55 protein-coding genes (2 of these 55 running past the window's edge) are annotated in these 55,451 nt (G+C 66.4%); 34 read left to right on the top strand and 21 right to left on the bottom strand.

The genetic code is table 11. The annotated features are described in order from the left end of the window. Positions 1-780 carry the 3' end of a TonB-dependent receptor gene (locus ABIB28_RS09675; RefSeq protein ID WP_354287976.1) on the top strand. The gene continues 1,998 nt to the left of window position 1, outside the view, so the window shows 780 of its 2,778 coding nt (coding positions 1,999-2,778); its start codon lies beyond the left edge, outside the window; the stop codon is at positions 778-780. A 71-nt stretch (positions 781-851) separates the two neighbouring features. Here ABIB28_RS09675 and ABIB28_RS09670 read toward each other — a convergent pair whose 3' ends face one another. Further along, complete coding sequence (locus tag ABIB28_RS09670) at positions 852-1,343, bottom strand: GNAT family N-acetyltransferase (protein WP_354287975.1); 492 nt, start codon at positions 1,341-1,343, stop codon at positions 852-854. Between the two features lie 23 nt (positions 1,344-1,366). After that, positions 1,367-2,422 carry a mannose-1-phosphate guanylyltransferase/mannose-6-phosphate isomerase gene (locus tag ABIB28_RS09665; protein WP_322162625.1) on the bottom strand — a complete coding sequence of 352 codons (1,056 nt, stop codon included), beginning with the start codon at positions 2,420-2,422 and terminating at the stop codon, positions 1,367-1,369. A 171-nt stretch (positions 2,423-2,593) separates the two neighbouring features. On the opposite strand from ABIB28_RS09665, the gene ABIB28_RS09660 reads away from it, so the two are divergent. The 5 genes from ABIB28_RS09660 (at position 2,594) to ABIB28_RS09640 (ending at position 10,325) form a co-directional block, all read left to right on the top strand. Continuing rightward, positions 2,594-3,982 (top strand): TIGR03013 family XrtA/PEP-CTERM system glycosyltransferase, encoded by a 1,389-nt coding sequence (locus tag ABIB28_RS09660; protein ID WP_133186576.1) that lies wholly within the window; start codon positions 2,594-2,596, stop codon positions 3,980-3,982. Further along, positions 3,979-6,027 carry an XrtA/PEP-CTERM system histidine kinase PrsK gene (gene prsK, locus ABIB28_RS09655; protein ID WP_354287974.1) on the top strand — a complete coding sequence of 683 codons (2,049 nt, stop codon included), beginning with the start codon at positions 3,979-3,981 and terminating at the stop codon, positions 6,025-6,027. Before ABIB28_RS09660 ends, prsK begins: the two co-directional genes overlap by 4 nt. Next, the gene (gene prsR / locus ABIB28_RS09650) at positions 6,024-7,373 is read left to right on the top strand and encodes a PEP-CTERM-box response regulator transcription factor (RefSeq protein WP_133186572.1); all 1,350 of its coding nucleotides are present in this window, start codon (positions 6,024-6,026) and stop codon (positions 7,371-7,373) included. The genes prsK and prsR overlap by 4 nt, the downstream gene beginning before the upstream one ends. Further along, a complete protein-coding gene (locus ABIB28_RS09645; protein WP_354287973.1) occupies positions 7,366-9,411 on the top strand; it encodes a tetratricopeptide repeat protein in 2,046 nt (681 codons plus the stop codon). Before prsR ends, ABIB28_RS09645 begins: the two co-directional genes overlap by 8 nt. Before the next feature lie 89 nt (positions 9,412-9,500). Further along, positions 9,501-10,325 carry a DUF815 domain-containing protein gene (locus tag ABIB28_RS09640; RefSeq protein ID WP_354287972.1) on the top strand — a complete coding sequence of 275 codons (825 nt, stop codon included), beginning with the start codon at positions 9,501-9,503 and terminating at the stop codon, positions 10,323-10,325. Between the two features lie 177 nt (positions 10,326-10,502). Here the strand turns inward: ABIB28_RS09640 and ABIB28_RS09635 are convergent, their stop codons facing one another. Beyond that, positions 10,503-12,296, bottom strand: coding sequence for an ABC-F family ATP-binding cassette domain-containing protein (locus tag ABIB28_RS09635; protein WP_133186566.1), 1,794 nt, complete (start codon positions 12,294-12,296; stop codon positions 10,503-10,505). Positions 12,297-12,678: 382 nt separating this feature from the next. Here ABIB28_RS09635 and ABIB28_RS09630 point away from each other — a divergent pair, with 382 nt between their 5' ends. The 4 genes from ABIB28_RS09630 to ABIB28_RS09615 all read left to right on the top strand — a co-directional run bounded on the left by ABIB28_RS09630 (position 12,679) and on the right by ABIB28_RS09615 (position 16,304). Next, positions 12,679-12,984 carry a PepSY domain-containing protein gene (locus tag ABIB28_RS09630; RefSeq protein WP_354287971.1) on the top strand — a complete coding sequence of 102 codons (306 nt, stop codon included), beginning with the start codon at positions 12,679-12,681 and terminating at the stop codon, positions 12,982-12,984. Positions 12,985-13,015: 31 nt separating this feature from the next. Further along, positions 13,016-13,681 carry a response regulator transcription factor gene (locus ABIB28_RS09625; RefSeq protein WP_010183547.1) on the top strand — a complete coding sequence of 222 codons (666 nt, stop codon included), beginning with the start codon at positions 13,016-13,018 and terminating at the stop codon, positions 13,679-13,681. 110 nt (positions 13,682-13,791) lie between these two features. After that, positions 13,792-15,117 (top strand): sensor histidine kinase, encoded by a 1,326-nt coding sequence (locus ABIB28_RS09620; protein ID WP_416194524.1) that lies wholly within the window; start codon positions 13,792-13,794, stop codon positions 15,115-15,117. Between the two features lie 116 nt (positions 15,118-15,233). Beyond that, positions 15,234-16,304 (top strand): serine aminopeptidase domain-containing protein, encoded by a 1,071-nt coding sequence (locus ABIB28_RS09615; RefSeq protein ID WP_354287970.1) that lies wholly within the window; start codon positions 15,234-15,236, stop codon positions 16,302-16,304. A 12-nt stretch (positions 16,305-16,316) separates the two neighbouring features. Here the strand turns inward: ABIB28_RS09615 and ABIB28_RS09610 are convergent, their stop codons facing one another. Together ABIB28_RS09610 and ABIB28_RS09605 are read right to left on the bottom strand one after the other, a co-directional pair. Beyond that, entirely contained in the window at positions 16,317-17,096 is a 780-nt protein-coding gene (locus tag ABIB28_RS09610) for a TIGR00266 family protein (protein ID WP_354287969.1), read from the bottom strand. A gap of 219 nt (positions 17,097-17,315) precedes the next feature. After that, entirely contained in the window at positions 17,316-18,314 is a 999-nt protein-coding gene (locus ABIB28_RS09605) for an LLM class flavin-dependent oxidoreductase (RefSeq protein WP_354287968.1), read from the bottom strand. A 112-nt stretch (positions 18,315-18,426) separates the two neighbouring features. On the opposite strand from ABIB28_RS09605, the gene ABIB28_RS09600 reads away from it, so the two are divergent. From ABIB28_RS09600 to ABIB28_RS09585, 4 genes are all read left to right on the top strand, one after another. Then, entirely contained in the window at positions 18,427-19,095 is a 669-nt protein-coding gene (locus tag ABIB28_RS09600; protein ID WP_189675788.1) for a pyrimidine 5'-nucleotidase, read from the top strand. Next, on the top strand, positions 19,092-19,916 hold the full coding sequence (gene dapD, locus ABIB28_RS09595; protein ID WP_354287967.1) for a 2,3,4,5-tetrahydropyridine-2,6-dicarboxylate N-succinyltransferase: 825 nt from the start codon (positions 19,092-19,094) through the stop codon (positions 19,914-19,916). The genes ABIB28_RS09600 and dapD overlap by 4 nt, the downstream gene beginning before the upstream one ends. Before the next feature lie 182 nt (positions 19,917-20,098). Beyond that, positions 20,099-21,067 carry a class II fructose-bisphosphatase gene (gene glpX, locus ABIB28_RS09590; protein WP_133186552.1) on the top strand — a complete coding sequence of 323 codons (969 nt, stop codon included), beginning with the start codon at positions 20,099-20,101 and terminating at the stop codon, positions 21,065-21,067. A gap of 141 nt (positions 21,068-21,208) precedes the next feature. After that, positions 21,209-23,071: a CocE/NonD family hydrolase gene (locus tag ABIB28_RS09585; RefSeq protein ID WP_354287966.1), complete on the top strand. Its 1,863-nt coding sequence runs from the start codon at positions 21,209-21,211 to the stop codon at positions 23,069-23,071. Between the two features lie 145 nt (positions 23,072-23,216). Here the strand turns inward: ABIB28_RS09585 and ABIB28_RS09580 are convergent, their stop codons facing one another. From ABIB28_RS09580 to ABIB28_RS09560, 5 genes are all read right to left on the bottom strand, one after another. Then, positions 23,217-24,011: an ABC transporter permease gene (locus ABIB28_RS09580; RefSeq protein ID WP_354287965.1), complete on the bottom strand. Its 795-nt coding sequence runs from the start codon at positions 24,009-24,011 to the stop codon at positions 23,217-23,219. Positions 24,012-24,138: 127 nt separating this feature from the next. Then, positions 24,139-25,065, bottom strand: a complete 927-nt coding sequence (locus tag ABIB28_RS09575; protein ID WP_354287964.1) for an ABC transporter ATP-binding protein — start codon at positions 25,063-25,065, stop codon at positions 24,139-24,141. A 185-nt stretch (positions 25,066-25,250) separates the two neighbouring features. Further along, positions 25,251-25,982 (bottom strand): DsbA family protein, encoded by a 732-nt coding sequence (locus ABIB28_RS09570; protein ID WP_354287963.1) that lies wholly within the window; start codon positions 25,980-25,982, stop codon positions 25,251-25,253. Further along, complete coding sequence (locus ABIB28_RS09565) at positions 25,982-27,337, bottom strand: M48 family metalloprotease (RefSeq protein WP_354287962.1); 1,356 nt, start codon at positions 27,335-27,337, stop codon at positions 25,982-25,984. Before ABIB28_RS09565 ends, ABIB28_RS09570 begins: the two co-directional genes overlap by 1 nt. Positions 27,338-27,385: 48 nt before the next feature. Further along, positions 27,386-28,201, bottom strand: a complete 816-nt coding sequence (locus ABIB28_RS09560) for an LD-carboxypeptidase (protein ID WP_354287961.1) — start codon at positions 28,199-28,201, stop codon at positions 27,386-27,388. Positions 28,202-28,247: 46 nt separating this feature from the next. Between ABIB28_RS09560 and ABIB28_RS09555 the strand changes: the two genes are divergently transcribed. From ABIB28_RS09555 to ABIB28_RS09495, 13 genes are all read left to right on the top strand, one after another. Further along, positions 28,248-29,642: a UDP-N-acetylmuramate--L-alanine ligase gene (locus ABIB28_RS09555; RefSeq protein ID WP_354287960.1), complete on the top strand. Its 1,395-nt coding sequence runs from the start codon at positions 28,248-28,250 to the stop codon at positions 29,640-29,642. Positions 29,643-29,660: 18 nt separating this feature from the next. Further along, a complete protein-coding gene (locus tag ABIB28_RS09550; RefSeq protein ID WP_332792487.1) occupies positions 29,661-29,915 on the top strand; it encodes a DUF6356 family protein in 255 nt (84 codons plus the stop codon). A gap of 190 nt (positions 29,916-30,105) precedes the next feature. Beyond that, complete coding sequence (locus tag ABIB28_RS09545; protein WP_354288098.1) at positions 30,106-31,725, top strand: NAD(P)/FAD-dependent oxidoreductase; 1,620 nt, start codon at positions 30,106-30,108, stop codon at positions 31,723-31,725. 220 nt (positions 31,726-31,945) lie between these two features. Next, entirely contained in the window at positions 31,946-32,353 is a 408-nt protein-coding gene (locus tag ABIB28_RS09540) for a hypothetical protein (RefSeq protein WP_354287959.1), read from the top strand. Continuing rightward, positions 32,350-32,769, top strand: coding sequence for a hypothetical protein (locus ABIB28_RS09535; RefSeq protein ID WP_354287958.1), 420 nt, complete (start codon positions 32,350-32,352; stop codon positions 32,767-32,769). The genes ABIB28_RS09540 and ABIB28_RS09535 overlap by 4 nt, the downstream gene beginning before the upstream one ends. Then, the gene (locus ABIB28_RS09530) at positions 32,766-32,975 is read left to right on the top strand and encodes a helix-turn-helix transcriptional regulator (RefSeq protein WP_354287957.1); all 210 of its coding nucleotides are present in this window, start codon (positions 32,766-32,768) and stop codon (positions 32,973-32,975) included. Before ABIB28_RS09535 ends, ABIB28_RS09530 begins: the two co-directional genes overlap by 4 nt. Further along, on the top strand, positions 32,972-33,883 hold the full coding sequence (locus tag ABIB28_RS09525; RefSeq protein WP_354287956.1) for an alpha/beta fold hydrolase: 912 nt from the start codon (positions 32,972-32,974) through the stop codon (positions 33,881-33,883). Before ABIB28_RS09530 ends, ABIB28_RS09525 begins: the two co-directional genes overlap by 4 nt. Positions 33,884-34,062: 179 nt before the next feature. Further along, positions 34,063-34,800 (top strand): alpha/beta hydrolase family protein, encoded by a 738-nt coding sequence (locus ABIB28_RS09520; protein WP_354287955.1) that lies wholly within the window; start codon positions 34,063-34,065, stop codon positions 34,798-34,800. Beyond that, positions 34,797-35,555: a tetratricopeptide repeat protein gene (locus ABIB28_RS09515; protein WP_354287954.1), complete on the top strand. Its 759-nt coding sequence runs from the start codon at positions 34,797-34,799 to the stop codon at positions 35,553-35,555. The genes ABIB28_RS09520 and ABIB28_RS09515 overlap by 4 nt, the downstream gene beginning before the upstream one ends. A 76-nt stretch (positions 35,556-35,631) precedes the next feature. Further along, entirely contained in the window at positions 35,632-36,048 is a 417-nt protein-coding gene (locus ABIB28_RS09510; protein ID WP_354287953.1) for a VOC family protein, read from the top strand. Further along, on the top strand, positions 36,048-36,776 hold the full coding sequence (gloB, locus tag ABIB28_RS09505; protein WP_354287952.1) for a hydroxyacylglutathione hydrolase: 729 nt from the start codon (positions 36,048-36,050) through the stop codon (positions 36,774-36,776). The genes ABIB28_RS09510 and gloB overlap by 1 nt, the downstream gene beginning before the upstream one ends. Before the next feature lie 57 nt (positions 36,777-36,833). Next, a complete protein-coding gene (locus tag ABIB28_RS09500; protein ID WP_354287951.1) occupies positions 36,834-37,241 on the top strand; it encodes a hypothetical protein in 408 nt (135 codons plus the stop codon). After that, a complete protein-coding gene (locus ABIB28_RS09495) occupies positions 37,238-37,609 on the top strand; it encodes a hypothetical protein (protein ID WP_322162583.1) in 372 nt (123 codons plus the stop codon). The genes ABIB28_RS09500 and ABIB28_RS09495 overlap by 4 nt, the downstream gene beginning before the upstream one ends. Positions 37,610-37,803: 194 nt before the next feature. Here ABIB28_RS09495 and hslU read toward each other — a convergent pair whose 3' ends face one another. Together hslU and hslV are read right to left on the bottom strand one after the other, a co-directional pair. Continuing rightward, complete coding sequence (gene hslU, locus ABIB28_RS09490; RefSeq protein ID WP_189675804.1) at positions 37,804-39,099, bottom strand: ATP-dependent protease ATPase subunit HslU; 1,296 nt, start codon at positions 39,097-39,099, stop codon at positions 37,804-37,806. Positions 39,100-39,195: 96 nt separating this feature from the next. After that, positions 39,196-39,750, bottom strand: coding sequence for an ATP-dependent protease subunit HslV (gene hslV / locus ABIB28_RS09485; protein ID WP_133186502.1), 555 nt, complete (start codon positions 39,748-39,750; stop codon positions 39,196-39,198). Positions 39,751-39,843: 93 nt separating this feature from the next. On the opposite strand from hslV, the gene ABIB28_RS09480 reads away from it, so the two are divergent. Then, entirely contained in the window at positions 39,844-40,488 is a 645-nt protein-coding gene (locus ABIB28_RS09480; RefSeq protein WP_354287950.1) for a TMEM175 family protein, read from the top strand. 25 nt (positions 40,489-40,513) lie between these two features. Here ABIB28_RS09480 and ABIB28_RS09475 read toward each other — a convergent pair whose 3' ends face one another. From ABIB28_RS09475 to ABIB28_RS09465, 3 genes are all read right to left on the bottom strand, one after another. Next, complete coding sequence (locus tag ABIB28_RS09475; RefSeq protein ID WP_322162577.1) at positions 40,514-40,900, bottom strand: hypothetical protein; 387 nt, start codon at positions 40,898-40,900, stop codon at positions 40,514-40,516. Positions 40,901-40,960: 60 nt separating this feature from the next. Then, positions 40,961-41,395 (bottom strand): hypothetical protein, encoded by a 435-nt coding sequence (locus ABIB28_RS09470; protein ID WP_354287949.1) that lies wholly within the window; start codon positions 41,393-41,395, stop codon positions 40,961-40,963. A gap of 166 nt (positions 41,396-41,561) precedes the next feature. Further along, entirely contained in the window at positions 41,562-42,299 is a 738-nt protein-coding gene (locus ABIB28_RS09465; protein WP_354287948.1) for a hypothetical protein, read from the bottom strand. A 311-nt stretch (positions 42,300-42,610) separates the two neighbouring features. Between ABIB28_RS09465 and ABIB28_RS09460 the strand changes: the two genes are divergently transcribed. From ABIB28_RS09460 to ABIB28_RS09445, 4 genes are all read left to right on the top strand, one after another. Further along, positions 42,611-43,213 carry a hypothetical protein gene (locus tag ABIB28_RS09460; protein ID WP_354287947.1) on the top strand — a complete coding sequence of 201 codons (603 nt, stop codon included), beginning with the start codon at positions 42,611-42,613 and terminating at the stop codon, positions 43,211-43,213. Between the two features lie 93 nt (positions 43,214-43,306). Next, on the top strand, positions 43,307-43,735 hold the full coding sequence (locus tag ABIB28_RS09455) for a ParA family protein (RefSeq protein ID WP_354287946.1): 429 nt from the start codon (positions 43,307-43,309) through the stop codon (positions 43,733-43,735). A 78-nt stretch (positions 43,736-43,813) separates the two neighbouring features. Beyond that, a complete protein-coding gene (locus tag ABIB28_RS09450) occupies positions 43,814-44,305 on the top strand; it encodes a hypothetical protein (protein WP_354287945.1) in 492 nt (163 codons plus the stop codon). Between the two features lie 198 nt (positions 44,306-44,503). Then, positions 44,504-45,160, top strand: coding sequence for an SIR2 family NAD-dependent protein deacylase (locus tag ABIB28_RS09445; RefSeq protein ID WP_354287944.1), 657 nt, complete (start codon positions 44,504-44,506; stop codon positions 45,158-45,160). 20 nt (positions 45,161-45,180) lie between these two features. On the opposite strand, the gene uvrA is transcribed toward ABIB28_RS09445, so the two are convergent. Beyond that, entirely contained in the window at positions 45,181-48,069 is a 2,889-nt protein-coding gene (gene uvrA, locus ABIB28_RS09440) for an excinuclease ABC subunit UvrA (protein WP_354287943.1), read from the bottom strand. 163 nt (positions 48,070-48,232) lie between these two features. On the opposite strand from uvrA, the gene ABIB28_RS09435 reads away from it, so the two are divergent. Continuing rightward, positions 48,233-48,979: an energy transducer TonB gene (locus ABIB28_RS09435; RefSeq protein ID WP_354287942.1), complete on the top strand. Its 747-nt coding sequence runs from the start codon at positions 48,233-48,235 to the stop codon at positions 48,977-48,979. Positions 48,980-49,012: 33 nt separating this feature from the next. On the opposite strand, the gene ABIB28_RS09430 is transcribed toward ABIB28_RS09435, so the two are convergent. Together ABIB28_RS09430 and ABIB28_RS09425 are read right to left on the bottom strand one after the other, a co-directional pair. Next, on the bottom strand, positions 49,013-49,642 hold the full coding sequence (locus ABIB28_RS09430) for a trimeric intracellular cation channel family protein (protein ID WP_354287941.1): 630 nt from the start codon (positions 49,640-49,642) through the stop codon (positions 49,013-49,015). Between the two features lie 70 nt (positions 49,643-49,712). Beyond that, the gene (locus ABIB28_RS09425) at positions 49,713-49,997 is read right to left on the bottom strand and encodes a hypothetical protein (protein WP_189675816.1); all 285 of its coding nucleotides are present in this window, start codon (positions 49,995-49,997) and stop codon (positions 49,713-49,715) included. A 126-nt stretch (positions 49,998-50,123) separates the two neighbouring features. Between ABIB28_RS09425 and ABIB28_RS09420 the strand changes: the two genes are divergently transcribed. Next, a complete protein-coding gene (locus ABIB28_RS09420; RefSeq protein ID WP_133191871.1) occupies positions 50,124-50,771 on the top strand; it encodes a YoaK family protein in 648 nt (215 codons plus the stop codon). A gap of 279 nt (positions 50,772-51,050) precedes the next feature. Here the strand turns inward: ABIB28_RS09420 and lpdA are convergent, their stop codons facing one another. From lpdA to ABIB28_RS09405, 3 genes are all read right to left on the bottom strand, one after another. Further along, on the bottom strand, positions 51,051-52,457 hold the full coding sequence (gene lpdA / locus ABIB28_RS09415; RefSeq protein WP_354287940.1) for a dihydrolipoyl dehydrogenase: 1,407 nt from the start codon (positions 52,455-52,457) through the stop codon (positions 51,051-51,053). A gap of 117 nt (positions 52,458-52,574) precedes the next feature. Then, positions 52,575-53,819 (bottom strand): 2-oxoglutarate dehydrogenase complex dihydrolipoyllysine-residue succinyltransferase, encoded by a 1,245-nt coding sequence (odhB, locus tag ABIB28_RS09410; RefSeq protein ID WP_354287939.1) that lies wholly within the window; start codon positions 53,817-53,819, stop codon positions 52,575-52,577. 114 nt (positions 53,820-53,933) lie between these two features. Next, on the bottom strand, positions 53,934-55,451 hold the 3' portion of the coding sequence (locus ABIB28_RS09405) for a 2-oxoglutarate dehydrogenase E1 component (protein ID WP_354287938.1). 1,422 nt of this gene lie beyond the right edge of the window; 1,518 of the gene's 2,940 nt are visible here — the last part of the coding sequence; the start codon falls outside the window, past its right edge; the stop codon is at positions 53,934-53,936.

Raw genomic sequence — 55,451 nt, 5'->3', positions numbered from 1 at the left:
TACAACGTCTCGAATTCGCGCGCCTATACCGATGCCTTTCCCGATCTCACCGTGCGCCTCGACGCAACCGACCGCCTCGTGCTGCGCGCCGCCGTCACCACCGCGATCGGCCGGCCGGACTATAATCTGCTCGCGCCCTACGTGAACGTGAGCGACACCACGCCCAACGCCGGCGTCGTCGCGCTCGGGAACCCCAACCTCAAGCCCTACAAGGCGGTGTCGGGCGATCTATCGGCCGAATATTATCTCGCGGGCCAGGGAATCGTTTCGATAGCGGGCTTCTACAAGCATCTCGACGACCCGATCTTCACCGTCGGCACGACGCAAGGCGGCACCTTCGGCGGCACGACCTTCACTCGCGCACTGGTCACGCAGCCGGTCAATGGCGACAGCGCCAAGATCTACGGCGTCGAGGCCAATCTCCAGGCGCAGCTGACCTTCCTGCCGGGCGCGCTGTCGGGCTTCGGCGTGTCGGGGAATTTCACCTATACCGATGGATCGTCGCGCGGCGTGATCGGCCGGGCGGGCTCGGTGCGCAATCTGCTCCAGTCGAAATATATCGGCACGGCGCAGCTCTATTACGAGAAATACGGCCTGACCGGACGCCTCGCCTACACCTATCGCTCGGCCTATCTCGACACGCTCGGCGCGAGCGCGGCGACCGACCAATATACCGACGAGAACAATTCGCTCGATGCGCGGATCGGCTATTCGCCGGTCAAGCAGTTCACCGTGTTCGTCGAGGCGAGCAATCTGCTCGATTCCCCCTGGCGGCGCTAACAGGCGGTCAAGACGCAGCTGATCGAGAACGAGCGCTATCGCCAGACCTTTCGTATCGGCGTTCAGCTCGCTTATTGAGCGGCGGCGGCGAGCGGATAGAGCATCGCGACGTTGCACCGTTCGTATCGGGCGCCGAACTCCGCCATGATTCCCGGATCATGGCGGAAGCCGGCTTTCTCGTAGAGGCGGATCGCCGTAGCGCTCTTGGTATTGCTGAGCAGATACAGCCGCCGCGCGCCCATCGCCGTGGCGCGCGCGATGACGGCGTCGAGCAGGAATGCCCCCGCACCGCGCCCGCGCGCGGTGTCGAGCACGCCCATCTTGGTCAGCTCATATTGGTCCTGCCCGGTCCGCTGCAGCGCGCACGCGCCGACAATGCCGAGACCCGCCACCTCGACGAACAGGATATCGCCGCCCGGCGCGATGACCCGCTCGAACGGATGTTCGAGCACGTCGCGATCGGTCTGCTCGAGCCGATACATCGCGCCGATCCACTGCGCGTTGATGTCGTGGAAGGCGGGAGCAAGCGCGTCGCTATAGGCGTGAATCGTCAGGCCCGTCATCGTCGCTTACCCCCTGCCCCGCCTTACTTCTTCTTCATCGCCTCGATCAGCGCCTTGACCTCCTGGCTCCGACCGCTTGGCAGGATCAAGATGTCATTGCCGCTGGCAACGACGATCAGATTGTCGACCCCGACCATGGCGATCCGGACACCATCGCTGCGCACCAGGCAATTGGTCGTGTCGATCGCGATCACTTCGCCTTGATGCGAATTGCCCGCAGCGTCGCGCTCGCTGATGTCCTGCAGCGCGTCCCAGCTGCCGAGATCGCTCCAGCCCATCTTCACCGGCACGACGGCAACGCGCTCGGCCTTTTCCATCACCGCGTAATCGATCGACTCTGCGGGCGAAGCAGCAAAAGCTTCGGCCTCGGGATAGATCCGCTTGCCCTCGTGGCGCGCATTTTCCATCGATGCCTTGCACGCGGTGAGCGTCTCGGGATCATGCTGCGCCAGCGCTTCGAGATAGGAATCGGCGCGGAACAGGAAAATACCACCGTTCCAGGCATGATCGCCAGCGGCGAGCATCGCTTCGGCCGCGTCGCGCGGCGGCTTTTCGACGAACTTGGCGACGCGATGGACCCCGGTCGCCAGTTTCTCGCCCATATGGATATAGCCGTAGCCCGTCTCGGGCGCATGCGGATCGATCCCGAAGGTGACCAGCCAGCCCTGCTGGACCAGTGGCAACGCAGCTTCGATCGCGGCATGGAACGCCGGCACGTCGAGAATCACGTGATCCGACGGCATGATCAGCAGCGCGGCGTCGCCCGACCCCGCCGCGATCGCTGCCAGAGCGATCGCCGGTGCGGTATTGCGCCCGATCGGCTCGAGGATGAGCGCATCGGCCGTGGCGGACGCTGCTTCGAGTTGCTCTTCCACCATCGCTGCATGCTTGGCATTGGCGACGACGATCGGCGCATTGAACCGCGCGCCCTGGGCGCGACGGGCGGTGAGCTGGAGCATCGTTTCGTCGGAGGTCAGCGCCAGCATCTGCTTGGGCATGGCTGGCGTGGACATCGGCCACAGTCGCGTGCCCGACCCGCCCGATAGGATTACAGGGACAATCGTCTGTGGCTGTGGCATAAAGTTCCTCCTAGGTCGCGGCGCTGTAGCGGCTCGCGCGGCGGAAGGTAATCCCTTGTTCCATCCCGATCCGGCCCTTTTAGCTTTTCTTTGTCAATTTCTGCGACAGCGGCATGCCCGTGTCGGAATCGCTTACATCCCCCGCGCGGGCGCGGACGAGGTCCACCGCTGATGATCAGGTTGTTCAAGCACTATATTCCCAACGCCGTGCTGCTGCTCGGGATGATCGACTTCGTCCTGCTGATCGCGGCGGGGGAGATCGGCTACACGCTGCGAATGGGCCAGTTGCTCATGCCGATGACGCCGATGCAAGCGCGCATCCCGCAACTGCTGACCTTCGCCGCGTCGCTCGAAATGGCAATGGTCGCGGTTGGGGTGTACGGCGCGGGCGCGCTGCAGTCGTTGCGCTACGCGACGGCGCGGCTGCTTGTGGCGATTTCGCTCGGCGTGATCTTCCTGAGCGTCGTCTTCTTCCTCCTGCCATCGGCGAGCTTCTGGCGGTCCAATCTGTTCTACGCGATGGGGATCGCAGCGCTGCTGCTGATCGCGCTGCGAATCCTCATCGGCAAGCTGATCGGCGGGCAGGCGTTCAAGCGGCGCGTCGTCGTGCTCGGTGCCGGCGCGCGCGCAGCGCGGCTCAAGGCGCTCGCGCAGACGCCGGGCGCGGGGTTCGTCGTCGTCGGCTATATCTCAATGAGCGAGGCCGCGCGCGTCATTCCCGAGGCGATCGCGCGCGATGCAATCTATAACCTCGCCGATCACGTCGTCTTGCTCAACGCCAGCGAAGTCGTGCTCGCGCTCGAGGAACGCCGCAACGCCTTGCCGCTCAAGGATCTGTTGCGAATCAAGACCACCGGCGTCCACGTCAACGAGATCTCGACCTTCCTCGAACGCGAAACCGGCCGAGTCGACCTGCAAAGCGTCAACCCGAGCTGGCTGATCTTCTCCGACGGGTTTTCGTCCGGCCGCGTCTTCTCCAGCCTGTTCAAGCGCGTGTTCGACGTCACCGCGAGCCTTATCCTGCTCACCCTAACGCTCCCGCTGATCCTGCTCACCGCGATCGCGATCAAGCTCGAGAGCAAGGGGCCGGCGTTTTATCGGCAGCGCCGCGTCGGGCTCTACAATGTCGGCTTCGACTGCGTGAAACTGCGCTCGATGCGGATCGACGCCGAGGTCGCCGGGCAAGCCGTCTGGGCCGAAAAGAACGATCCGCGGATCACGCGCGTCGGGCGCATTATCCGCAAGCTCCGGATCGACGAACTGCCGCAGACCTGGTCGGTGCTCAAGGGCGAGATGAGCTTTGTCGGCCCGCGGCCCGAGCGTCCGCAATTCGTCGAGGATCTCGAGCAGCAGCTGCCCTATTACGCCGAACGGCACATGGTGAAGCCGGGGATCACCGGCTGGGCACAGATCAACTATCCGTACGGCGCGTCGATCGAGGACAGCCGGCAAAAGCTCGAATACGATCTCTATTACGCGAAGAACTATTCGCCCTTTCTCGATCTGTTGATCCTCCTGCAGACGGTCCGCGTCGTGTTGTGGCCAGAGGGCGCGCGATGACGGGCACCGCCACGCTCATCCTGTGGAGCCATGCGCTCGCCGCCTTTCTCTTCGCGGGCGTCGCCGCGTCGCGGCTGCGCGAGCGCGGCAAGGGCCTGCCGCGTTTGCCGCTGGTCTGCGCGCTCGGACTGACCGCTTTGTGGGCGCTGGCGGTCGCCGGGATCGAAGCGAGCGATGTCGTCACGCGCGTCGCCGAAGGACTGCGCAATCTTGCCTGGCTCGCCTTCATGCATGCGCTCGTACGGCACGACCTCCCGGTGCGCGAGCGCCGCGCGATCGGCGTCATCTATGGCGTGGTCGCCCTCGTCAGCGCCGCCGGGATCGGGCTCGCGATCCTCGAACAGGCCGTTGGCGTTCCGCTCATTCCGCAAGTCGCCGCCGTGCGCTTGCTTCTGCGCAGCATGGTCGCGATCGTGGCGCTGTTGCTGGTCCACCACCTTTACGCCACCGCCACGCCGCGCTCGCGCGCAGGGTTACGCCTGGTCGTCTTCGCGCTCGGGGCGATGTGGGGCATCGACTTGCTGCTCTATGTTTCGGCTTATATCAGCGGCGGCGCACCGACCGCGCTGACGATCGGGCGCGGTTTCGTGATGGCGCTCGTCGCGCCGGTGCTCGCGGTCGCGGTCCAGCGCAATGGCGAGTGGACGCTGCAAGTTTCGCGCACCGTCGCGTGGCAGACCGTCTCGTTCGCGGTGACCTTGCTCTACGCCGCAGTGATGTTCGTCGCGACCAGCGCGATCGCCTCGATCAGCGGCGACAATGCGCGGCTATGGCAAACCGCCTTCGTCTTCGGTTCGACCGCTGCCGGGGTGACGATCCTGTCGTCGCCATGGGTGCGCGCCTGGGCCAAGGTGAAGGTCTCCAAACACTTCTTCCGGCATCGCTACGATTATCGCGCCGAGTGGATCCGTTTCACCGACACGCTCGGGAAGCCCGACGATGCCGCCTCGCTCGACGCGCGGATCGTCAAGGCGGTCGCCGATCTTACCGATTCTCCCGCCGGGCTGCTGCTCGTGCCCGATGGCGCGGGACTCGGCGTCGGCGCCGGGTGGAATTGGGACGCGCCCAGCGCTGGCGCCGAGGCCGCCCTGGTCACGCATCTCGCAAGGACGGGGCGGATCGTCGAACTCGATGCGGTCCGCGCCGATACGACCGACGCGGCGGAAAGCGCGAGCGTACCGATCTGGATGCTCGACTCCGATGGCTGGGTGTTGCTGCCGCTCGTCCATCTCGACCGGCTGCAAGGGGCGATCCTGCTCGCCCGCCCGCCGATCGACCGCGCGCTCGACTGGGAGGATTTCGACCTGTTGCGCATCGCCGGACGCCAGGTCGCGAGCTATCTGGCGGAAGAGCGCGCGCAATCGGCGCTCGCCGAGGCCAAGCGCTTCGACGAATTCAACCGCCGCTTCGCCTTCATCCTGCACGACATCAAGAATCTCGTCAGCCAGTTGAGCCTCGTCGCGCGCAATGCCGAGCGCCATGCCGACAACCCGGCCTTCCGCGCCGACATGATCGCAACGCTGCAGGATTCGGCGGGGCGGATGAATGATTTGCTCGCGCGGCTGTCGCAGCATCATCACACGCGCGCCGAGGAGCTTCGCCCGGTCGAGGTGCTCGCGCTCGCCGAACTGGTCGCGGCGCGGCGACGCGCCCAGCATCCGGTCGTGGTGAGCGGCACACCCGTATTCGCACACGCCGATCCCTTCCGGCTCGAGCAAGCGCTCGGCCACCTGCTGCAGAATGCGATCGAGGCAAGCCCACCGACCGAACCCGTCACGCTCGCGGTTTCGGGCGATGCCAAGCGCGTATCGATCGCGGTGATCGACCAAGGCTGCGGGATGAGCCCGGCGTTCCTGCGCGAACAGCTCTTCAAGCCCTTCGCGTCGTCCAAACCGGGCGGCTTCGGCATCGGTGCGTTCGAGGCGCGGCAGCTGGCCGAGGCGATGGGCGGCAGCGTCGCGGTCGAAAGCCGCGAGGGCGCCGGCACGACTTTCCATGTCACGCTCACTGCAGCGCGGACGATCTCGCTGGACCAGGCCGCATGACCGACAAACCCAAATTGCTGATCGTCGAGGACGATCTCGGCCTGCAGCGCCAGTTGCGCTGGGCGTATGAAGGCTATTCTGTCGTCACCGCGGTCGATCGCACTACCGCGCTCGACGCGATCCGCGCCGAGGAGCCCGCGGTCGTCACGCTCGATCTCGGCCTGCCGCCAGACCCCGACGGGACCAGCGAAGGCTTTGCCACGCTTGCCGAAATCCTTCGGCTCAAGCCCGATACCAAAGTGATCGTCGCATCTGGCCACGGCGCACGCGACAGCGCGCGCCAGGCGATCGCCGATGGCGCGTGGGACTTCTATGCCAAGCCGATCGACATCGACGCGCTCGGGCTGATCGTCGCGCGCGCGTTCCACGTTCACGCGCTCGAAGCCGAAAACCGCCGCCTTGCTGCGCGCAGCAGCGGCACCGGGCTCGGCGGCATGATCACCGCGAGCCCCGAAATGCTCAAGGTCACGCGCACGATCGAACGCGTCGCGGGTGCCGACGTGTCGGTGATGCTGCTCGGCGCGAGCGGCACGGGCAAGGAACTGCTCGCCCGCGGCCTGCACGATGCCAGCCCGCGCGCGAAGGGCGCGTTCGTCGCGATCAACTGCGCCGCCATCCCCGAGACCTTGCTCGAAAGCGAGCTGTTCGGCCACGAAAAGGGCGCGTTCACCGGCGCGGTCAAGACCACCGAAGGCAAGATCGAACAAGCACAGGGCGGCACGCTGTTCCTCGACGAAATCGGCGACGTGCCGCTGCCGCTCCAGGTCAAGCTGTTGCGCTTCCTGCAGGAGCGCACGATCGAGCGGATCGGCGGCCGCAAGGCGATCGCGGTCGACACACGGATCGTGTGCGCGACGCACCAGGACGTCGACGCGATGGTCGCGGCGGGCACGTTCCGCGAGGATCTCTACTATCGCCTCGCCGAGATCGTCGTACGCATCCCCGCGCTCGCCGAACGCAGCGGCGACGCTGCCCTGCTCGCGCAGCATTTCCTCAAACTCTATGCCGCGTCGATGCGCTCGGGGGTCACCGGCCTCGCGCCCGACGCACGCGCGGCGATCGCGTCGTGGCCATGGCCGGGCAATGTCCGCGAGCTCGAGAACCGCATGAAGCGCGCCGTGATCATGGCCGAGGGCAAACTCGTGACCGCCGCCGATCTCGATCTTGCCGAGGGTCGCGACGAGCTGCCGCTCAATCTGCGCGCAGCGCGTGAAGGCGCCGACCGCGCGACGATCACCCAGGCGCTGGCGCGCGCCGAGGGCAATATTTCCAACACTGCCAAATTGTTGGGCGTCAGCCGACCGACGCTCTATGATCTGCTGAAGAGCTATGACCTGCATGCATAAGTCCCTGCCGTATCTCCTCGGATCGGTCGCCACGATAGCCGCTGCGGGCCTGCTCGCGGTCGGCTGCAGCGCGCCGGCGCGCGCCGATGCCACCACCGCCCGCACCGAGCTCGCGCTGAGCGCGAAGGCGCTCGGAATCGGAAACTACAGTGCCGCGCGCAACCACGCACAAGCCGCGATCAAGGCGGATCCGAAATCGGGGCTCGCGCATGCGATGCTCGCGCGCAGCTTCGTGTCGGTCGGCGACGGGATCGCCGCGGAGGGCGAAGTCACGCGCGCTCGTGCGGCCGGATTCGATCCGGCCCGCACGCATCATTTGCTCGCACAGGCCTGGCTGCTTCAGGGGCAAGCCAACCGCGCGCTCGCGGAGGCTGGCAAGGCGCCGCCGCGCTATGCCGGCTACGCAATCCGCATCGGCGCTCGCGCCTTGGCGGCGGGGGGCGATCCGGCGCGCGCGCAAGGCGTGCTCGCCACGCTGCTCGCCGATACGCCGAACGACAGCTTCGCCTGGTCCGATCTTGGCCGCATCCAGTATCAGATGGGCAATCTCGCAGGCGCGATCACCGCCGCGCAGCGCGCGACAGCGGCGAACGCCAACAATGTCGAGGCGCTGACGCTGCGCGGCGAACTCGTCCGCGCGCAATACGGGCTGGTCGCGGCGCTTCCGTGGTTCGAGGCCGCGCTCGCGCACGATGCCTATTACGTCCCCGCCTTGATCGAATATGCCGCGACGCTCGGCGAGGTCGGGCGCTATCAGGACATGCTCGCCGCGACGCGCAAGGCGCTCGCCGCGCGCCCGGGCAGCGTGCAAGCACTCTATCTCCAGGCGGTGCTCGCTGCGCGCGCCGGCAAGGACGATTTGGCACGCCAACTGATGGCCCGCACCAAGGGCCAGCTCGACGCCATGCCCGGCGCGCTGCTGCTCAACGGCACGCTCGCGTATAAGGCCGGCGTGTACCAGCAGGCGATCGATTCCTGGACGCTGCTCGTCGGCCAGCAACCCACCAACATCGTCGCGCGGCGTTTGCTCGGCGCGGCCCTGCTGCGCTCGGGCGATGCGCGCGGCGCGCTCGATATGCTCAAGCCGATCGCGCTCCGGGCCGATGCCGACAGCTATACGCTGTCGCTCGTCGGGCGCGCGTTCGAACAGTCGGGCGAGCGCGACTGGGCGGCGACATATCTCGACCGCTCGGCACTTCCCGTGCAGGTCGGGTCGACGCCATTCGGCACCGATGATGGTCTGGCCGGATTGAGCCTCGCCGCACACACCGCGCCCGACGAGCCGGTCGCGCAGCTCGGGCTGGTGCGCGGCCTGCTCGAAGCGGGGGATACCGCCGCCGCGCTCGCCAAGGCGCAGAGCCTCGTCGCGCTGACACCGGGCGCGCCCAGCGCCTATCTCGCGCTTGGCGACACGCTGATGGCGATGAACCGCGCGGGCGATGCCGCCAATGCCTATCGCCGCGCGATCGACATCCGCTTCGACGAACCGACGATGCTGCGCACGGTCGATGCGCTCGACCGCGCGGGCCGCCGCGCCGAGGCAGCGAATGTCCTCGCCTTGTTCGTGTCGCAAAACCCGCAGAACATCGCGGGCCAGCGCCTCACCGCGCATTGGCAGATCGCCGGCGGCGATTGGGACGCGGCGATCGAGACGCTCGAAAGCTTGCGGCAGCGGATCGGCAATCGCGACGCGGCTTTGCTCGCCGAACTGTCCTATGCCTATACCGGCGAAGGCGATGCGGTGACGGGCAGGGTGTTCGGCAAGGCCGCCTATGCGCTCGCGCCGATGAACCCGGCGACGACCGATGCCTATGGCTGGGCGCTGTACCAGCAGGGCAAGAGCGCGCTGGCTTTGCAACTGCTCGAAAAGGCCGCGTCGATCGCACCCGAGAAGTCGGACCTGCGCTGGCACCTTGGCCAGGCCTATGCCGATCTCGATCGCAATGCCGAGGCCAAGACGCAGATCCGCGCGGCGCTTGCCGATCCGGGCTTCGAGGATCGTGCCGCGGCGCTCGCGGCGCTGAAGGTGCTCGGCTAGCCGCGCGATCGCGGCTTCGGGCATGCCGTGTGGAGGCGACGAACGGGCTCACCTAGCGAAGCCGCCGCCCGCAGTGTAGCAGGCACGGCATGACCGAGCCCAGCACCGATCCCCTCGCCCGCATCGCCGCCGCGCTCGAACGCCTTGCACCGCCGCTGCCCGCAAGCGCCGATCCGCTTACGCACCCTGCCTATGTGTGGCGTGGCACAGTGCTCGAACCGGTGCGCGACTTCCGTCCCTTGCCGCTCGAGCGGCTTCACGGCGTCGATGCGCAGCGCGGCGCGATGCTCGACAATGCGCGCCATCTGGCGGCCAAGGCCGCAGCGCACGACGTGCTGCTGTGGGGCGCGCGCGGCACCGGCAAGTCCGCGCTGGTCAAGGCGGTGACCGGCGCGGTGCAGGCCGAGGGCGGCGCGCTGGCGCTGGTCGAGATCGTGACGGCGCAGCTCGACACGCTGCCCGCGTTGTTCGCGCTGATCGCCGAGTGCCCCCGTGCGTTCCTGCTGTTCATCGACGATCTCGGATTCGACGCCGCCGCCGACGGGCGCGCTTTGCGCTCGATGCTCGATGGCGGGGCGGAAGCGCGGCCGGCCAATGCCCGGCTCGTCGTCACCTCGAACCGCCGCCATCTCGTCCCGCGCGAGATGATCGACCAGCCGAATGCGGTGAATCCGCGCGACGCCGCCGACGACGCGCTGGCGCTCGCCGATCGCTTCGGGCTGAGCCTTGGTTTTCACGTGGTCGACCAGGACGGGTATCTGGCGATCGTCGCGAGCTATGCGACGGCGTATGCGTTGCCGTTCGATCCGATGGATGCTGTCGGTTTTGCCACGCGGCGTGGCGCGCGCTCGGGGCGGGTGGCGTGGCATTACATCGTCGAGCTGGCCGGGCGGCAGGGGCGCTCGTTGGGGTAACGGAGTCGCCCCGCCCTCTCCCGCATGCGGGAGAGGCCACGGAGACTTGGTTCGCCTCCTTCAGGCGGACCTAGTCGCAGTCGGTAGGGGCCTTCTGTCGCGCTTGAAGAAGAAGGCCCTCACCCAACCCTCTCCCGCAAGCGGGAGAGGGCTAGGAACGATAGATCGCCCGCAGGCTCACCCCTGCCCTTCGACCATTTCCGCCAGCTCGAGCCAGCGCAGTTCGGCCGCCGTTTTGTCTTCCTGTGCCTGGCCGATCGCCTCCATCAGCCGCTCGAACGCGTCGGGGTCGCGCGTGTAGAGATCGGGGTCCTCGAGCAGCGTCTGGTCGCGCGCGATCGCGGCGTCGAGCGCCTCGATCCGCTTGGGCAGCTGCTCGTAATCGCGCTGATCCTTGTACGTCAGCTTGACCTTCGCGCCTGGCGCCGTCGGAGCAGCGACCGAAACCGCGTTCCTGGCGATCGCGCCGCGCTTGGTCGGCGCCTTGGCTTTCCGCCGACGCTCCCAATCCTCATAGCCGCCCGCGACGACATCGACCGTACCCGAGCCGTCGAGCCCGAGCGTGATCGTCACCGTGCGATCGAGGAAGTCGCGGTCGTGGCTGACGATCAGCACGGTGCCTTCATAATCGCCGATCACGTCCTGCAGCAGGTCGAGCGTCTCGAGGTCGAGATCGTTGGTCGGCTCGTCGAGGATGAGCAGGTTCGACGGCTTGGCGAACTCGCGCGCGAGCAGCAGGCGCGAGCGCTCGCCGCCCGACAGCGTGCCGATCTTGGCGTCGAGCACGCCGGGTTCGAACAGGAAGTCCTTCAGATAGCCGACGACATGCTTGCGCGAGCCCTGCACCTCGACCCAGTCACCGCCGTCGGCGAGCACGTCGCGGATCGTCTTGTCAGGCTCCATCTTGCTGCGCTGCTGGTCGATGACGATACGCTCGAGCCCCTGCGCCATCTTGATCGTGCCGTGGTCGGGCGCGAGTTCGCCGGTGAGCAGCTTGAGCAAGGTCGACTTGCCAGCACCGTTCGCGCCGACGATGCCGATGCGGTCCTTGCGTGTCACGCGCAGCGTCAGATCGTCGATGATCGTGCGGTCGCCGAACGCCTTGGTGATGTGCTTGGCGTCGATGACCACCTTCGACTTGGCGTCGCCGGTGCCGATCGAGAGGTTGGCGGCGCCCGCCGGGCCGACCATCGACGCGCGTTCGGCGCGCATCTCGACCAGCTTGGTGAGGCGGCCCTGGTTGCGCTTGCGGCGCCCGGTGACGCCGCGCAGCAGCCAATGCTCCTCGAGCTTCAGCTTGGCGTCGAGCTTCTCGGCGTTGCGCGCCTCGTCGGCATAGACCGCTTCGGTCCACGCATCAAAGCCGCCGAAACCGATCTCGGCACGGCGCAGATTGCCACGGTCCATCCACAGCGTTTGCTTGGTCAGCTTGGTGAGGAAAGTGCGGTCATGGCTGATCACGACGAACGCGCCGCGGAAGCGCTGGAGCCATTCCTCGATCCATTCGATCGCGCCGATGTCGAGATGGTTGGTCGGCTCGTCGAGCAGCAGCACGTCGGGGTTCTGCGCGAAGGCGCGCACGATCGCGGCACGGCGGCGCTCGCCGCCCGATGCCTTGGCGGCCTCGCGGGTAAGGTCGATGCCGAGCTGGTCGGCGATCGCTTCGGCCTCGTGCTGGCGCGGGGCGTCGTCGCCGCCGAGAACATAATCGGCGAGCGTCGTGCAGCCGGTCATTGCCGGCTCCTGTTCGAGCAGGATCACGCGCGTGCCGGGGACGATCGTGCGGCGGCCCTCGTCGCTGTCGATCTTGTTGCCGAGCAGCTTCATCAGCGTGGTCTTGCCAGCGCCGTTGCGGCCGATCAGCGCGAGCCGATCGCGCGGGCCGATGTGGATGTCGAGGTTCCGAAAGAGCCATCCGGAGCCCTGGATGACGCCGAGATTTTCGTATGCGAGGATTGGTGCTAATGCCATGGCCGCGCGGCCTAGCGATTTAGCGTGGGTAAATCGAGGCTAAAGCGCGGGTGCGGATGAGGCCGCATGAAGCGCGGTCCGCTCGAGCAGGATCCTAGCCGTCACCCCGGCCTTGTGCCGGGGTCCACCGGGCCGCGCGGACATCGTGACGAATTGCGGTTTGTGCCCGCTGCTTGGTGGACCCCGGCACGCGGCCGGGGTGACGACGACTGGCTCTGGCTAGGAAACGGACGGTGCGCCCCGCCGCGGCAAAGCCGCGTCGTCGAACGGGTTCGCCGGCGCGACCCGCCGGCCGGCCTTGCGCGAGTCAGCCGGGCGTGGCCGGCTGCCGCGCTTCGGCTCATTCACAGGCTGTTCAATCCTGCGCCCCTATGCAAAGCCGATGTCGATGATCGTAACCGTCTTGTTGGGACTGGCCACTGCCACCGCCCCGCCCCCGCTGGCGGGCGTCTGGCTGCAACATGTCGATCAACGCGAAGCGTGGCGCGCGCGGCGCGAGGGCCGCATCCTGCCGATCCGCGAGATCGAGGGGCGCGTGCTGCCGACGATGCGTGGCAGCCAGTATCTCGGCTTCGATTTCGACGCCGACCGCGGGATTTACACGCTCAAGTTCCTGCGCGATGGAACCGTCATCTGGGTCGAGGTCGACGGCCGTACCGGCCAGATCATCGGCCGCACCGGCAATTGAGCGCGTTCGCGCTCGTAAAGGGAACACAGACATGCGCGTATTGATCGTCGAGGACGAACCAAGCCTGGGCCAGCAGCTCAAGGCCACGCTGGAAGGCGCCGGCTATGCAATCGACCTCGCCACCGATGGCGAGGAAGGGCATTTCATGGGCTCGACCGAGAATTACGACGCGATCATCCTCGATCTCGGCCTGCCCGAGATCGACGGGCTGACCGTGCTCGACCGCTGGCGCAAGGAAGGCCGCACCGCCCCCGTGCTCGTGCTCACCGCGCGCGACAGCTGGTCGGACAAGGTCGCCGGGCTCGATGCTGGCGCCGACGATTATGTCGCCAAGCCGTTCCAGTCGGAGGAACTGATCGCCCGCCTGCGCGCATTGATCCGCCGCGCCTCGGGCAATGCCTCGTCCGAACTGACCGCGGGCGGCGTGCGGCTCGACACGCGCTCGGGCAAGGTCACGCTCAACGGCGAGCCGGTCAAGATGACCGCGCAGGAATACAAGCTGCTCAGCTATCTGCTCCACCACAAGGGCAAGGTGGTCAGCCGCACCGAGCTGATCGAGCATATCTACGACCAGGATTTCGACCGCGATTCGAACACGATCGAAGTGTTCGTCACGCGCATCCGCAAGAAGCTCGGGCAGGACGTGATCACCACGATCCGCGGGCTCGGCTACAGCCTTGAAGACCCGGATGCCTGACCGTGGCTGAAGCCGACGCGTCCGATCTCGTAGCGCCGCCGCTGCCCGCGCTCGAGGGCGATGCGCATCCGGCGATCCCGGTGCGCACCACGGGGTCGCTCTCGCGCCGGATGATCCTGATCGCGGCGGGCTGGATCCTGCTGCTGCTCGCCGGCGGCGGGTTCGCGCTCGACCGCGTGCTGACCACCGCGATCACGCGCAATTTCGACGACCAGCTCGAATATGTGCTGACCGCCTTGATCGTCTCGGCCGAGATCGGGCCGCAGGGCGAGGTCCTGTCGAACCGCGAGCTCGCCGATCAGCGCTTCATCGAGCCAAATTCCGGCCTTTACTATCAGATCGGCGCGCCGGGCCAGGAACCATATGCGTCGCGCTCGCTGTGGGATCGGCGGCTGGCCTATGGCGGCAAGCACAACGATCTCGGCGTCCATGCCTATGACAGCAAGCAGTTCGTCGATCCCAAGGCGGAGAATCCCGAACGGCTGCGGATCGTCGAGCGCGACGTCACGCTGCCGGGGTCGAAGGTGCGCTGGCGCTTCCAGGTGGCGCAAAACCGCGACGGGCTCGACGCGCAGATCAAGGTGCTGCGCAAGACTTTGGTGCGCAGCTTCGCGTTGCTTGGCTTCGGGCTGATCGTGATGGCGGGCCTGCAGACCTTTTACGGGCTGTGGCCGCTGCGCAAGGTGCGCGAGGAGATCGCCCGGATGCGCGCCGGGAAAGCACGCCAGATCGAGCGGCCGATGCCGATCGAGGTCGCGCCGATGGTCGAAGAACTGAACGCGCTGATCGCACATAACGAGCGCCAGGCCGAGGAAGCGCGGCGTCACGCCGGCAACCTCGCGCATGCGCTCAAGACGCCGCTCACCGTCATCATGAACGCCGCGACCGCCGAGGCTAACGATCTCGGCGAGACCGTCGTGCGCGAGGCGCGGACGATGCGGCGGCAGGTCGACCACCACCTCGCCCGCGCCCGCGCGGTTGGGCGGCGCGGGTCGGCGCACAGCCGGGCGGACGTCTGGCCGAGCCTCGAATCGGTCGAGCGCGCGGTCGGCATCCTCTATCGCCACGTCCGCATCGACAGCGACGGGCCAAAGGACCTGCAAGTCCATGTCGAGCGGCAGGATCTCGACGAGATGCTCGGCAATCTGATCGAGAATGCCGCGAAGTACGGCGGCGGATCGGTGTTCGTCACCGTCTCGAAGCATTCGGGCTTCGTCGAATTCCTGATCGAGGATGACGGCGTCGGCATCCCCGAGGAACAGCGCATCCGCATCTTCGACCGCGGCGTGCGGCTCGATTCGGGCAAGCCTGGCACGGGGCTCGGCATGGCGATCGTGCGCGACGTGGCGGAGATCTACGAGGGCACGGTGTCGCTGGAAGAGAGCGAGGATCTCGGCGGGTTGCTGGTACGGTTGCGGTTGCCTGCGGCGAACTGAGTGCTGCGCTTGCCTAGCGATGAGGCAGCTGCCAGAACCGCAGCCGGGCAGTCAAATCGGGTTGGGGTGACGACGTGCGGGGATCGTTTTATTTCGCTGTAGCAGCGGCCTCCACGATGCTCGTGGCCCCCGCCTTCGCCCAGGGCTGCGTGCCGCAACGCGCGCCAGTCGCCTTGGCGCTTCCCAGCGTGTCGACCGCGGGTGAACTCGTAACACCGCCTGCCGGGATCGCGCGGCGCGGCGTGGTCGTGCTGTTCCCCGGGTCCGATGTTGCGGACATGGACGGTGCAATCGAGGGGCCGAACCACACGATCACCTCGCGGCCGATGCTTCAGGTCGCCAATCGCCTTGCGTGCGCCGGGATCGTCTCGTTCCGTTACAACAAGCGCTATGTCACCGGGCCGACGACCGTGGACCGCGCCAAGTTCGACACGTTGAACGGATCCGATCTCGCAGCCGACGGGCGCGCCGCAGTCGCATGGGTCACGGCACGCCCGGAAGCGCGCGGCCTGCCGCTCGGCCTGGTCGGGTGGAGCGAGGGCACCACGGTCGCGATGGCGGTCGCGAGCGGGGAGCCGGCGGTTCGCGCGGTGGCGCTGATGGGCCCGGTCGTCGACACGCCCGCCCATGTCGCGCAGGCGCAATATCAACGCATCGGCAAGCCCTATCTCGCGCGCTTTGCGGTCGACGGTGCGCTCGATGCCGATGCGATCGCGCGCGCCGATGCCGGCCCCGGCGGGGATCTCGCGCACATCTTCGTGCGCATGTTCCGCGGTTTTCGGCCCGGCGAACGCGTCAATCCGCTGCTCGACACCAACCGCGATGGGCGGATCAGCTTTGCCGAGGCCGATCCGATCCTGGCATCGTGGTATGCCGACGGTCCCGAGAGTGGGCTCGGGATCGCCGCGACGGCGCGCTCGCTCAAAGGGGTTGCCGACGCCTTCCCGGCGACCAATGCGCGGATCCTGCTGCTGCAGGGGTTGAACGACTCGATGATCGCGCCCGACGCGGCTCAGGCGTTTGCGCGCCGCCCCGAAGCGCGTGCGCGCGTCACGTTGATCGGCTATCCGGGGCTTGGCCATTCGCTCGGCACCGCAGCGTCGGCGCAGACCGACACGCTGTTGCCCGTCGCCCGCAAGCCGCTCGATGACATGGCGAAGTGGTTCGGTCAGGCGCTGCGGTCGTAAAGCGCCCTCGCTTCACTCGTTCCCCAATAACCCGCCGAGCAGCCCGCCGACCACCGCGCCGGCCGCACCACCGCCGACCAGGCGTCCGATCCCCGCGCCCGCTGCCGCGCCGCGCTCCTCATTCCCCGGCAGGTGTCGCGCGACTTCCTCCGCCAGATTCATGATCGGCATCGATTGCAGCCAGACCTTGCCCGGCCCGGTCAGCGTCGCGAGGAACAGGCCCTCGCCGCCGAAGAGGATGTTGCGGAAGCCGCGCACCATCTGAATGTCGGTCGAGACGGTCGGCTCCTGAATGCCGATATGCCCGGCATGGACGCGGAGGCGCTCGCCGGGGGCTAGGTCCTTCTCGATCACTTCGCCCGACAGGTCGAGGAACACGGTGCCAGGGCCAGTGACGCGCTGGAGGATGAAGCCCTCGCCCGCGAACACGCCGGCGCCGAGGCGCTGCTGGAAGGCGATGTCGAGCGACACCGAATATTCGGCGCAGAGGAAGGTCTCCTTGCGGCAGATCAAGGACTCGCCGGCGCGGAGGTTGCGCGCGATGATCTTGCCGGGGAAGCGCGGGGCGAAGGCAACGTGCGCGTTCTCGTCGGCGATATATTCGGTGATGAAGATGCTGCCGCCCGACATCGCGCGCTTGAGGCCCGCGAACAGCCCGCCGCCGGTGTGCGTGTCCATCCGGATGCCGTCGCTCATCCACGCCATCGCGTGCGTCTGGCTGACGATCCGTTCACCGCGATCGAGATCGATCGAGACGGTCTGCATTACGGTGCCGGCGATGTCGTAGCGCATGGTTGGAGAGGCCCTTGCTGTGGTGCACTGACGTAACACAGCAAGGGGAGCGATGGAATACTACGCCCCTCCCCTCGTCACCCCGGGCTTGTCCCGGGGTCCACCGGGCCGCGCACGCTCCAGCGGCATCCCGCGCATCGCGGTGGGCCCCGGCACAAGGCCGGGGTGACGGAGGGGGCCGTCCGCGCGCATGCCGAACCAAGTCCGGCGTGAGCGGCTTTACGCCGCGATGGCGACGTCCTGCATCGCTTCCGCGGTGATCGTCAGGCTGCGCTTGCGCGCTTCGTGATCGTAGATCGAACTGGCGATCATCAGCTCGTCGACGCCGGTACGGGCGACGAACGCGGCGATCTCGCGCGCGACCTTCGCGGGGCCGCCGACTGCCGAGCACGACAGGACGTGATCGAGGATCGCGGCGCCCTGCGCACCGAGGCTCTCGCGATAGCCCGCGACGGGCGGCGGAAGCTGGCGCGGGTTGCCCGTGCGCAGCGCGACGAACGCCTGGTGCTGCGAGCTCGCCAGCAATTCGCCCTGCGCATCGGTATCGGCGGCGAAGACGTTGAAGCCGGCCATGACGTGCGGCTTGGCGAGCGCGGCCGAGGGGCGGAAGGTGCGACGATAGATGTCGATCGCCGCCATCAGCGAATCGGGCGCGAAGTGCGACGCGAAGGCATAGGGCAGCCCGAGCATCGCGGCGAGCTGCGCGCCGAAGGTGCTCGAGCCGAGAATCCACAGCGAGACGTCTGCACCGGCGCCTGGGGTCGCGACGATGCCGGTCTGGCCGTCATTGGCGAAATAGCTCTGCAGCTCGACGACGTCGCGCGGGAAGGCGTTGGCGTCGGTCTCGAGATTGCGGCGCATCGCGCGCGCGACGATCTGGTCCGAGCCCGGCGCGCGGCCGAGGCCTAGGTCGATCCGGCCGGGGAACAGCGCGTCGAGCGTGCCGAACTGCTCGGCGATCGCGAGCGGGGCGTGGTTGGGCAGCATGATCCCGCCCGCGCCGACGCGGATCGTCGAGGTGGCGGCGGCGATGTGGCCGAGCACGACCGAGGTGGCGGCGCTGGCGATGCCGGTCATGCCGTGATGCTCGGCGGTCCAGTAGCGGTGGAAGCCGTGGTCTTCGGCGTGCTTTGCGAGATCCGCGGCGTTGGCGAGCGCCTGGGACACGGTGCCGCCTTCGATGACGGGGACGAGATCGAGCAGGGAATATTGGGTCATGTTAGGGATGTGGGGAGGACGGCGGTCGTTTCAAAGCCCCTCCCCTGAAGGGGAGGGGCGAAGATGCGTCTCCGCCTTGCCCCTACGTCCCCTCCCGCTTAGAGCCACCCCCATGGACCCACGCCTAGCCCATATCCGCACCTGGATCTTCGATCTCGACAACACGCTCTATCCCTCGAGCGCGCGGCTGTTCGACCAGATCGATTCGCGGATGACGGGGTATATCGCCGACAAGTTCGCGGTCGACCATGTCGAGGCGCGCCGCATCCAGAAGGGCTATTTCCACGCCCACGGCACGACGCTCGCCGGGCTGATGGCAGAGCATGACGTCGACCCGCACGCCTTTCTCGACCATGTCCACGACATCGAGATGGACGTGCTGGAGGAAAACGCCCCGCTCGCCGCGGCGATCGCCAAGCTGCCGGGGCGCAAGCTCGTCTTCACCAACGCCGACACGCCCTATGCCAGCAAGGTGCTGGCGAAGCTCGGGCTCGGCGAAAGCTTCGAGGCGATCCACGACGTCCATGCGATGGACCTGATCCCGAAGCCGCAAGCCTCGGCTTATGCCGGGCTGTGCGCGGCGTTCGATCTCGACCCGACGACCTGCCTGTTCGCCGAGGACATGGCGCGCAACCTCGCGCCCGCCAAGGCAATCGGCATGACGACGCTGTGGGTCGACAATGGCTCCGAACAGACGCCGGGCGGCGAGGACCGCTCCTTCATCGACTTCACCTGCGCCGACATCACGGCGTGGCTCCACGACCATACGGGGGATATATGAGCGACCTGCAGCAGACCATCGACGGCGCGTGGGACGCGCGCGACACAATCAGCTTCGCGACCAAGGGCGATGTGCGCGACGCGGTCGAGCAAGCGCTGCTCCAGCTCGATTCGGGCGCGATGCGCGTCGCCGAGCCGACCGGGGACGGCGGCTGGCAGGTCAATCAGTGGCTCAAAAAGGCGGTGCTGCTGTCGTTCCGGCTCAACAACAACAGCCTGGTCGAGGGCGGTGCCGGCGGCGCACCGGCGTTCGACAAGGTGCCCTCGAAGTTCGCCGGCTGGGGCGAGGCCGAGTTCCGCGCAGGTGGCTTCCGCGTCGTTCCCGGCGCGGTTGCGCGGCGCGGGAGCTTCATCGGCAAGGGCGCGATCCTGATGCCGAGCTTCGTCAACATCGGCGCCTATGTCGGTGAGGGCACGATGGTCGACACCTGGGCGACGGTCGGCAGCTGCGCGCAGATCGGCAAGGGCGTGCATCTGTCGGGCGGCGCCGGGATCGGCGGGGTGCTCGAGCCGCTGCAGGCGGACCCGGTGATCATCGGCGACGGCGCGTTCATCGGCGCGCGGGCCGAGGTGGCCGAGGGTGTGCGCGTCGGCGCAGGTGCGGTGCTGTCGATGGGGGTGTATCTCGGTGCGAGCACCAAGATCATCGACCGCGCGACCGGCGAAGTTTTCCGCGGCGAAGTGCCGCCCTATTCGGTGGTGGTGCCGGGCTCGACCGGTGGCGGCGACGGCAAGCCGGCGCTGTATTGCGCGGTGATCGTCAAGCGCGTTGATGCGCAGACGCGCTCGAAGACCAGCATCAACGAACTGCTGCGCGACTGACCCTTCTTCCCCCCTCCCGCTTGCGGGAGGGGTCGGGGGTGGGCGCGCGCTATCGACGGCAACTGTCGCTGAAAGCGCGCGCCCACCCCCAGCCCCTCCCGCTTGCGGGAGGGGAGTAGCAACGTCTCGACAACGTAACGCGCCCCGCCTAGTCCCTCCCCAAACAAGAGGATGCTTCGTCAATGACCACCACCGCTTCCAAAACGCTCGACCGTGTTCTAGTGCTCGAAATGGTCCGCGTGACCGAGGCGGCTGCGATCGCCGCGTCGACGCTCACCGGGCGCGGCGACGAAAAGGCGGCGGATGCGGCGGCGGTCGATGCGATGCGCACCGCGCTCAACTCGCTCTACATGGACGGCACCGTCGTCATCGGCGAAGGCGAGCGCGACGAGGCGCCGATGCTGTTCATCGGTGAAAAGGTCGGCTCGGCGATCGGCAAGGGCCCGAAGATCGACATCGCGCTCGATCCGCTCGAAGGCACGACGATCTGCGCCACCGCCGGGCCGAACGCGCTCGCGGTGCTCGCGATCGCCGAGGAAGGCGGGCTGCTCAACGCGCCCGACGTCTATATGGACAAGATTGCGTGCGGCCCGGGCTATCCCGAGGGGATCATCGACCTCGACAAGTCGCCGACCGAGAACGTCACCGCGCTGGCGGCTGCCAAGGGCGTCAAGCCGTCGGAGATCATCGCCTGCGTGCTAGATCGTCCGCGCCACGCCAAGATCATCGCCGAGTTGCGTGCACTTGGCTGCGGAATCATGCTGATCGGTGACGGCGACGTGGCCGGCGTGATCGCGACGACCAACCCCGACACGACGATCGACATCTATATGGGTTCGGGCGGCGCGCCTGAGGGCGTGCTCGCGTGCGCGGCGCTGCGCTGCGTCGGCGGGCAGTTCAAGGGCCGGCTGCTGTTCCGCAATGACGACGAGCGTGCGCGCGCCGCGAAGTGGGGCGTGACCGATCTCGACAAGCAATACGACCTGACCGAGCTCGCGCGCGGCGACTGCATCTTTGCGGCGACCGGCGTGACCGACGGCTCGCTGCTCGCCGGCGTGAAGCGCAAGGGGCACATCATGACGACCGAGAGCGTCGTGATGCGCGCAAGCTCGGGCACGGTGCGCTGGGTCAAGGGCGAACACCGGATCTGAGGCGCGCCTAAGCCCCAGACCCTAAACCATATCGTCACCCCGGGCTTGTCCCGGGGTCCACCGTGCCGCACACTTGCCGCGTGAGCGTTTGCGGCACGGTGGACCCCGGCACGAGGCCGGGGTGACGTTTGGGGGTTGGGTATGCGTAAAGTTGTGGCGGCGCTGGCTGCCGGTGTCGCGCTGGCCGGCCCGATCGCTGCGCGCCCGCAGGCCGCGCCCGTAGCGGCCCCTGCCCCCGCGCTCTCCCCCTACACCTACGAAGAAGTGATGGTCCCGATGCGCGACGGCGCGCGGCTCCAGACCGTGATCTTGCGCCCGCGGAACCAGACCGGGCCGCTGCCCATCCTGTTCTCGCGCACCCCCTATGGCGTGCCCGACTCCGCGCCGAAGAAGACGCCGGGCAATCAAGTCGCGCTCGACCGTGACGGCTATATCTATGTCGAGCAATCGATGCGCGGGCGCTTCAAGTCCGATGGCGTCTTCACACTGTCGACCGCGGTGCATCCCGGCGATCCGAAGCGGGTCGACGAAGCGACCGATGCCTATGACAGCATCGACTGGCTGGTGAAGAACGTCGCCCAGAACAATGGCAAGGTCGGGATGTGGGGCGTCTCCTACCCAGGCTTCGCCGCGGCGATCGCGCTGATCGGACCGCATCCCGCGCTGAAGGCGGTCAGCCCGCAGGCGGCGTGGGTGGATTACTGGCAGTCCGACGATCTTCACCGAAACGGCGCGCTACGCCTGTCGTATGCGACCGACTGGCTGGCGATGCTCCAGCTCGACAAGACGCAGGACACGTCGTTCCAATACGATCGCTACGACACGTACGACTGGTTCCTCGCCAAGGGCCCGGTCGAGCAGATCGACAAGACCGAGTTCAAGGGCAAGGTGCCGATGTTCACCGCCTTGCTCGACCATCCCAATCACGACGCCTTCTACACCGATCAGCGCTGGAGCGACCGGCTCGGCAAGACGACGGTGCCGACGCTCAACGTCGCGGGCTATTGGGATCAGGAAGATCCGTCGGGATCGTGGCAGATCTATTTCAAGCAGGCGCAGAACGATCCCGATCATCTCGCGACGATGGTCGCCGGCCCCTGGGCGCATGGCTGGTGGCAGCGGCCGACCAATGCGCTCGGGCCCATCCCGTACGGCGTGCCGAGCGGGACGCAGTTCCAGGAGCAGATCCAGGCGCCGTTCTTCGCCTATTGGCTCCACGGGACGGGCGCGAAGCCGACAACCGGCGTGAAGAGCTTCCAGAGCGGGAGCTGGACGTGGAAGAGCTACGCGGCGTGGCCGGCGGCAGGAACCAAGCCGACCGACCTGTATCTCCATGCCGACGGCTCGCTGTCCTTCACGGCGCCCGCACCGGGCGAAGCGTGCCGCGACTATGTGTCGGACCCGGCCAACCCGGTGCCGTTCCGCGCGCGGCCGATGTCGGGGACGTATCTGTCGCCCGACTGGTCGTGGTGGGAGGCGGCCGACCAGCGCTTCCTCGGCGGGCGGCCCGACGTGCTGAGCTACACCAGCGCGCCGCTCGAGAAGGATCTGACGGTTACGGGGCATGTCTTCGCGCAGCTTGCCGCCTCGACCAGTGGGACCGACAGCGACTTCGTCGTCAAGCTAATCGACGTCTATCCCGACAACCAAGTGCAGAACGCCGAATCGCCCAAGCCCGGCGACTATGCCAAGTCGCTCAACGGCTATCAGCTCCCGATCGCGATGGATGTCCGGCGGGGGCGTTTCCTTGCGAGCGACACGAACCCGCAGCCGTTGGTGCCGGGCAAGGTGACGCGCTGGGAAGTGGCGCTGCGCGAGCACGACCATGTGTTCTTGAAGGGCCACCGGCTGATGGTGCAGGTTCAGTCGAGCTGGTTCCCGGTGATCGACCGCAACCCGCAGCGCTTCGTACCCAATATCGCGCGGGCGAGGCCGGGGGATTTCGTCAAGGCGACGCAGCGTGTTTGCGCCGGCTCGAAGATCGTGCTGCCGGTAATGCCCTAAATCCCTCTCTCGTCGGGAGAGGGTGGCCGAGCGCTGCGAGGTCGGGTGAGTACAGCGCACGCCGCCGGACCGCACTTGCCCTTACCCTTCCCAAGCCCTGCGGGCGCGGGCCCCTTCCCTCTCCCACAAGGAGAGGGAGATCGGGTCAGTTCTTCATTCGCCAGCCGGTCTTGAAGATCCACGAGATGACGCCGAGACACGCGACCAGGAAGAGCGCGGTCACGCCCAGGCTCAACCCCACCGACACGTCGCCCTTGTCGAAGAACGCCCAGCGGAAGCCGCTCACCAGATACACCACCGGGTTGAACAGGCTCACCGTCCGCCACGGCTGCGGCAGCATGTCGATCGAATAGAAGGCCCCGCCGAGGAAGGTCAGCGGCGTGATCAGCAGCGCGGGGATGAAATTCAGCTGCTCGAAGCCGTTCGCCCACACGCCGATGATGAAACCAAGCAGACTGAAGGTGACGCTCGTCAGCACAAGGAAGGCGAGCATCGCGACCGGATGGACGATGCTGAGCGGCACGAACAGCGAAGCCGTCGCGAGGATGATCAGCCCAAGCACGATCGACTTGGTCGCCGCCGCGCCGACATAGCCGATCACCATCTCCATCGCCGACACGGGAGCCGAGAGCAGCTCGTAAACGGTGCCGGTGAATTTGGGGAAATAGATGCCGATCGAGGCGTTCGAGATGCTCTGCGTCAGCAGCGAGAGCATGATCAGGCCGGGCACGATGAAGCTGCCATAGCCGACCCCGCCGACCGTGCTGATCTTCGACCCGATCGCCCCGCCGAACACGACGAAATAGAGCGAGGTGGTGATCACCGGCGTGACGAGGCTTTGCCACAAGGTACGCAGCGCGCGCGCCATCTCGAAGCGATAGATCGCCCAGATGCCGTGGAAATTGACCGCGGGGGCCTTGGTTGCGGCGTGCGTGCTCATGCAGCGATCCTCCCTATTTCCGTTCGTGCTGAGCCTGTCGAAGCACTGCTCACCACGAGCGCACCGTCCGTTGAGAGCAGCCCTTCGATAGGCTCAGGGCGAACGGGTGGAAGAGATGCCCAGGCGCTCATGCCGCGTCCTTCTGTTCGACGAGGTCGACGAAAATGTCTTCGAGCGAGCTCTTGTGCGTCTCGAGATCGCGATAGCCGATGCCGAGCGTGCCGAGCTTCGCGAGCAACCCCGGAATGTCCTCATTCTCCGAATCGAAGGTGTAGAGCAACGTCGCGCCCTCATCCTCCAGTGCGAGGTTCCATGCCGCGAGATCGGCGGGCACCGCGGTCATCGGCGCCTGCAGCGCGATCAGCATCCGCCGCTTGCCGAGCTTCTTCATCAGCGCGGCCTTCTGTTCGACCAAGATGATCCGCCCCTTATCGATCACGCCGACGCGGTCGGCCATCTCCTCGGCCTCCTCGATGTAATGCGTCGTCAGGACGATTGTCGTGCCGGCGGCGCGGAGCTTGTGGACGAGCTTCCACATATCGCGGCGCAAAGCCACGTCGACGCCCGCGGTCGGCTCGTCGAGGAACAGGATCTCGGGTTCGTGGCTGAGCGCCTTGGCGATCAGCACGCGGCGCTTCATGCCGCCCGACAGCTCGCGGATCTTGGCGTCGCGCTTGTCCCAGAGCGACAGGTCGCGCAGCACTTGCTCGATATGCGCGTCGTCAGGGGCCTTGCCGAACAGGCGGCGGCTGAACTTGACCGTGGCGAGCACGGTCTCGAACATGTCGACCGACAGTTCCTGTGGCACGAGGCCGATCGCGCGGCGCGCGCTGCGGAAATCCGTCTGCGCGTCATGGCCAAGCACCATCACGGTCCCCGTGCTGGGCGTGACGATCCCGCAAATGATCGAGATCAGCGTCGTCTTGCCCGCGCCGTTGGGCCCGAGCAACGCGAAGATCTCGCCGCGCGCGATGTCGAGATCGACCGGCTCGAGCGCGCGATGTCCCGAGGCGTAGGTCTTCGACACGCCCGCGATCGATAGAATGGTGTCCATGCTGCCCCCGATTGTTGTCGCGCAGATAGGGCGGTAGCGGGGAGATAACAACCGCTCGGTATGAAAGTCGCGATGCCTATCGCGCCGTCACCCCGGCCTCGTGCCGGGGTCCACTGTGCCGCGCGAACTGCCGCCGGACCGCGCGCCGCACGGTGGACCCCGGCACAAGGCCGGGGTGACGGGTGTTACTTGAGCCCAGCCGCGCGCGCTTCGGCGACCGCCTTTTGCAAGTCCTCGAGCGGGAGCGCGGAGGAAACCACCTTGGTGCCGATCACCCAGCTCGGCGTGCCGGTCATGCCGAGCGCGCGTGCGATCGTTGCGTTCGAAGTGATCTCCTGCTCGGCGCGCGGCGCATAGGCCGCGGCGCGCGCGGCATCGACGCCCGCGGTCTTCGCCGCCGCGGCGATGCTCTGCGTGCTGACCGGGCCGCCGGCATAGAGTGCGTCGTGGAACGCCTGGAACTTGCCCTGCTCGGCCGCCGCCAAGCTCATCCGCGCGGCATCGATGCTGCTTTGCGCGAGGATCGGGAAGTCGCGATAGACGATGCGGATCTTGGGGTCGCTCTTGAGCAATGCCGCGATGGTCGGCAGGCTGGCGCGGCAATAGCCGCAATTGTAATCGAAATATTCGACCACGGTGACATTCGGGTTGGTGCTCCCCGCCCAGGCGCTGCCGACCGGCGTGTAGATCGCGCTGCGGTTCGCCGCGATCGTCTCGGCATGGCCACGGTCGCGCAGCGCGTCCATCGCGGCAGGAAGGATCTCGGGATGCGCCATCAGATAATCGTGCACCACGCCTTCGACGCGTGCGCGCTCCCCCCCGCTCGCCGGAATCAGCCGTTCCAGGCTGGCAAAACCGGCCGCGCCGATCAACCCCGCGACGAGCGCGAGGGTTAGGGAATTCCAGGCCGGGCGCATCAGCGTTTCTTCTTATATTTCTTCGGGTTGTCGTCGATTTCGTTCTGCGCAGCGAGCGCGATGTCCTGCGCGCGGATCCAGTCGACGCTGTTGGGGGCGAGCCCCTGCATCGCGCCGCGCGCGCTATACGCGGCGAGCGGGACGTTGCCCGTCAGGCTCGCTTGCTCGGCGCTCGCCAGCATCGCGCGCGGCTGGTCGCCCATCGCCTCGTACACCGTGCCGAGCTGATACCAGGCGAAGGGATTTTCGTCGTCGCGCGCCACTGCCTGGCGCAGCACCTTGATCGCCTCGGGGTAATTCGCCTTGTCCTCGGTCGCGATCAGCGCGTGGCCGAAGGTCGTCGCGATCAGCGGCGCGTTGCGCGACAGCTCGGTCGCCTCGCGCAACGGGGCCAGCGCCTGGAGCGGCTTGCCTGCCTCGAGCAGGATCTGGCCCTGGATCTCGAGGAAATACGGATCATGCGGCGCGGCCTTGATCAGCGCGGCGGCCTCGGCATCGGCTTTCTCGGGGTACGCCGATTTGTGCCAGGCATAGGCGCGGGCATAGTGCGCATAGAGGCTCTGATCCTCGTCGGGATAGGTGTTGAGCGTGGTCTTGGGGTCGGCAACATAGCCGAGCAGCTTGGCCTTGATGCGCTTGAACTGTTCCTCGAGCGCCTGGTCGGGCTTCTTGCCATAGGCCGGCGAGGCGATGACGTCGGCAGTCAGGCTGGCGATGCGCTCGCCCGACAGCGGGTGGCTCTGCGCGAACGGATCGATGTTCTTCAGGCCGTACGCATATTCCTCGTTCTGCAGCTTCTTGAAGAAGGTCAGCATGCCCTTGCCGGTGACGCCGGCCTCGCGCAGGAATTTCGCGCCGGTGGCGTCGGCCGTCGATTCCTGGACGCGGCTGAACGCGAGGAACTTGCCCTGCGCCGCGGTCGTGCCCGCCGAGAGGATCCCCGCCCCCGCCTCGGGCGCGCCCGCGGCGATCGCCGCGACACCGAGCACCATACTGAGGATCGAGACGCCGAGCGCGGGCTTGATGCCCGCGTCCATCAGCACGACGTGCCCGTCGGCGACATGCCCGAGCTCGTGCGCGATCACGCCCTGGACTTGGTTGGCATTGTCGGCGGCCTGGATCAGCCCCGAATGGACATAGACCGTCTGCCCGCCCGCGGTGAAGGCGTTGATCGAATCGTCGTTGATCAGGACGACCTTGACGTTCCTCGGCGAGAGCCCCGCCGCCAGGATCAGCGGACGCGACATGTCGTTGAACATCGCTTCGGTCTCGGCATCGCGCAGGATCGATTGCGCTGCCGCCGGTTGCGCCCAGGCGAGGAGGGAGAGCGCGCACGCCGCGAAGAGTCGCTTCATCCGCCCCGTATCGCCGAGATTGGCGGCCGGGGCAACGCCCATGCGGCGCTACGCCAGGCCGAACGGGACGACGTGATTGCCCGCCCCATGGCCAATTTTGGCGCGCCCGAGATAGCGCACCCCCATCTCGCCGCACCAGCGCGCGATCATCGTCTCTAGGCTTTCGCCCCACGGCGGTTCGTTGGCCTGGATATCGGTGACGTTGCCGAGCCGCACGCCCGCCAGCCCCTTCAACTGCGTCGCGTGCGCCATCGTGAAGAGCATCCGGTCGATGCGGTAGAGCGGTTCGGACACTTCCTCGATCAGCAGCACGTGATCGGTGAGATCGGGCAGCCACGGCGTGCCGATCAACGCTGTCAGGATCGCGAGGTTGAACGCGGCAGCGGGGTGTCCGTCGAGCCCGGGTTCGAGCACCGCGCGGTCCTTGGTGGCGAGCCAGCGCAAGCCCCGCGCGAAGGCAAAACCGCCATCGCTGCGCCGCGCATCGAGAATCATCGGGCCGTGCGCCGGCCGCCCGATCTTGGCGGCATAGAGCGCGCCGAGCAGGAACCCCATGTCGGAGAAACCGAGATAGGTCTTCCGCCGCGCGGCCTCGCCGAGCAGCGGCATGACGGTGTGGAGGATGCGGTTCGAGCCATAGCCGCCGCGCGCGAACCAGATCGCGTCGAACGCAGGATCGTTGGCGATTTCGAGGAACGCCGCCGCGCGCGCCGCGTCGGGGCCGGCGAAATGGCCGTCGGACAGGAAGCATTGCGGATGGAAGACGAGATCGACCGAAGGCATCGCCACCGCCGCAAGGCCGAGCGCCCGCGCCGCCAGCGCTTCGTCGATCCCCTTGGCGGGTGCCACGATCCCAATTCGCATGTTCATCTCCGTTGCACTCCGTCGCTGCCCGCGATAGCCCGCTGCGATGAACAACGGCAAACCCTACTTTTTCGTCGGCATCGGCGGCAGCGGCATGATGCCGCTCGCGATGATCCTCGCCGGGCGCGGCGCGACCGTCGCGGGGTCGGACCGCACGCTTGATCGCGGTGCGCTGCCCGCCAAGTTCGCCGACCTTGCCGCCAAGGGCGTGACGCTGTTCCCGCAGGACGGCTCGGGCGTGACGTCGGCCGAGCAGATCGTCGTCGCTTCGGCCGCAGTTGAACCCACCGTTGCCGACATCGTTGCGGCCGAGCGCGTCGGCGCACAGCGGCTCAGCCGGCCCGAGCTGCTCGCATCGCTGTTCAATGCGAGCGCGCTGCCGATCGGCGTTGCGGGGACCAGCGGCAAGTCGACCGTAACGGGGATGATCGGCTGGATCCTCCACGCCTGTGGCCGCGACCCGACCGTGATGAACGGCGCGGTGATGAAGAATTTCGTCGCGCCCGACGCGCCGTTTGCGAGCGCGCTGGTCGGCGCGGGCGACGCGTTCGTCAGCGAAGTCGACGAGAGCGACGGCTCGATCGCGCTCTATGCGCCAAAGATCGCGGTGCTCAACAATGTCAGCCTCGACCATAAATCGCTCGAGGAACTGCGGGAATTGTTCGGCGACTTCATCAGCAAGGCCACGACGGCGGTCATCAACATCGACAACGCCGATGGCGCCGCGCTCGCGGATGCGCTTCCGCCCGATCGCTTGATGACCGTTGCGATCGATCACGAAGCCGACATTGTGTGCATCGACATCGATGAGCGACCATATTCAGTTCTGTTTACCGTGACTGACGGTGACGTTGTGATGGATGTGACGTTGCAAGTCCCTGGCCGCCACAACGTCTCCAATGCGTTGTCCGCGATTGGGGCGGCTGTAGCTGCGGGCATATCGTTCCCCGAGGCGGCGCGCGCCATTGAGGGTTTTATTGGCCTCAAGCGCCGTTTCGAGCTGGTCGGAGAGGCCGCCGGCGTCACCGTGCTCGACGATTTCGGGCACAACCCCGACAAGATCGCCGCGACGCTCGCCACGCTCCACGCCTTTCCCGGACGGCTGCTCGTGCTGTTCCAGCCGCACGGCTACGGGCCGCTCAAGGTGATGCGCAGCGAGCTGGTCGCGATGTTCCGGGACGCGCTCGGCGGCGACGACCTGCTGGTCCTGCCCGACCCGGTATACCAGGGCGGCACCGTCGCGCGCGCGGTGACCAGCGCCGACATCGTCGCCGAGATCGGCGCGCAGGCGCACCACATCGCCGATCGCGCCGATGCCGCCGCGTGGGTCGTCGCGCAGGCGCGACCCGGCGACCGGATCGTGGTAATGGGGGCGCGCGACGATACGCTGAGCCAGCTTGCTGCCGACATGTTGCCACAGATTGCCGCTAGACTGCGCTGACCTACAAGGAGCCGCCTTATGTTTCGCCGCCTGTTCCTCGATCACCCCGCCTCGGTCGGCGAGACCTTTGGCGAGCATTTCGTCGTCGCCTCGCGCTTTGGCCTGACGATGATCGGCGGCGGGCTGGCCGGGGTGGTGCACGCCTTCCTGCCCTTCGCGTTCAAGACCACCGGCAGCCGCACAGTGATGCGGTTGAACGCGCAGATCGTGGCGAAGCGCGCGGCGGCGAGCGCGGATGAATTGCAGCGCCGCACCGTCGAATATGTGATCTGACCCCTTAATCCTCCCCGGCACGGGGAGGGGGACCGCTCGGCTTCTTCAGCCGAGGGGTGGAGGGGGCGTGCCACGTGCGCTGCGCCCGTTGCCAGCCCCCTCCACCGTTCGCTGAATGCTCACGGTCCCCCTCCCCGAGCCGGGGAGGAACTACATTCCCGAACGCGCGCTTCCCCGCTACAGCGTCGCAATGCTCCGCATCACCGAACTCAAGCTCCCGCTCCATCACGCCGACGAGGAACTGCCCGCCGCGATCCGCAATCGCTTGCGGATCACCCCGCGCGATCTCGTCCGGTTCTCGATCGCGCGGCGTGCGCACGACGCGCGGATCAAGAGCGACATCCAGCTCGTCTATTCGGTCGACGTCACGCTGCGCAACGAAGCCCCCGTGCTCGCGCGCTTCAAGAAGGACCGCCACGTCCAGCCGACGCCAAACACGGCGTACAAATTCGTCGCCCAGGCCCCCGCGGATTATAGCGGCCCGCGCCCGGTCGTCATCGGCACCGGCCCGTGCGGCCTGTTCGCCGGGCTGATCCTCGCGCAGATGGGCTACAAGCCGATCATCGTCGATCGCGGCAAGGTCGTGCGCGAACGCACCAAGGACACTTGGGGGCTGTGGCGCAAGAGCGTCCTCAACCCCGAATCTAACGTCCAGTTCGGCGAGGGCGGCGCGGGGACCTTCTCCGACGGCAAGCTCTACAGCCGGATCAAGGACCCGCGGCATCTCGATCGCAAGGTGCTGATCGAATTCGTCAAGGCGGGCGCGCCGCCTGAGATCCTGACCGAGGCGCACCCGCATATCGGCACCTTCCGCCTCGTCACGATGGTCGAGAGCATGCGCGCGACGATCGAAGCGCTCGGCGGCGAATATCGCTTCGAGACGCGTGTCGACGGGATCGACGTCGCGACGGCAGCCGACGGCACGCGCAAGGTGCGCGGGCTGCATCTGCACACCGGGGATTATCTCGAGGCCGAACAGGTCGTGCTCGCGGTTGGCCACAGCGCGCGCGATACCTTCGCGATGCTCCACGCCGAGGGTGTCTATCTCGAGGCCAAGCCCTTCTCGATCGGCGTCCGCATCGAGCATCCGCAATCGTGGATCGACGATGCGCGCTTCGGCCCCAATGCCGGCAACCCGATCCTCGGCGCGGCCGATTACGCGCTGTCGCACCACGCCAAGAACGGCCGCACCGCCTACAGCTTCTGCATGTGCCCGGGCGGAACGGTGGTGGCGGCGACCTCGGAGGAAGGCCGCGTCGCGACCAACGGCATGAGCCAATATTCGCGCAACGAGCGCAACGCCAATTCGGGGCTCGTCGTCGGGATCGACCCGGCGCGCGATTATCCCGGCGATCCGCTCGCCGGCATCGCGCTGCAGCGCCATTGGGAATCGCGCGCCTTCGTCGCGGGCGGATCGACCTATGCCGCGCCGGCGCAATTGCTCGGCGATTTCCTTGCCGGACGCGCCTCGACCAAGCTCGCCAGCGTCGTGCCGTCGTACAAGCCCGGCGTCCACATGACCGATCTCGCGGAATGCCTGCCCGAGTTCGCGGTGACCGCGATGCGCGAGGCGCTCGTCCAGTTCGGCCGCGAGATCCCAGGCTACGATCATCCCGACGCGGTGCTGACCGGCGTCGAGACGCGCACCTCCTCGCCGCTCCGCATCACGCGCGGCGACGATTTCCAGAGCCTCAACACTGCCGGGCTGTTCCCGGCGGGCGAAGGCGCTGGGTACGCCGGGGGGATTTTGTCGGCTGCAGTCGATGGGATCAAGGTGGCGGAGGCGGTCGCGCGGGCGATGGGCGGGTAAGTTTGGGCTGTTTCGCCCTCCATTGGTCACCCCGGGCTCGTCCCAGGGTCCACCGTGCCGCGCGAGCGGTCGCTGTAGTACGCGCATCCCGGTAGACCCCGGCACAAGGCCGGGGTGACGGAGAGGCACACCCGCAACACAAACCGGGTGGAAAGCTCGCTTGACAGACAAGCGACCTTGACTGTAAAGCCTCCTTCACAAACGTGAAAGGGAGCTTTCCATGTCGCGCACCGTTGCCGCCCGCCGCTATCAAGTCCGCACGCTCTGGCTGGCGCTGCTGTACGCCGCCGCGTTGCTTGGCGCGGTCTATGCCTTCAAGCATCAGCTCGTTGCCGGTCCGGCGGCGTGGGTCGTTGCGGTGCTGCCCGCGCTGCCGATCATCGGCGTGTTCGTCGCGATCGGGCGCTATCTGGTCGACGAGAGGGACGAATATCTGCGCATGCTGATGGTCCGCCAGACACTGTGGGCAAGCGGCTTCGCGCTGAGCGCCGCGACCTTGTGGGGCTTCCTCGAGGCGTTCGACCTGGTCGGCCATGTCGAGCCCTATTATGTCGCCGTGCTGTGGTTTGGCGGACTGGGCCTGGGCAATTGCGCCGATCGCCTGTTCGGCGCGGACGCCGCGCTGTGAGCCGCCGCATCGACCCGGCCGACCGCGCCTATCTGCGCCGCTTCGTCCCGACGATGGCGCTCTACGCCGTGCTGGTCTGGGTATCGCCCTTCCTGATCCGCGCGCTCCACGCCGAGGGGCCGCTGCTGTGGCTGATCGCCTTGCTCCCCGCGTTCCCGCTCAGCGCGGTGTTCTGGATCATCGGGCGCTATCTGATCGACCTGCGCGACGAATATCGGCGGATGCTCGAAGTGCGCAAGGCGCTGGTCGCGACGGGCTTTGCGATGACGCTGGCGACCGGCTGGGGGTTTCTCGAAGTCTATGCACATGTGCCGCACGTGCCGCTGTTCTTCGTGCCGATCGCATGGTTTGCCGGGCTGGGCCTCGGATCGGCGGTCAACGCCGTGATCGAGCGGCGCGGTGAGGACGCGGCATGATCAACCGCCTGCGCGTGCTCCGCGCCGAGCGCAACTGGAGCCAGGGCGATCTTGCCGAGCGGCTCGACGTGTCGCGCCAAAGCGTCAACGCGATCGAGACCGGGCGGTACGATCCCTCGCTCCCGCTCGCCTTCCGTATCGCCGAACTGTTCGAGCTCCCGATCGAAGCGATTTTTGCCAGCCCCTCCAAAGGAGATGTAGCGTGAAGCCTGTCGTCAAAGCCTGCCTCGTTGCCGCGCTCGCGCTGCTTCTCGCCACGCCCGCCCTCGCGGCGCCGCTTGCGGCGACACCCGAGGTGCGGTTGCCGCATATCTCGATCGTGACGATCGGCACGGGCAGCCCGGTGATCCTGATCCCCGGCCTCGCCTCCCCGCGCGCGGTATGGGACGGCGTCGCGCCCGCGCTCGCCGCGAAGCACCGTGTCATTCTGGTGCAGGTCAACGGTTTCGGCGCCGACGATCCGGGGGCCAATCTCCAGCCCGGCGTGCTCGATGGGATCGTCGCAGATCTCGACGGCTATATCGCGGCGGAGAAGCTGCAGAAGGCGCTGGTCGTCGGGCATTCGATGGGCGGGCTGGTCGGCCTGATGCTCGCAAAAGCGCATCCGAGCGACCTGTCGCGATTGATGATCGTCGATTCGCTGCCGTTCTTCGCGGTGATCATGGCCCCGCCCGGGGTCGATCCGACGCCCGCGATGGTCGCGCCCTATGCCGCCAAGATGCGCGACGGGATCGTCGCGACCTATGGCAAGCCGCTGAGCGAAGAGATGGTAGCGGCGCAAACGCGGGGACTCGCGCTCAAGCCCGGCAGCGTCGTCACGATGTCCGCCTGGACGAAGGCCGCCGATCCGCGCGTCACCGGCGAGGCGATGTACGAGGATCTGACGACCGACCTGCGCCCGTCGCTCGCGACGATCGCGACGCCGCTCACGATGCTCTATCCGTGGAATGCGGCGACGTTGCCCAAGGCGAAGGCCGACGCCTTCTATCGCAAGCAATACGCCGCCGCGGCGCATATCGCCTTCGCCGACATTGCCGAGAGTGCGCACATGGTGATGCTCGACCAGCCCAACGCGTTCAAGGCGGCGGTGCTCGCCTTCGTCGAGGCGAAGTAAAGGGCCAACGCGCCCCTGTTCCCCGGCGCAGGCCGGGGCCCAGCAGCGAAGTGCGGAGCCGGTCGAGCGCAGCGCTTCCCTGCAGCGGCCCGCGACTGGGCCCCGGCCTGCGCCGGGGAACGGGAGGCTGAGGAAAGCGCGATTTCCCCTCCCGTAATCTTCCGCTAAGCCTCCGCGCCATGACCGACACGCTCTCCCCCACCCCCGCCCGCCCCGCGCTCGCCTATCACCTGACCGAGGGCGCGGGCCCGACGATCGTCTTCCTGCCGGGCTATGGCTCGGACATGGAGGGCAGCAAGGCGCTCGCGCTCGAGGCGTGGGCGAAGCGCAAAGGCCGCGCCTATCTGCGCTTCGATTATGGCGGCTGCGGCAGCAGCGAGGGCGACTTCGAGGAGCAGACGCTCGCCGGCTGGCGCGACGATGTCGTCGCGATGCTCGACGCAGCCGCAGGTGGCCCCGCGGTGCTGGTCGGATCATCGATGGGCGGCTGGCTGATGCTGCTCGTCGCGCGCGACCATCCCGAAAAGGTGGCGGCGCTCGTCGGGATCGCGGCGGCGCCCGATTTCACCGACTGGGGCTTCACCGTCGAACAGAAGCTCGCGATCCTGTCCGAAGGCCGGCTCGAAAAGGTCGGGCGCTACGCCGATTTGCCGATGGTCTATACTCGCGCCTTCTGGCAGTCGGGCGAGGCCAATCGCGTGCTCTTCTCGGGTCTCGCGATCGACGTGCCGGTGCGGTTGCTCCACGGCATGGCCGATACCGAAGTGCCCGCCAACCGCTCGATCCATCTGGTTGAGCAGCTCCGTTCAGCCGATGTGCAGCTTACTTTGGTGAAGGGAGGCGACCACCGCCTGTCGCGCGACGCCGACCTCGCGTTGCTCGAGGCGACGCTCGAAAGTGTGATGGCCGACCTATGACCCTGTTGCTGCTCGCTCCCCTGTTGTTCGCGCAAAGCGCCGCGCCGATCGGCCCGCCCGCCCCGCCGCCGTCGCAGCGCTACGAAAAGTGCCTCGATCTGGCGACCAACAACCCGACCTTGGCCGAAGCCGAAGCCGGACAATGGCAACTCGCGGGCGGTGGTTTTCTTGCCGGGCAGTGCCTCGGCATGGCCTATGCCAATGAACAGCGCTGGCCCGCCGCCGCGACCGCGTTCGATGCCGCCGCGCGTGCCGCCGAAAAGGCCGGCGACGGCCGTGCGGTCAATTACTGGGCGCAAGCGGGCAATGCCTGGCTTGCCTCGGGCGATGCGACCAAGGCGCGCGCCGCGCTCGATGCCGCGCTGGCGGGCGGATCTCTGACCGGTCTGCCGCTGGGCGAAGCGCATCTCGACCGCGCGCGCGCGATGGTTGCCGGGGGCGATCTCGACGGTGCGCGAGACGATCTCGACCGCGCGCTTGCCGAGGTGCCCGAAGACCCGCTCGCCTGGCTGCTCTCGGCGACGCTCGCGCGGCGCCAGAGCCAGATCGTCCGCGCGCAGCACGACATCGCCGAAGCGCTGCGGCGCGGCAGCGACGACCCAGCGGTCCAGCTCGAGGCGGGCAATATCGCGGCGTTCGCGAAGGACGAAGCCGGCGCGCGCGCCGCGTGGCAGCAAGCCGTCACGCTGCGGCCCGACAGCGCCCCCGGAAAGGCCGCCGCCGCCGCATTGCTGCAGTTCACCGCCAAGCCCTGACGCTTTTGGAACGCGTCGGGGTGGCATCGCTGCTCGCGCGCGCCTATCTCGGCGCAAAGCACAATGGAGCGCGCCGATGAAATATCTCCACACCATGATCCGCGTCACCGATCCCGACGCGACGATCGCGTTCTTCAAGCTGCTCGGGCTCGAGGAAGTGCGGCGGATGGACAGCGAGAAAGGCCGCTTCACGCTGATCTTCCTCGCCGCCCCCGGCGACCATGACGCGCAGGTTGAGCTGACGCACAATTGGGATCCCGAACCCTATACCGGCGGGCGCAATTTCGGGCATCTCGCCTACCGCGTCTACAATATCTACGAGACGTGCCAGCGGTTGCACGATGGCGGCGTGACGATCAATCGCCCGCCGCGCGACGGCCACATGGCGTTCGTCCGCACCCCCGACAACATCTCGATCGAACTGCTCCAGGAAGGCGGCGCGCTGGCGCCGGCCGAGCCGTGGGCGTCGATGCCCAACACCGGCGAATGGTGATGGCAGGCGCGCTCGAGATCGTCCGCATCCCGGCGCTCAGCGACAATTATGTCTGGCTGGTGCACGATCCCGTCTCCGACGAGACCGTGGTGATCGATCCGAGCGACGCCGCCCCCGTGCTCGCCGCGGCCGAGGCGCGCGGCTGGACGATCTCGCAGATCTGGAACACGCACTGGCACCCCGATCACACCGGCGGCAATGCCGCGATCAAGGCGCTCGGCGCGGTGGTTAGTGGCCCCGCCGCCGAAGCGGGCAAGATCCCGACGCTCGATTACGGCGTGCGCGAAGGCGATTCGGTGCGCATCGGCACGCATGTCGCGCGCGTGATCGAGACGCCCGGCCACACCGCCGGGCACATCGTGTTCTACATGGCCGACGACGCTGCACTGTTCAGCGGCGACACGCTGTTCGCGATGGGCTGCGGGCGGCTGTTCGAGGGCGATGCCGCGCAGATGTACGGCAACATGCAGCGCCTTGCTGCGCTACCGCCCGAGACGATCGTCTATTGCGCGCACGAATATACGCAGTCGAACGGCCGCTACGCCGCCGCTGCCGAGCCCGACAATCAGGCCGTCACCGAACGGATGGCTACGGTTGATGCGCAGCGCGCAGCGGGCGAACCGACTGTTCCGACGACGATTGCGCTCGAGCTCGCGACCAACCCGTTCCTGCGCGCGACATCGGCCGACCAGCTCGCCGAGCGGCGTGCAGCCAAGGATGCATTCTAGCCGTATCTGCGGTATGACGCGGATGGGGCCGCAAGCGTTTTGAAAAGGACCGATCGCATGTTCCGCTTCATCCTTCCGCTCGTCGTGCTGGCTGGCGCGAGCGCCGCGCTGTCCGCCGACTCGAAAGAGTATCGCGCACGTGAAGCGGCGCGCGATCAGGTCGAGCTCGACAAGCAGCTTGCGGGCCTCGTGCCGGGCAAGCCGCAAAGCTGCATCGACACCTTCCGGTATCGCGACTCGACGCGCGTCGGCGACAAGATCCTCTACAAGAACGGCCGCAACGACGTGATGGTCAACGATACCGGCGGCGGCTGCTTCGGCCTGCGGCGTGGCGATGCGATCATCACCAAGACCTTCGGCAGCCAGTTCTGCCGCGGCGATATCGTGCGGACGGCCGATCTCATCACGAGCACGCCGAGCGGAAGCTGCAGCTTCGGCGACTTCGTCCCCTATCGCAGGCCGTGATCCGCGGGCTGCTGCTGGCGGCGGCGCTGGGCGGGGCTACCGCATCGGACGATGCGAAGGATCTCGCCAAGGCGCTTGCGGGCCGAACGCCGGGCAAGCCCGAGACCTGCGTTTCGCCCAGCCGGGTCGGCGCACCGCAGGTTATCGGTGACCGCACCTTGCTGTACCGCGACGGCGGCCGGATGTGGCGCAACGATTTGCCCAATGGCTGCCCCGGGCTCGACGACGATGCGATCGTCGTTACCGAGGTCTATGGTGGGCAATTGTGCCGCAACGATCAATTCTACACGCTCGAACGCACGGGCAGCACGATCCCGGGACCGCGCTGTCGGCTTGGGAGCTTCGTGCCGTGGGACAAGCCGCGGTAGGAATCGGGCCGTTTCCAGGGCGAAGCCGCCGCAGCCTCGCTAAAGCGCGCCACTCCAGACCCGTTCGGGCTGAGCCTGTCGAAGCCCCGCCGCACCCACACCCCCTGCGCAAGCGGCGAGGTGCCCTTCGACAGGCTCAGGGCGAACGGGAGGGGCTGCGACAGTCCTGAAGGCGAAGACGATGCCCCGCCTTGTTAGAGCACGAACCGGCTGAGGTCGGTATTGCGCGCGATGCTCGCAAGATGCGTTTCGACATACGCCGCATCGACCACCACGGTCTCGCCACCGCGATCCTCGGCATTGAAGCTGACATCCTCGAGCAGCTTTTCCATCACCGTCTGCAATCGCCGCGCACCGATATTCTCGATCTCGCCATTCACTTCGGCGGCGATCCGCGCGACGGCCCGGATACCCTCCGCGGTGAACTCGACCGCAACGCCCTCGGTCGCGATCAGCGCGACATATTGCTGCGTCAGCGACGCCTTGGTGTCGGAGAGGATCGCAACGAAATCGTCCTCGGTCAGCGCCTTAAGCTCGACGCGAATCGGCAGACGCCCCTGCAGCTCGGGCAACAGGTCGGACGGCTTGGCGACATGGAACGCACCGCTCGCGATGAAGAGCACGTGATCGGTCTTCATCGGCCCGTATTTGGTCGCGACCGTCGTTCCCTCGATCAGCGGCAAGAGATCGCGCTGCACGCCCTCGCGGCTGACCGATCCGCCGCGCCCGTCGCTCACCGCGATCTTGTCGATCTCGTCGAGGAAGACGATTCCGTTCGCCTCGGCATCGGCGATCGCCGCGCGGCTGAGTTCGTCCTGGTCGAGCCGCTTGTCGGCCTCCTCCTCGACGAGCTTGTCCCATGCCGCGGGGACGCTCAGCTTGCGGCGCTTGAGCTGGCCGCCGCCGAACGCCTTGCCCATCATCTCGGACAGGTTGATCATCTGCGCGCCACCGCCGGGCATTTCGAACGGCATCGCGGGCGCCGCCTCGAGTTCGATCTCGATCTCGGTGTCGCGCAGATGGCCGTCATGGAGACGTTGCCGAAAGGCCTCGCGTGTCGCCTCGCTCGCGCCCTTGCCGGTCAGCGCGTCGAGGAGGCGCGCCATCGCGGCTTCCTCGGCCTTGTCCTTCACCGCGCCGCGCCGCCGCTCCTTCTCGAGCCGGATCGCTTCCTCGACCAAGTCGCGCGCGATCTGCTCGACGTCGCGGCCGACATAGCCGACTTCGGTGAACTTGGTCGCCTCGACCTTGATGAACGGCGCGTCGGCGAGCTTGGCCAGCCGGCGGCTGATCTCGGTCTTGCCGCAGCCGGTCGGCCCGATCATCAGGATGTTCTTGGGGCTGACCTCGTCGCGCAGATCGGGCGCGAGCTGCTGGCGGCGCCAGCGGTTGCGCATCGCGACCGCGACCGCGCGCTTGGCGTCGGCCTGGCCGATGATGTGCGCGTCGAGCGCGGCGACGATGGCTTTGGGGGTGAGGTCCTGGTTCATATCTGCTTCCGTCGCCCCGGCGGAGGCCGGGGCCGCTATGGTGCAAGGGCGCGCGCTAGAGCCTAGCGGCCCCGGCCTCCGCCGGGGCGACGCGCATCACGCGCTCGTGTCGAGCCCTTCGACCGTCAGCCGGTCGTTGGTGTAGACGCAGAGTTCGCCCGCTATCGCCATCGCCTTGCGCGCGATCGTCTCGGCATCGGCTTCGTAATCCGCCAGCGCGCGCGCTGCGGCGAGCGCGAAATTGCCGCCCGATCCGATCGCGGCGATCCCGGCCTCGGGCTCGAGCACATCGCCATTCCCGGTCAGGATCAGCGTCACGTCCTTGTCGGCGACGATCATCATCGCCTCGAGGTTGCGCAGATATTTGTCGGTCCGCCAATCCTTGGCGAGCTCGACCGCGCTACGCAGCAATTGCCCGTGATGCTGCTCAAGCTTGCGCTCGAGCCGCTCGAACAGCGTGAAGGCATCCGCGGTCGCGCCGGCGAAGCCGCCGATCACCGATCCGTCGCCCAGCCGCCGCACCTTTTTCGCATTGGGTTTCATCACCGTCTGACCCTGCGTCACCTGGCCGTCGCCGGCGACGATGACGCGCCCATTCTTGCGCACGGAAAGGATCGTGGTGCCGTGCCACACAATTTTGTTCTCGCTCATGGAGGGCGATATGGGATGCAGGGTCGCGCTGTGCAATCCGGCTTGCATCGGCGCGCCCTGCTCGGCGATAGGAGGCGCGGGGGAACGATACGTATGAGCGACCAGCACGGCCATGCAGGGCCCGATCACCCGCTCGAGCGGCTGATCTTCTTTTCCGATGCGGTGTTCGCGATCGCGATCACGTTGCTGATCATCGAGGTGCACCCGCCGCATCTGCCACATGGCGCGCCGCCCGCCGCCTTTCTCCAAGCGCTCGCCGATCTCGGCCCGAGCTTGTTCGGCTTCTTCGTCAGCTTCTTCGTCATCGCGGCGTTCTGGACCGGGCATCACCGCGCCTTCGCGCTGGCGGGGCGCTATTCGGACAAGCTGCTCGCGCCCAATATCCTGATGCTCTGCGCGATCGTGTTCATGCCGTTCGCGACCGCTTTCATGAGCGCCAATCTGGGGACGCTCGTCCCCTCGGCGCTCTATGCGCTGACGCTGATCGTTACAGGGCTGCTCAGCATGTGGGTGACCTATCGCACCACCAGCCCGGGTATCGTCCGCGCCGACACCGCACCCGAGACGATCGCGCAAGTCCGCATCCGCGGCATCGGTGTGGTGCTCGGCGCGACGGCGTCGTTCGGCCTTGCCTTCTTCATCGCGCCGCTCAGCCAGATGGGGCTGCTGACGATCCCCTTGTGGCAGGCGATCCTGCGGCGGCAAGTCCATCGCCGCTTCGCCCGCACGGCGGCCTGAGCCAGCCTGCGGGCGCGGCACCCGCTCAATTGGCGGGCGCGGTCATCGCGTTCATCGAGCCGTTCGACGCGGTGATCGACGGCTTGCCGACCGGCGGGCGCAGCGCCTCGCGCTCGGCGGCGGTCATCACCGCATCCATGTCGGGGCGGAAATCGGCGATCGCGCGATCGTCGGCATTGCGCTTGGGATCGAGCAGGTCGGTCGGCACATGCCCCTCGGCCGTTCCCGACGCCTTGGCGAGCGCGCTCGCGATCCGCCCGCGCGTCAGGAACGCGGCGAGCCCGGCGCCCGCCGCGACGACGACCGCGCCGATCGACCAGGCCGCGGTGCGGCTGATCGCAGGCGTGGCGCTGGCGGCCTGCGGCGCGGGGGCGCGCTTGGTGGCGCTTTTGGGAATCTGGGTCTTGGCCATGTCACATCTCATTCTGCAAAATCGGGCGCGCGGCGACCGGGGCCACCGCGCGCGAGGAAGTTAGCGGCAGCGCGCGTCGCGCGTGCTGTCCTTGTCGATCGCCTGGCCGGCCAGCGCGCCGCCGACACCGCCGAGCAACGCGCCGAGCACGCCCGAACCACCCGGTGCGATCGCCGCGCCGAGCGCGCCGCCCGCGATCCCGCCGACGACCAGACCGGTCGTGCCGTCGCTGTGGCGGCAATAGTAACGCCCGTCGCTGCCGCGATAGACGCGGTCGTTGTTGCTCAGCTGGCGCTCCTGATAGCGGCGATTGTCGTCGCGGTAATAGCGCGAGGCATCGTAGCCGTTATACGCCGGATCGGGCCGGTCGTAATCGTATTGCGAATAGCCGCCGCCATAGCCGCGGCGCGGGCCGCCGCCGTAACTGTCGCCATATTCGTCGCAGCCGGCGACGAAGGTACAAGCGGCCAACAGGCCGAGAGTGAGGGTGCGCATTCGAATCCTCCTGTTATCGTATCCAAGCGCAATGCGCGGGCGGCGATAAGGTTGCCCGCCACCGCCGCCCCGCCGCGCGGCGGAGCGATGCCGCACAGCGCGCGATACGGTCGGGAGCGTGCGACGAAGCGTGCGCGCTTGACTCGATTGACCCCCGGAACTGTCTTTATCGCTCGTCATCGTTTCCGTTTTCGTCATGATCGGCGTCGCGCGTGCGCAGCATCTTCATGTCGAAGGGCAGCTCGGCATCGACCTGCGCGAGCAACGTCGGCCAGGCCTGCGCCAGCGACGCCGCGTCATACGCCGAATCGATCGGCTCGAAGGGATGCGCGAGCAATTGCATCAGCAGCCGGTCGTTATGGACGATGCGCTCGCCGACGTGCTCGCCGCGATACCAGACGGGCAGCGACCGCCCGGCAAAGGCGCGCTCCAACGCTTCGTCGAGCAGCGCTTTGCGCGCCGAGCGGACCGCGACGTCCCAAGCGAGCGCGAACATCGTGCGCCCACCGCGGTGGCGCAGCGCATAGGCCGATTGCTTCGACAGGCCGACATGCGCCGCGGCGTGGCTGACGCAGCCGTGCGTCGCGAGATGTTCGAGAAAGGCACGCTGCTTGTCGGTCGTCCAGCCGGTGGCGGAGACATCGCGCCACACCATGCCGTTCGCGCGGCGACGGCGCTTCTGGGCGGGCTCCGGCGCGCGCGGGGCATGGGGCGCGGCCTCGGGCGCGCGCGCCGCCCCGGCACGCTGGAGCTTGCGGATCCGCGCCCTGATCGCGGCATGCGGATCGTGGCGGCTGGGCGGCTGGGGTGGCGCGTCGGGGGTTTGCGGGGGCGCGGGGTGATCGAACGCGGGATCGCGCACGGGCGCGGTGTCGGATGGCGGCTGGGTCGAGTCTGACGGCATGAGTCGGTCCTCTCCATGGGTAGCGAGGATTCGGAACATATACAGAACAACGCGCTGTAGGACAGCCCCATCCGCAAGATTTTTTTTTACGCCGCGCCGTCGCGGCTTTTGCGTAGCAAGCGACGAGCGCCCCCGCCGCGGCCCGGACGGCGGCGCGACAGCGCTGGCCGATGATCGGGGTTTGCCACAGCGGCAGACGGTGTGGTGCCGCAGCGCGGCTTTGCTGCGCCCCCCCTCCCCGCGGCGCGCAAGACTCGACGCCCAGCCTCGGCCGCGCTAGCCTTCCCCCTGATATCCGGGGGGAAATCACGATGAGTCCATTTGGTTTGGTGTTCACGCTGTTCGGCCTGGTGCTGGGCCTGGCGCTCGCCGCGGTGCTCAACGGCTTTTCGCGTGCGCTGAAATTGAAGCGCGGCGTGCGGCCGGTGCGGATCGGCTGGCTGACGCCGCTGCTCGGGCTCGTGGTGATGCTCGACCTGACGAGCTTCTGGCTGCTCGCCTTCGATGCGCGCGAGCAGATCAGCGCGAATTACGTCACGCTGCTCAGCGTGCTGGCGATGGTCGGCGTCTATTATCTCGCGGCGACGCTGATCTTTCCCGACACGCCCGAGGACTGGCCCGATTTCGACGAATGGTACGACAAGCAGAACCGGCTGGTGATCGGCGGGCTGCTCGCCGCGAATGTGGCGAGCTGGGCCGGGGGCGTCGTGCTCGACACGCTCCATCCGCGGCCCGAGGTGGTGGAGCCGGTGGGGAACGGGCTGGTGTTGCTGGTGTATCTGGTGAGCGGGTTCGGGGTGCTCGGCCTGCTGATCGCGCTGCTGCTGGTGAAGGGGCGGCGGGCGAATGTGGCGATGCTGGCGGGGGTTTGTGGGTTGTTGGTGGTTAGCGGGGTGATGGAGCCGTGGGTCTAGCCAGCTTTGTCGCTGACACGACACGCATTTGTTTGCGAACCGAAAAATCGGGACTAGCATACCAAAAATCAGTCCTGGATTTCGGAGCCGACGGTGCAGTCAATCGCATTTTTTAATAACAAAGGTGGCGTCGGCAAAACCACCCTTCTTTGTAATGTGGCCGCATATCTTGCCCTAGAGCGCAAGAAAAAGGTTTTAGTGGTTGATGCAGATCCTCAATGCAACGCGACGCAGTTACTACTAGATGATTGGGACGTGTACGAACTATATGAAGACTCAAAGTCTTTTACTGTTCATAGTATAATACATCCTCTATCAATAGGTAAGGGTTACGCCGATTCTATAAAACCGCAGAAGGTTTTAGATTATGGAGTGGATCTAATACCAGGAGACCCCAGGCTTGCCTTGAAAGAGGACCTTTTATCGAAGGACTGGCAGGATGCAATTGGAGGAGAAATCCGAGGCCTTAGAACCTCATTCCTCTTTTCAGAGCTTTTAGAAAGATGCGGGAAGTATGACTAGGTATTATTTGATATGGGACCGTCGTTAGGATCTATTAATCGAGCAGTTCTTCTTGCCTGCGACTTTTTCGTAAGCCCAATGTCGATAGATATTTTCAGCCTTAGAGCCATTGAGAATATTTCGATTGCCCTTCTCGAGTGGAAGAAAAAACTAAAAAACGGACTTAATCAAGTCGACGAGAGCCTAATTGAAGACATCCCGCACGGGGGCGCCTTTGAGATTCGATTTGCTGGATATGTAGCGCAACAATATATTCAAAAAACAAAAGAAGGAGAAAAAAGAGCTGTTGCCGCCTATGAAACTATTATGAAAAGAATTCCTAAAAGCATTAAGGCGAACTTTGTCGATAAACTACAATTAAATGAACACGTAAATAATTACGAGATAGGAACCATCCCTAATCTTTATAGCTTAATCCCAATGTCGCAAACAGCCCACAAGCCAATCTTTGCACTTCGCGCCAAGGATGGTGTTCGCGGTGCACATTTTAACAAGGTTCGAGACGCTGGCGATATTTACAAAGATATCACACAGAGACTAGCTGAAAATCTTGCGGAACTTACCGAATGATTGCGTGGCCAGACAATCTCATAAGCGCGATCGCGAGACGCCGGTCCGTTATCTTAATTGGATCAGGAGTTTCGGCGAACTCGCAAACAGACGCAGGCCGCCGTCCAGCGACTTGGGGAGCTTTTCTAAACAAGGCTTATCAAGCGCTCAATACCCGGATGCCCTATGTTAGTACTTCCTTAAAAAAAATACCAGTATTTGGAAGCTTGCGATTATATCAGGACTGGATTCGGCGAAGCTTGGCCCAACTTCGTCAAAGAGGAATTTTCAACTCCGATCTATAGGCACGCCCCGATACATGAAGCAATATTCAATCTAGACTCTAGAATTGTAGCTTCATTAAATTTTGACAAAATATACGAGACGTATGCTATCGGGGCTAGCGAAGGTACGATAATCGTAAAGAATTATTATGATAGCGACATCAGAGACGCTGTGTCTGGCGCGGATAGATATATTATAAAGCCACACGGCACCGTAGATGCGGTGTCCAAAATGATATTTACACTTGAGCAATACGGAAAGGCTAGAACAGAATATTCTAGCTTTTATGAGGTATTCTCAGCGCTACTGCACACTCATACTTTTATTTGCCTGGGATGCGGATTAAGCGATCCCGATTTGCAAATTATATTCGAGGACTACAAATACAAGCACGGTGAGTCCGCGCACTTCATGACGCTTCCGACGCCCATCGCAGACGCCCAGAAGGATTTAATAAAGCGAACGCGAGGGTTGAACGTTTTAACATATTCACCCCGAGAAGGTCATTTGGACCTAACGAAATCCTTACAAGAGCTAGTGGCGCTAGTAGTTGCAAAGCGAGAGGAGATCGCTGAATTTAGGAGCTGGTGACGGCAACGGAGTTAGCGCCGTCAAACAGCGCTCTTCCCCAACAACGGCGCCAAATATTTCCCAGTAAACGACCCCTTCGCCTTCGCCACCACCTCAGGCGTCCCCTGCGCGACGATCTCGCCGCCCTTCACGCCGCCCTCGGGCCCAAGGTCGAGCACCCAATCCGCCGTCTTGATGACGTCGAGGTTGTGCTCGATCACCACCACCGTATTGCCCTGCTCGACCAGCTGGTGGAGCACTTCGAGCAGCTTGCGCACGTCCTCGAAATGCAGCCCCGTCGTCGGCTCGTCCAGAATATACAGCGTCTGCCCGGTGGCGCGGCGCGACAGTTCCTTGGCGAGCTTGACGCGCTGCGCCTCGCCGCCCGACAGCGTCGTCGCCTGCTGGCCGACCTTGACGTAGCCGAGGCCCACTTCCTGCAGCATCGCCATCTTGTCGCGGATCGGCGGGACCGCCTTGAAGAATTCGACCGCATCCTCGACCGTCATGTCGAGCACGTCGGCGATGCTCTTGCCCTTGAACTTCACCTCGAGCGTCTCGCGATTGTAGCGCTCGCCGTGGCAGACGTCGCACGTCACATAGACGTCGGGGAGGAAGTGCATCTCGATCTTGAGCAGTCCGTCGCCCTGGCACGCCTCGCAGCGGCCGCCCTTGACGTTGAAGCTGAAACGGCCGGGCTTGTAGCCGCGGGCTAAGCTTTCGGGGAGGCCGGCGAACCAGTCGCGGATCTGGGTGAAGCTGCCGGTATAGGTCGCCGGGTTCGAGCGCGGGGTGCGGCCGATCGGCGACTGGTCGATGTCGATCACCTTGTCGAGATATTGCAGGCCGGTGATCTTGTCGTGCTTGCCCTGGACGATGCGCGCGCCGTTGAGCGTGCGCGAGGCGGCGGCGAACAGCGTGTCGATCGTGAAGCTCGACTTGCCCGAGCCCGAGACGCCGGTGATGCAGGTGAAAGTGCCGAGCGGGAGGCTCGCCGTCACGCCCTTGAGGTTGTTGGCGGTGGCGTTGTGGACGGTGATCTTCTTGCCGTTGCCTTTGCGGCGGGTCTTGGGGACGGCGACTTCGCGGCGGCCCGAGAGATAGTCGGCGGTGATGCTGTTCTCGTTGGCGAGGACTTCCTCGAAGGTGCCCTGCGCGACGATGTGGCCGCCGTGGACGCCGGCGCCCGGCCCCATGTCGATGACATAGTCGGCGGTGCGGATCGCGTCCTCGTCATGCTCGACGACGAGCACGGTGTTGCCGAGATCGCGGAGCCGGCGAAGGGTCTTGAGCAGCATGTCGTTGTCGCGCTGGTGCAGGCCGATCGAGGGCTCGTCGAGGACGTAGAGCACGCCCGACAGGCCGCTGCCGATCTGCGACGCGAGGCGGATGCGCTGCGATTCGCCGCCCGACAGCGTGCCCGAGGTGCGGTCGAGGTTGAGATAATCGAGCCCGACATTGTTGAGGAAGCCGATCCGCTCGAGGATCTCCTTGAGGATGCGCTCGGCGATCGCGTTCTGCTGGTCGCCGAGCTGGCTCGGGACCTGCTCGAACCAAGCGAGCGCGTCGACCACCGACAGGCGCGTGACGCTCGAAATGTCGCGCATGCCGATCTTGACCGCGAGCGCCTCGGGCTTGAGCCGCGCGCCCTTGCAGACCTCGCACGCGGCGGAGGACTGGTACTTGCTCAGTTCCTCGCGCATCCACGCGCTCTCGGTCGAGAGCATGCGGCGGTTGAGGTTGCCGATCACGCCCTCGAACGGCTTCTTGACGTCGTACGACTTCTTGCCGTCGATGAAGGTCAGCGTGACCGCCTTGCCCTTGGTGCCGTAGAGGATCGTGTCGCGCGCGGTTTCGGGCAGGTCTTCCCACGGCGTGTCGAGCTCGAACTTGAACTCGCGCGCGAGGCTGCCGAGCACCTGCATGTAGTACGGCGACGGCGGGTTGGACTTGGCCCAGGGCACGACCGCGCCCTTCTTGATGCTGAGCGCGTGGTTGGGGACGACGAGCTCCTCGTCGAACAGCATCTTTTCACCGAGGCCATCGCACGCCGGGCACGCGCCCTGCGGCGCGTTGAACGAGAAGAGCCGCGGCTCGATCTCGGCGATGGTGAAGCCCGAGACCGGGCAGGCGAACTTCTCGCTGAACACGATGCGGCCGGGTGGCGCGTTGTCGCCGAGCACTTCGTTCTTGGGGGTGTGCGGTTCGACCGGGTCGGCGGGGTCGACATAGGCGAGCCCGTCGGCGAGCTTTAGCGCGGCCTCGAAGCTTTCGGCGAGGCGCGTCGCGATGTCGGGGCCGATGACGAGACGGTCGACGACGACCTCGAGGTCATGCTTGTACTTCTTGTCGATCGCGGGGGCTTCGTCGATCTCGTGGATCTCGCCGTCGATGCGGACGCGGGTGAAGCCGGCCTTCTGCCACTCGAGCAGTTCCTTCTTATACTCGCCCTTGCGGCCGCGCACGACGGGGGCGAGCAGGTACAGCCGCGTGCCCTCGGGAAGCGCCATCACGCGGTCGACCATCTGACTGACGGTCTGCGCGGCGATCGGCTCGCCGGTCGCGGGGGAATACGGGATCCCGACGCGCGCCCAGAGCAGGCGCATGTAATCGTAGATCTCGGTGACGGTCGCCACGGTCGAGCGCGGGTTGCGGCTGGTCGTCTTCTGCTCGATCGAGATTGCTGGCGACAGGCCCTCGATGTGATCGACGTCGGGCTTCTGCATCAGCTCGAGGAACTGCCGCGCATAGGCGCTGAGCGACTCTACATAGCGCCGCTGGCCCTCGGCGTAGATCGTGTCGAAGGCGAGGCTCGACTTGCCGCTGCCCGACAGCCCGGTGATGACCGTCAGCGTATCGCGCGGGATATCGACCGAGACGTCCTTGAGATTGTGCTCGCGCGCGCCGCGCACGGAAATATGAGTCAGCATGGGAGCGGTTTGTTCCAGATTTGTTCGGATGGCGCAAGCGACCGGTTGCAGGGGCGAGATGGGGCGTTAAACTCGCAACGACAAGGTTTGGGGGCAAGCGATGAAGACGATGCTGATTGCGGCGCTGCTCGCGCTCGGGGGTCCCGCGCCCGCCGACGTGCCATTGCAGCCGACCGGCAAATGGACCGTCGAATATGCCGACGCGGCGTGCATCCTGTCGCGCGACTATGGTCCAAGCAATGCGCGAATGGCGCTCGGCATCAATCCTTCGCCGCTTGCTTCAGGCCTCGAAGTCGTAACCGTCACGCCAGGCGCGAAGACGACGCGATACCGTCCGATGAAAGGCACGCTCACGCTCCAACCGTCGGGCCGGACGATCGACAGCGATATCTCAGTTTACGAGATCAAGGAGAAGAACCAGACCATTACGACCCTCACGACCGAGGGGGATGTGGCAACCGAAATCCTGCGCTCGTCATCCTTGTCCGTCACCTTGGCGAATGGATCGCGTACTGCGTTTGCCGTACCGGGGATGTCGGGGGCAGCGGGTGCGCTAAAGGCATGCCAGGACGATCTGCTTCACCAGTGGGGGATCGACCCGGCAGAGCGCGATTTGCCGTCGCTGGCGAACGGTAGTGCATCGCCTGCACAGTGGATCACAAATGACGATTATCCCTCATCGGCCGTGGGGGCTGGAATACAGGGTACTTCGACCATCGTCTGGACCATACGGACCGACGGCAAGGTCGGCGATTGTCGGGTCGTCCAGTCGAGCGGATCAAAAGCGTTGGACGACGCGTCCTGCAGCGCGATCAGCAAGCGCGGCCGGTATCAGCCCCCGCTCGGGGTCGATGGTAAGCCACAGGTGCGGCACGCCATGCGCAAAATTGTCTGGCGCCTGCCGTATTAGCGTTAGGCGCCGCTCGGGCGCCTCGAAAATCCGTCAGGTCTTGCCATAAGCTGGCAACGCCAGCCGCCACCTGATGGCCGCAGCCCGCAGTGCAAAACCGCACGCAGCGGCGATCGGCGCGGCGAGGCTTGGCGCGACGCCCGCGCTCACCAGCACGACATACGACCCCGACGCCAGCGCCGCCGCAGTCACATACAATTCCGGCCGCATCAAGATCGATGGCTCGCCCGCGAGCACGTCGCGGATGACGCCGCCGATGCACGCCGTCACCACGCCCATCAGCGCCGCCGGCACCGGCGGGATGCCGAACGCGAGGGCCTTCGCCGCGCCGAACACGGCATAGGCGGCCAAGCCCACCGCATCGAGCCAGTCGAGCGCAGTGCCCTTCCACCAGCGCTCGGGCGTCGTCCACACCAGCACCGCGACCGCAAGGCAGATCCCCGCGACGAAGCGATCATGCACCCAGAAGACCGGCGCGCCGATCAGAAGATCGCGCACCGATCCGCCGCCGACCCCGGTGATCAGCGCGAAGAAGGTGGCGGTGACGAGCGTCTGGCGATGGCGGATTGCGGCGAGCGCACCGGTGATCGCGAATACGGCGATCCCGAACAGATCGAGCCAGGGCAGCGCGGAGCCGAATTGCCAGGGAAATTGCGAGGGCATCGCAGCGCTCTACCCGCGCAAGGCGCGCGAGGGAATGCGGCGCGCGACACCGGGTCGCGCGCCGCAGCGATCAGCGGACGGCCGCCGCTTCGTTGGCGACGACTTCGCCGCGCTGTTCGGGCGTCATCGCGCTTGCGTTGACATCGGCGGCGCGGATCGCGTCGGCGCGTTCGTCGCCGGTCTTGCGCTCCTGCTTGGCCTGCTCCTCGAGGTCCTTGGCGTTGGCCTCCATCGCGTCGGCGCGGTTGTCGGCAGCCTTCTCGACTTGCTTGGCGAGCTTGCCGTCGCCATTGCCGCCGCATGCGGCGAGCGGGAGTGCGACCAGCGCCAGCGCCGCGATCATCGTCTTCTTCATGTGAAACCCCTGTTGGACACGTACCGTGATGGTACGCGCGGGAAAACCGCCGTGCGCGCGGATCGTTCCACCTGCGCAGCGAGCGCGACGCTGGCATCGGCGCGGGGCATCGGGCATGGTCGCGCGATGCGACGGTATCAGCGCTCCACCCTCCTCTTTGCAGCGTGCCTCACCGGGTTGGCGGGGTTCGTCGATGCGCTGGCCTATTCAAGCATGGGCGGCTTCTTCGCTTCGTTCATGAGCGGCAATACGACGCGGCTCGGCGTGTCGCTCGCCACCGGGGCGAGCAACGACGCGCGGATCGGGGCCGGGTTGATTTTGAGCTTCGTCAGCGGCGTGGTGGCGGCGGCGATCATCGGACGTTCGCGGCCACACCATCAGCGCGTCGCGGTGATGGCGCTCGTCACGCTGCTGCTCGGCGGCGCGGCGCTGTTTGCGCCATATCATCCGGTCATCGTGCCGCTGCTGCTGCTGGCGACCGCGATGGGGGCGGAGAACGGCGTGTTCACGCGCGATGGCGAGGTCAGCATCGGGCTGACCTACATGACCGGCGCGCTGGTGCGGATCGGCCAGGGGCTCGCCGCCGCGCTGATGGGCGAAGGACCACGCTGGGACTGGGCGCGCTATCTTGGGTTGTGGCTGGGGTTCGGCGCGGGGGTGATCACGGGCGCGCGGTGTTACGCGGCGTACGGGACCGGCGCGCTGTGGATCGCGGCGGGGGCGGCGGCGGTGCTGACGGTTGGCGCGCGGGCTACGCAGCGCGATACGGCGTAAGGGCGCGCGCCCCGACCGAGCAGATGCAACCGAGCCGTTCCCCGGCGAAGGCCGGGGCCCAGTCGTGCTGGAGGCGACGATCGCGCGAAACCGCTCGCTTACCTCCGCCCTTGCTACTGGGCCCCGGCCTTCACCGGGGAACGGGGGTGTGATCTGTTGGCTTCCTTGTTGGCAGCGGCGTGGCAAAGCCACGCCGTCGGTCGGCGCTGTAGCGCCGCCGGCCGGTCTGATCGCGGCGGGGCCGCGCCGTAGCTTTGCTACGGCTTGGCGCGATCAGACTCAGACGTGGATCGCCTTCCCTCTCACCGCCATCGCCGCTTCCTTCATCGCCTCGCTATGCGTCGGATGCGCATGGCAGGTGTAGGCGATGTCCTCGCTCGTCGCGCCCATCTCCATGCCGAGCGCAGCCTCGGCGATCATCGTGCCCGCAGGCACCGCGATCGCCCAGACGCCGAGCACGCGATCGGACTTGGCATCGGCGATGATCTTCACGAAGCCGTCGGGGTCGTGGTTGGTCTTGGCGCGGCTGTTGCCCGCCGTCGGGAACTTGCCGACCTTGATCTCGCCGCCGTTCTTGGTCGCCTGCTCGCGCGCGACTTCCTCGGTGAGGCCGACGCCGGCGATCTCGGGCCAGGTGTAGACGACGCTCGGGATGACCGCGTGGTTCACGATGCCGGTGTGGCCCGCGATGTTCTCGGCGACCGCAATGCCTTCGTCCTCGGCCTTGTGCGCGAGCATCGGGCCCGGAATCACGTCGCCGATCGCCCATACGCCGGGGACGCTCGTCTGGAAGCGGTGATCGGTGTCGATCTGGCCGCGCGGGTTGGTCGAGAGACCCGCGTTCTCGAGCGCGAGGCCGTCGGTGTTGGGACGGCGGCCGATCGAGACGAGCACGCAATCCGCTTCGATCGTCTCGGCTGGGCCGCCGGCCGACGGCTCGACGGTGAGCGTCGCCTTGTCGCCGTTGACCGTCACGCCGGTGACCTTGGTCGAGAGCTTGAACTCGATGCCCTGCTTCTTGAAGACCTTGTTCGATTCCTTGCGGATATCGCCGTCGAAGCCGGGGAGGATCTGGTCGAGATATTCGACGCAGGTGACACGTGCGCCGAGCCGGCGCCACACACTGCCGAGCTCGAGCCCGATCACGCCGCCGCCGATCACGACCATATGCTCGGGCACCTTGTCGAGCTCGAGCGCGCCGGTCGAATCGACGACGACCTTCTGGTCGACGGTGACGCCGGGCAGCGGGGTGACCGACGAGCCGGTCGCGATGACGATGTCCTTGGCGGTGACGGTCTGCTCGCCGACCTGGACGGTATGCGAATCGACGAACGCGCCGCGGCCCTTGAGCCAGGTGACCTTGTTCTTCTTGAACAGGAAGGCGATGCCGCCGGTCAGCTGGTTGACCGCGTCGAGCCGCTGCGCGTGCATCTGCGGAAGGTCGAGCTCGGGCGTGACCTTGATGCCCAGCTTGGCCATCGTGCCGTTGGCGGCGGCGTCGAAATACTCGCTCGCGTGGAGCAACGCCTTCGACGGGATGCAGCCGACGTTGAGGCAAGTGCCGCCTAACGTCTCGCGCGATTCGACGCAGGCGGTGCGCAGGCCCAGCTGGGCGGCGCGGATCGCCGCGACGTACCCGCCGGGGCCCGAGCCGATGATGAGGACGTCGTAATCGTAGTCAGCCATGTGTCACTCCGTTCGCCCCGAGCTTGCCGAGGGGCTGCCTTCTCTTCCGTCCGACAGACAAGGACAGTGCTTCGACAAGCTCAGCACGAACGGAATATGGGTAGGTGCGATCCGATATTACAGGTCGATCAGGATCCGCGTCGGATCTTCGATCGCATTCTTGAGCGCGACGAGGAACGTCACCGCTTCGCGACCGTCGATCAGGCGGTGATCGTAGCTCAAAGCGAGGTACATCATCGGGCGGATCACGATCTGGCCGTTCACGACGACCGCGCGGTCCTCGATGCGGTGCAGGCCGAGCACGGCGGCCTGCGGCGGGTTGATGATCGGGGTCGACATCAGCGAGCCGAACACGCCGCCGTTCGAGATGGTGAAGGTACCGCCCTTCATCTCGTCCATCTTGAGCGTGCCGTCCTTGGCGCGCTTGCCGAAATCGCCGATCGTCTTCTCGACCTGCGCGACCGACATCTGGTCGGCATCGCGCACGACCGGTACGACGAGCCCGCCGGGCGACGACACCGCGACCGAGATATCGGCGTAATCGTGATAGACGATCTCATCGCCCTCGATCGAGGCGTTGACGCTCGGGATGTCCTTGAGCGCGAGGCAGGCCGCCTTCACGAAGAAGCCCATGAAGCCGAGGCGGACGCCGTGCTTCTTCTCGAACAGATCCTTGTACTTGGCACGCGCCTCGATGACCGCGGTCATGTCGACGTCATTGAAGGTCGTCAGCAGCGCGGCGGTGTTCTGCGCTTCCTTGAGGCGCTTGGCGATCGTCTGGCGCAGGCGCGTCATGCGGACGCGCTCTTCCTTGCGGCCGGTCGACGCAGCAACCGAAGCCGAGACCGGCGGCGCGGCGGCGGGTGCCGGGGTCGAGGCGGCAGCGGCGGCGACGTCGTCCTTGGTCAGGCGGCCGTCCTTGCCGGTGCCCTTGACCGTCGCGGGGTCGACACCGTGCTCGAGCACGGCGCGGCGAACCGACGGCGAGAGCGCGGCGGGCGTGTCGCGCGGGTCGGAGGCAGGCGCCTGCTGGCCGGCGGTCGCGGCGGGCGATGCCTGGGCCTCAGCCGCGGGCGACTGGAGCACGGCGGGCTGCGGCGCGGTAGCGGTGGCGGGCGCGCCCTCGCCTGCGTCGATCGTCGCGATCATGGCGCCGACCAAGACGGTGTCACCGACCTGCACCGCGTGCTGGCCCATCACGCCGGCGACGGGCGACGGGACTTCGACCGAGACCTTGTCGGTCTCGAGGCTGGCGATCGGCTCGTCGACCGCGACCTTGTCGCCGGGCTGCTTGAGCCATTCGCCGAGCGTCGCTTCGGTGATCGATTCACCGAGTACCGGTACTGTGACTTCGGTTGCCATATCAGCCTCTTTTCTCTTCCCCGGCGAAGGCCGGGGCCCAGGTGCGCAACGCTTGCCGATCAAGCGCTGCGCGAAATTACGAATGCCCGGCTGCTCGCGCAGCCGGGGTAACGATCAAACCTTGCGTGTCCGGCGAATTTCCTCGCGGACGCTGTGCCGGAGCGCATCGGCGACGAGCGCCGCCTGCTCGGTCTGGTGCCGCTTCATCAAGCCCGTCGCCGGCGAGGCCGAGGCCGCACGCCCGGCATAGCGCGCACGCTGCACCGTGCCGCCCGCTTCGATGAGGCATTCCTCGATGAACGGATCGACGAAGGTCCACGCGCCGTTGTTCTTCGGCTCTTCCTGCGCCCACACCACCGTTTCGAGGTTCGGCATGCGCTTGAGACGCTCGACCAGCGGCTCACCCGGGAAGGGGTAGAGCTGCTCGACACGAACGATCGCCGTGTTCTGGTCGCCCGCGGCATCGCGCGCTTCCATCAAATCGTACGCAACCTTGCCGGTGCAGAGCACGAGGCGCTTCACGTCCGCATCGGCGGGCGCCGAAGGGTCGCTCAGCATCCGCTGGAAGTGGCTGTCGCCGATGAAATCAGCGGTCTTCGACACCGCCAGCTTGTGGCGCAGCAGCGACTTGGGCGTGAAGATGATCAAGGGCTTGCGGAACGAGCGGTGCATCTGCCGGCGCAGCAGGTGGAAGTAATTGGCCGGCGTGGTGCAGTTGGCGACCTGGATATTGTCCTGCGCGCAGAGCTGCAGGAAGCGCTCGACGCGGGCCGACGAATGCTCCGGCCCCTGCCCTTCATAGCCATGCGGCAGCAGCATCACGAGGCCGTTGGCGCGCAGCCACTTGGCTTCGCCCGACGCGATGAACTGATCGATCATGATCTGCGCGCCGTTCATGAAGTCGCCGAACTGCGCCTCCCACAGCACCAGCGTCTTCGGATCGGCGAGCGCATAGCCGTACTCGAACCCGAGCACGCCATATTCGCTCAGCGGCGAGTCGAGCACTTCGAAGCGGCCATGCTCGACGGTCGAGAGCGGGCGATACTTGTCCTCGTTGGTCTGATCGACCCACACCGCATGGCGTTGCGAGAAAGTGCCGCGGCCCGAATCCTGGCCCGACAGGCGGACGCCATAGCCCTCCGAGAGCAGCGACCCGAACGCCAGCGCTTCGCCGGTCGCCCAGTCGAAATTCTCGCCGGTCTTGAACATCGCCCGCTTGGCGTCGAGCACGCGGTTGAGCGTCTTGTGGACGGTCAGCCCCTCGGGGATCGTCGTCAGCGTGCGGCCGAGCGAGTCGAACAATTTCTGCTCGATGCCCGTCTCGACGTTGCGGCGCGCGCTTTCCGAATCGGCGGGCGAGTGCAGCCCCGACCAGCGACCGGCGAACCAGTCGGCCTTGTTGGGCTTGTAGGTCGCGCCAGCTTCGAACTCGCCTTCGAGCAGCGTCGTGAACTGCGCGATATTGGCGTCGATCCACGCGCGGTCGATCACCTTCTGCTCGATCAGCTTGGCGCCATAGATTTCGCTGACCGGCTGATGCTTGCGGATCACGTCGTACATCAGCGGCTGCGTGAAGGACGGCTCATCGCCCTCGTTGTGACCGTTGCGGCGATAGCACCACATGTCGATCAC

The sequence above is a fragment of the Sphingomonas sp. UYEF23 genome, from assembly GCF_040546165.1.
Classification (GTDB): Bacteria; Pseudomonadota; Alphaproteobacteria; order Sphingomonadales; family Sphingomonadaceae; genus Sphingomonas; species Sphingomonas glacialis.
The sequence above is the reverse complement of the archived record's forward strand: the minus strand, read 5'-3'. Positions and strand labels throughout refer to the sequence as shown.

Excerpts from the sequence above, each read along its gene's own strand:
- ABIB28_RS09670 (WP_354287975.1), bottom strand. The coding sequence starts at position 1,343 with ATGACGGGCCTGACGATTCACGCCTATAGCGACGCGCTTGCTCCCGCC.
- ABIB28_RS09665 (WP_322162625.1), bottom strand. The coding sequence starts at position 2,422 with ATGCCACAGCCACAGACGATTGTCCCTGTAATCCTATCGGGCGGGTCG.
- ABIB28_RS09660 (WP_133186576.1), top strand. The coding sequence starts at position 2,594 with ATGATCAGGTTGTTCAAGCACTATATTCCCAACGCCGTGCTGCTGCTC.
- prsK (WP_354287974.1), top strand. The coding sequence starts at position 3,979 with ATGACGGGCACCGCCACGCTCATCCTGTGGAGCCATGCGCTCGCCGCC.
- prsR (WP_133186572.1), top strand. The coding sequence starts at position 6,024 with ATGACCGACAAACCCAAATTGCTGATCGTCGAGGACGATCTCGGCCTG.
- ABIB28_RS09645 (WP_354287973.1), top strand. The coding sequence starts at position 7,366 with ATGCATAAGTCCCTGCCGTATCTCCTCGGATCGGTCGCCACGATAGCC.
- ABIB28_RS09640 (WP_354287972.1), top strand. The coding sequence starts at position 9,501 with ATGACCGAGCCCAGCACCGATCCCCTCGCCCGCATCGCCGCCGCGCTC.
- ABIB28_RS09635 (WP_133186566.1), bottom strand. The coding sequence starts at position 12,296 with ATGGCATTAGCACCAATCCTCGCATACGAAAATCTCGGCGTCATCCAG.
- ABIB28_RS09630 (WP_354287971.1), top strand. The coding sequence starts at position 12,679 with ATGTCGATGATCGTAACCGTCTTGTTGGGACTGGCCACTGCCACCGCC.
- ABIB28_RS09625 (WP_010183547.1), top strand. The coding sequence starts at position 13,016 with ATGCGCGTATTGATCGTCGAGGACGAACCAAGCCTGGGCCAGCAGCTC.
- ABIB28_RS09620 (WP_416194524.1), top strand. The coding sequence starts at position 13,792 with ATGATCCTGATCGCGGCGGGCTGGATCCTGCTGCTGCTCGCCGGCGGC.
- ABIB28_RS09615 (WP_354287970.1), top strand. The coding sequence starts at position 15,234 with ATGCTCGTGGCCCCCGCCTTCGCCCAGGGCTGCGTGCCGCAACGCGCG.
- ABIB28_RS09610 (WP_354287969.1), bottom strand. The coding sequence starts at position 17,096 with ATGCGCTACGACATCGCCGGCACCGTAATGCAGACCGTCTCGATCGAT.
- ABIB28_RS09605 (WP_354287968.1), bottom strand. The coding sequence starts at position 18,314 with ATGACCCAATATTCCCTGCTCGATCTCGTCCCCGTCATCGAAGGCGGC.
- ABIB28_RS09600 (WP_189675788.1), top strand. The coding sequence starts at position 18,427 with ATGGACCCACGCCTAGCCCATATCCGCACCTGGATCTTCGATCTCGAC.
- dapD (WP_354287967.1), top strand. The coding sequence starts at position 19,092 with ATGAGCGACCTGCAGCAGACCATCGACGGCGCGTGGGACGCGCGCGAC.
- glpX (WP_133186552.1), top strand. The coding sequence starts at position 20,099 with ATGACCACCACCGCTTCCAAAACGCTCGACCGTGTTCTAGTGCTCGAA.
- ABIB28_RS09585 (WP_354287966.1), top strand. The coding sequence starts at position 21,209 with ATGCGTAAAGTTGTGGCGGCGCTGGCTGCCGGTGTCGCGCTGGCCGGC.
- ABIB28_RS09580 (WP_354287965.1), bottom strand. The coding sequence starts at position 24,011 with ATGAGCACGCACGCCGCAACCAAGGCCCCCGCGGTCAATTTCCACGGC.
- ABIB28_RS09575 (WP_354287964.1), bottom strand. The coding sequence starts at position 25,065 with ATGGACACCATTCTATCGATCGCGGGCGTGTCGAAGACCTACGCCTCG.
- ABIB28_RS09570 (WP_354287963.1), bottom strand. The coding sequence starts at position 25,982 with ATGCGCCCGGCCTGGAATTCCCTAACCCTCGCGCTCGTCGCGGGGTTG.
- ABIB28_RS09565 (WP_354287962.1), bottom strand. The coding sequence starts at position 27,337 with ATGAAGCGACTCTTCGCGGCGTGCGCGCTCTCCCTCCTCGCCTGGGCG.
- ABIB28_RS09560 (WP_354287961.1), bottom strand. The coding sequence starts at position 28,201 with ATGCGAATTGGGATCGTGGCACCCGCCAAGGGGATCGACGAAGCGCTG.
- ABIB28_RS09555 (WP_354287960.1), top strand. The coding sequence starts at position 28,248 with ATGAACAACGGCAAACCCTACTTTTTCGTCGGCATCGGCGGCAGCGGC.
- ABIB28_RS09550 (WP_332792487.1), top strand. The coding sequence starts at position 29,661 with ATGTTTCGCCGCCTGTTCCTCGATCACCCCGCCTCGGTCGGCGAGACC.
- ABIB28_RS09545 (WP_354288098.1), top strand. The coding sequence starts at position 30,106 with ATGCTCCGCATCACCGAACTCAAGCTCCCGCTCCATCACGCCGACGAG.
- ABIB28_RS09540 (WP_354287959.1), top strand. The coding sequence starts at position 31,946 with ATGTCGCGCACCGTTGCCGCCCGCCGCTATCAAGTCCGCACGCTCTGG.
- ABIB28_RS09530 (WP_354287957.1), top strand. The coding sequence starts at position 32,766 with ATGATCAACCGCCTGCGCGTGCTCCGCGCCGAGCGCAACTGGAGCCAG.
- ABIB28_RS09520 (WP_354287955.1), top strand. The coding sequence starts at position 34,063 with ATGACCGACACGCTCTCCCCCACCCCCGCCCGCCCCGCGCTCGCCTAT.
- ABIB28_RS09515 (WP_354287954.1), top strand. The coding sequence starts at position 34,797 with ATGACCCTGTTGCTGCTCGCTCCCCTGTTGTTCGCGCAAAGCGCCGCG.
- ABIB28_RS09510 (WP_354287953.1), top strand. The coding sequence starts at position 35,632 with ATGAAATATCTCCACACCATGATCCGCGTCACCGATCCCGACGCGACG.
- gloB (WP_354287952.1), top strand. The coding sequence starts at position 36,048 with ATGGCAGGCGCGCTCGAGATCGTCCGCATCCCGGCGCTCAGCGACAAT.
- ABIB28_RS09500 (WP_354287951.1), top strand. The coding sequence starts at position 36,834 with ATGTTCCGCTTCATCCTTCCGCTCGTCGTGCTGGCTGGCGCGAGCGCC.
- hslU (WP_189675804.1), bottom strand. The coding sequence starts at position 39,099 with ATGAACCAGGACCTCACCCCCAAAGCCATCGTCGCCGCGCTCGACGCG.
- hslV (WP_133186502.1), bottom strand. The coding sequence starts at position 39,750 with ATGAGCGAGAACAAAATTGTGTGGCACGGCACCACGATCCTTTCCGTG.
- ABIB28_RS09480 (WP_354287950.1), top strand. The coding sequence starts at position 39,844 with ATGAGCGACCAGCACGGCCATGCAGGGCCCGATCACCCGCTCGAGCGG.
- ABIB28_RS09475 (WP_322162577.1), bottom strand. The coding sequence starts at position 40,900 with ATGGCCAAGACCCAGATTCCCAAAAGCGCCACCAAGCGCGCCCCCGCG.
- ABIB28_RS09470 (WP_354287949.1), bottom strand. The coding sequence starts at position 41,395 with ATGCGCACCCTCACTCTCGGCCTGTTGGCCGCTTGTACCTTCGTCGCC.
- ABIB28_RS09465 (WP_354287948.1), bottom strand. The coding sequence starts at position 42,299 with ATGCCGTCAGACTCGACCCAGCCGCCATCCGACACCGCGCCCGTGCGC.
- ABIB28_RS09460 (WP_354287947.1), top strand. The coding sequence starts at position 42,611 with ATGAGTCCATTTGGTTTGGTGTTCACGCTGTTCGGCCTGGTGCTGGGC.
- ABIB28_RS09450 (WP_354287945.1), top strand. The coding sequence starts at position 43,814 with ATGTCGATAGATATTTTCAGCCTTAGAGCCATTGAGAATATTTCGATT.
- uvrA (WP_354287943.1), bottom strand. The coding sequence starts at position 48,069 with ATGCTGACTCATATTTCCGTGCGCGGCGCGCGCGAGCACAATCTCAAG.
- ABIB28_RS09430 (WP_354287941.1), bottom strand. The coding sequence starts at position 49,642 with ATGCCCTCGCAATTTCCCTGGCAATTCGGCTCCGCGCTGCCCTGGCTC.
- ABIB28_RS09425 (WP_189675816.1), bottom strand. The coding sequence starts at position 49,997 with ATGAAGAAGACGATGATCGCGGCGCTGGCGCTGGTCGCACTCCCGCTC.
- ABIB28_RS09420 (WP_133191871.1), top strand. The coding sequence starts at position 50,124 with ATGCGACGGTATCAGCGCTCCACCCTCCTCTTTGCAGCGTGCCTCACC.
- lpdA (WP_354287940.1), bottom strand. The coding sequence starts at position 52,457 with ATGGCTGACTACGATTACGACGTCCTCATCATCGGCTCGGGCCCCGGC.
- odhB (WP_354287939.1), bottom strand. The coding sequence starts at position 53,819 with ATGGCAACCGAAGTCACAGTACCGGTACTCGGTGAATCGATCACCGAA.